At 61.3% G+C, this 56,629-nt stretch carries 51 protein-coding genes and 1 tRNA gene (1 of these 52 cut by a window edge); 29 read left to right on the top strand and 23 right to left on the bottom strand.

Annotated elements, in window-relative coordinates; all coding sequences use genetic code 11:
• Positions 1-286, bottom strand: the 5' portion of a protein-coding gene (gene rpsF, locus ACZ9HU_RS19175; RefSeq protein WP_168603805.1) for a 30S ribosomal protein S6. It extends 77 nt beyond the left edge of the window; 286 of the gene's 363 nt are visible here — the first part of the coding sequence; it begins with the start codon at positions 284-286; its stop codon lies beyond the left edge, outside the window.
• 339 nt (positions 287-625) lie between these two features.
• Here rpsF and ACZ9HU_RS19170 point away from each other — a divergent pair, with 339 nt between their 5' ends.
• Together ACZ9HU_RS19170 and ybaK are read left to right on the top strand one after the other, a co-directional pair.
• Positions 626-2,476 carry a methyl-accepting chemotaxis protein gene (locus tag ACZ9HU_RS19170; RefSeq protein ID WP_476107359.1) on the top strand — a complete coding sequence of 617 codons (1,851 nt, stop codon included), beginning with the start codon at positions 626-628 and terminating at the stop codon, positions 2,474-2,476.
• A 54-nt stretch (positions 2,477-2,530) separates the two neighbouring features.
• On the top strand, positions 2,531-3,004 hold the full coding sequence (ybaK, locus tag ACZ9HU_RS19165) for a Cys-tRNA(Pro) deacylase (RefSeq protein ID WP_476107357.1): 474 nt from the start codon (positions 2,531-2,533) through the stop codon (positions 3,002-3,004).
• On the opposite strand, the gene ACZ9HU_RS19160 is transcribed toward ybaK, so the two are convergent.
• On the bottom strand, positions 3,001-4,233 hold the full coding sequence (locus tag ACZ9HU_RS19160) for a dihydroorotase (protein WP_476107355.1): 1,233 nt from the start codon (positions 4,231-4,233) through the stop codon (positions 3,001-3,003). The two genes, ybaK and ACZ9HU_RS19160, sit on opposite strands and share 4 nt — an antisense overlap.
• Complete coding sequence (locus tag ACZ9HU_RS19155) at positions 4,230-5,222, bottom strand: aspartate carbamoyltransferase catalytic subunit (protein ID WP_476107354.1); 993 nt, start codon at positions 5,220-5,222, stop codon at positions 4,230-4,232. Before ACZ9HU_RS19155 ends, ACZ9HU_RS19160 begins: the two co-directional genes overlap by 4 nt.
• Before the next feature lie 114 nt (positions 5,223-5,336).
• On the opposite strand from ACZ9HU_RS19155, the gene sppA reads away from it, so the two are divergent.
• Complete coding sequence (sppA, locus tag ACZ9HU_RS19150) at positions 5,337-7,238, top strand: signal peptide peptidase SppA (protein ID WP_476107353.1); 1,902 nt, start codon at positions 5,337-5,339, stop codon at positions 7,236-7,238.
• A 7-nt stretch (positions 7,239-7,245) separates the two neighbouring features.
• Here the strand turns inward: sppA and ACZ9HU_RS19145 are convergent, their stop codons facing one another.
• Positions 7,246-7,659 (bottom strand): hypothetical protein, encoded by a 414-nt coding sequence (locus tag ACZ9HU_RS19145; protein WP_476107352.1) that lies wholly within the window; start codon positions 7,657-7,659, stop codon positions 7,246-7,248.
• 236 nt (positions 7,660-7,895) lie between these two features.
• On the opposite strand from ACZ9HU_RS19145, the gene ACZ9HU_RS19140 reads away from it, so the two are divergent.
• A tRNA-Leu gene (locus ACZ9HU_RS19140) sits at positions 7,896-7,980 on the top strand.
• 53 nt (positions 7,981-8,033) lie between these two features.
• Positions 8,034-9,545: a trigger factor gene (tig, locus tag ACZ9HU_RS19135; RefSeq protein ID WP_476107351.1), complete on the top strand. Its 1,512-nt coding sequence runs from the start codon at positions 8,034-8,036 to the stop codon at positions 9,543-9,545.
• A gap of 68 nt (positions 9,546-9,613) precedes the next feature.
• Here tig and ACZ9HU_RS19130 read toward each other — a convergent pair whose 3' ends face one another.
• Positions 9,614-11,086 (bottom strand): carotenoid oxygenase family protein, encoded by a 1,473-nt coding sequence (locus ACZ9HU_RS19130; RefSeq protein WP_476107350.1) that lies wholly within the window; start codon positions 11,084-11,086, stop codon positions 9,614-9,616.
• A gap of 249 nt (positions 11,087-11,335) precedes the next feature.
• Between ACZ9HU_RS19130 and clpP the strand changes: the two genes are divergently transcribed.
• Genes clpP through clpX form a run of 3 tightly spaced genes read left to right on the top strand, consistent with a single transcriptional unit; the run spans position 11,336 to position 13,385 of the window.
• Positions 11,336-12,001 (top strand): ATP-dependent Clp endopeptidase proteolytic subunit ClpP, encoded by a 666-nt coding sequence (gene clpP / locus ACZ9HU_RS19125; RefSeq protein ID WP_273616975.1) that lies wholly within the window; start codon positions 11,336-11,338, stop codon positions 11,999-12,001.
• Positions 12,001-12,132: a hypothetical protein gene (locus ACZ9HU_RS19120; protein WP_476107349.1), complete on the top strand. Its 132-nt coding sequence runs from the start codon at positions 12,001-12,003 to the stop codon at positions 12,130-12,132. Before clpP ends, ACZ9HU_RS19120 begins: the two co-directional genes overlap by 1 nt.
• Entirely contained in the window at positions 12,129-13,385 is a 1,257-nt protein-coding gene (gene clpX, locus ACZ9HU_RS19115; protein ID WP_476107348.1) for an ATP-dependent Clp protease ATP-binding subunit ClpX, read from the top strand. Before ACZ9HU_RS19120 ends, clpX begins: the two co-directional genes overlap by 4 nt.
• Positions 13,386-13,454: 69 nt before the next feature.
• On the opposite strand, the gene rarD is transcribed toward clpX, so the two are convergent.
• The 3 genes from rarD to ACZ9HU_RS19100 form a co-directional block, all read right to left on the bottom strand.
• Positions 13,455-14,336, bottom strand: coding sequence for an EamA family transporter RarD (rarD, locus tag ACZ9HU_RS19110; protein WP_476107347.1), 882 nt, complete (start codon positions 14,334-14,336; stop codon positions 13,455-13,457).
• 91 nt (positions 14,337-14,427) lie between these two features.
• Positions 14,428-15,879, bottom strand: a complete 1,452-nt coding sequence (locus ACZ9HU_RS19105) for an aldehyde dehydrogenase family protein (protein ID WP_476107346.1) — start codon at positions 15,877-15,879, stop codon at positions 14,428-14,430.
• A gap of 105 nt (positions 15,880-15,984) precedes the next feature.
• Positions 15,985-17,424: a protein adenylyltransferase SelO family protein gene (locus tag ACZ9HU_RS19100; RefSeq protein WP_476107345.1), complete on the bottom strand. Its 1,440-nt coding sequence runs from the start codon at positions 17,422-17,424 to the stop codon at positions 15,985-15,987.
• An 80-nt stretch (positions 17,425-17,504) separates the two neighbouring features.
• Between ACZ9HU_RS19100 and ACZ9HU_RS19095 the strand changes: the two genes are divergently transcribed.
• The 5 genes from ACZ9HU_RS19095 to ACZ9HU_RS19075 all read left to right on the top strand — a co-directional run bounded on the left by ACZ9HU_RS19095 (position 17,505) and on the right by ACZ9HU_RS19075 (position 23,343).
• Positions 17,505-18,371, top strand: a complete 867-nt coding sequence (locus ACZ9HU_RS19095) for an alpha/beta fold hydrolase (protein ID WP_476107344.1) — start codon at positions 17,505-17,507, stop codon at positions 18,369-18,371.
• Positions 18,368-19,510, top strand: coding sequence for a glycosyltransferase family 4 protein (locus ACZ9HU_RS19090; protein ID WP_476107343.1), 1,143 nt, complete (start codon positions 18,368-18,370; stop codon positions 19,508-19,510). The genes ACZ9HU_RS19095 and ACZ9HU_RS19090 overlap by 4 nt, the downstream gene beginning before the upstream one ends.
• Positions 19,511-19,640: 130 nt before the next feature.
• Positions 19,641-20,579, top strand: coding sequence for a tetratricopeptide repeat protein (locus tag ACZ9HU_RS19085; RefSeq protein WP_476107341.1), 939 nt, complete (start codon positions 19,641-19,643; stop codon positions 20,577-20,579).
• A gap of 32 nt (positions 20,580-20,611) precedes the next feature.
• On the top strand, positions 20,612-21,988 hold the full coding sequence (locus ACZ9HU_RS19080; protein ID WP_476107339.1) for a PQQ-like beta-propeller repeat protein: 1,377 nt from the start codon (positions 20,612-20,614) through the stop codon (positions 21,986-21,988).
• A gap of 44 nt (positions 21,989-22,032) precedes the next feature.
• Positions 22,033-23,343 carry a methyltransferase family protein gene (locus tag ACZ9HU_RS19075; RefSeq protein WP_476107338.1) on the top strand — a complete coding sequence of 437 codons (1,311 nt, stop codon included), beginning with the start codon at positions 22,033-22,035 and terminating at the stop codon, positions 23,341-23,343.
• Here the strand turns inward: ACZ9HU_RS19075 and ACZ9HU_RS19070 are convergent.
• Both ACZ9HU_RS19070 and ACZ9HU_RS19065 read right to left on the bottom strand, forming a co-directional pair.
• Positions 23,340-24,710, bottom strand: a complete 1,371-nt coding sequence (locus ACZ9HU_RS19070) for a glutamate--cysteine ligase (RefSeq protein ID WP_476107337.1) — start codon at positions 24,708-24,710, stop codon at positions 23,340-23,342. The two genes, ACZ9HU_RS19075 and ACZ9HU_RS19070, sit on opposite strands and share 4 nt — an antisense overlap.
• A 64-nt stretch (positions 24,711-24,774) precedes the next feature.
• Complete coding sequence (locus ACZ9HU_RS19065) at positions 24,775-25,539, bottom strand: 16S rRNA (uracil(1498)-N(3))-methyltransferase (RefSeq protein WP_476107335.1); 765 nt, start codon at positions 25,537-25,539, stop codon at positions 24,775-24,777.
• A 47-nt stretch (positions 25,540-25,586) separates the two neighbouring features.
• Here ACZ9HU_RS19065 and ubiA point away from each other — a divergent pair, with 47 nt between their 5' ends.
• Positions 25,587-26,498, top strand: coding sequence for a 4-hydroxybenzoate octaprenyltransferase (gene ubiA / locus ACZ9HU_RS19060; protein ID WP_476107334.1), 912 nt, complete (start codon positions 25,587-25,589; stop codon positions 26,496-26,498).
• On the opposite strand, the gene ACZ9HU_RS19055 is transcribed toward ubiA, so the two are convergent.
• The 4 genes from ACZ9HU_RS19055 to ACZ9HU_RS19040 form a co-directional block, all read right to left on the bottom strand.
• Entirely contained in the window at positions 26,495-29,932 is a 3,438-nt protein-coding gene (locus ACZ9HU_RS19055; RefSeq protein WP_476107332.1) for a chromosome segregation SMC family protein, read from the bottom strand. The two genes, ubiA and ACZ9HU_RS19055, sit on opposite strands and share 4 nt — an antisense overlap.
• 9 nt (positions 29,933-29,941) lie before the next feature.
• Positions 29,942-30,694, bottom strand: a complete 753-nt coding sequence (locus tag ACZ9HU_RS19050; RefSeq protein WP_476107330.1) for a thioredoxin domain-containing protein — start codon at positions 30,692-30,694, stop codon at positions 29,942-29,944.
• A gap of 84 nt (positions 30,695-30,778) precedes the next feature.
• Positions 30,779-31,495 (bottom strand): thioredoxin domain-containing protein, encoded by a 717-nt coding sequence (locus ACZ9HU_RS19045; protein WP_476107326.1) that lies wholly within the window; start codon positions 31,493-31,495, stop codon positions 30,779-30,781.
• A 29-nt stretch (positions 31,496-31,524) separates the two neighbouring features.
• Positions 31,525-32,106 carry a DUF721 domain-containing protein gene (locus ACZ9HU_RS19040; RefSeq protein ID WP_476107324.1) on the bottom strand — a complete coding sequence of 194 codons (582 nt, stop codon included), beginning with the start codon at positions 32,104-32,106 and terminating at the stop codon, positions 31,525-31,527.
• 28 nt (positions 32,107-32,134) lie between these two features.
• Here ACZ9HU_RS19040 and ACZ9HU_RS19035 point away from each other — a divergent pair, with 28 nt between their 5' ends.
• Both ACZ9HU_RS19035 and nudC read left to right on the top strand, forming a co-directional pair.
• Positions 32,135-33,205 carry an A/G-specific adenine glycosylase gene (locus ACZ9HU_RS19035; protein WP_476107322.1) on the top strand — a complete coding sequence of 357 codons (1,071 nt, stop codon included), beginning with the start codon at positions 32,135-32,137 and terminating at the stop codon, positions 33,203-33,205.
• Between the two features lie 2 nt (positions 33,206-33,207).
• Positions 33,208-34,089, top strand: a complete 882-nt coding sequence (nudC, locus tag ACZ9HU_RS19030) for an NAD(+) diphosphatase (RefSeq protein ID WP_476107319.1) — start codon at positions 33,208-33,210, stop codon at positions 34,087-34,089.
• On the opposite strand, the gene ACZ9HU_RS19025 is transcribed toward nudC, so the two are convergent.
• Together ACZ9HU_RS19025 and mgtE are read right to left on the bottom strand one after the other, a co-directional pair.
• Positions 34,086-34,493 carry a DUF1489 domain-containing protein gene (locus tag ACZ9HU_RS19025; RefSeq protein WP_476107316.1) on the bottom strand — a complete coding sequence of 136 codons (408 nt, stop codon included), beginning with the start codon at positions 34,491-34,493 and terminating at the stop codon, positions 34,086-34,088. The genes nudC and ACZ9HU_RS19025 overlap by 4 nt on opposite strands.
• Entirely contained in the window at positions 34,493-35,935 is a 1,443-nt protein-coding gene (gene mgtE, locus ACZ9HU_RS19020; RefSeq protein ID WP_476107314.1) for a magnesium transporter, read from the bottom strand. The genes ACZ9HU_RS19025 and mgtE overlap by 1 nt, the downstream gene beginning before the upstream one ends.
• Before the next feature lie 166 nt (positions 35,936-36,101).
• On the opposite strand from mgtE, the gene ACZ9HU_RS19015 reads away from it, so the two are divergent.
• Positions 36,102-36,569 (top strand): peptidylprolyl isomerase, encoded by a 468-nt coding sequence (locus ACZ9HU_RS19015; protein ID WP_476107313.1) that lies wholly within the window; start codon positions 36,102-36,104, stop codon positions 36,567-36,569.
• A 157-nt stretch (positions 36,570-36,726) separates the two neighbouring features.
• Positions 36,727-38,490: a methyl-accepting chemotaxis protein gene (locus tag ACZ9HU_RS19010; protein ID WP_476107311.1), complete on the top strand. Its 1,764-nt coding sequence runs from the start codon at positions 36,727-36,729 to the stop codon at positions 38,488-38,490.
• Here the strand turns inward: ACZ9HU_RS19010 and ACZ9HU_RS19005 are convergent, their stop codons facing one another.
• From ACZ9HU_RS19005 to ACZ9HU_RS18990, 4 genes are read right to left on the bottom strand one after another with little or no spacing between them, the layout of a single operon-like run.
• On the bottom strand, positions 38,491-39,378 hold the full coding sequence (locus tag ACZ9HU_RS19005; RefSeq protein WP_476107310.1) for a LysR substrate-binding domain-containing protein: 888 nt from the start codon (positions 39,376-39,378) through the stop codon (positions 38,491-38,493).
• A gap of 6 nt (positions 39,379-39,384) precedes the next feature.
• Complete coding sequence (locus ACZ9HU_RS19000) at positions 39,385-40,302, bottom strand: hemolysin family protein (protein ID WP_476107309.1); 918 nt, start codon at positions 40,300-40,302, stop codon at positions 39,385-39,387.
• Positions 40,303-40,359: 57 nt separating this feature from the next.
• Positions 40,360-40,854 (bottom strand): rRNA maturation RNase YbeY, encoded by a 495-nt coding sequence (ybeY, locus tag ACZ9HU_RS18995; RefSeq protein WP_476107423.1) that lies wholly within the window; start codon positions 40,852-40,854, stop codon positions 40,360-40,362.
• Between the two features lie 44 nt (positions 40,855-40,898).
• Complete coding sequence (locus tag ACZ9HU_RS18990) at positions 40,899-41,951, bottom strand: PhoH family protein (RefSeq protein WP_476107307.1); 1,053 nt, start codon at positions 41,949-41,951, stop codon at positions 40,899-40,901.
• A 282-nt stretch (positions 41,952-42,233) separates the two neighbouring features.
• Here ACZ9HU_RS18990 and ACZ9HU_RS18985 point away from each other — a divergent pair, with 282 nt between their 5' ends.
• Positions 42,234-42,710 (top strand): RcnB family protein, encoded by a 477-nt coding sequence (locus ACZ9HU_RS18985; protein ID WP_476107306.1) that lies wholly within the window; start codon positions 42,234-42,236, stop codon positions 42,708-42,710.
• 64 nt (positions 42,711-42,774) lie between these two features.
• On the opposite strand, the gene miaB is transcribed toward ACZ9HU_RS18985, so the two are convergent.
• Positions 42,775-44,133, bottom strand: a complete 1,359-nt coding sequence (miaB, locus tag ACZ9HU_RS18980; RefSeq protein WP_476107303.1) for a tRNA (N6-isopentenyl adenosine(37)-C2)-methylthiotransferase MiaB — start codon at positions 44,131-44,133, stop codon at positions 42,775-42,777.
• Positions 44,134-44,262: 129 nt separating this feature from the next.
• Between miaB and ACZ9HU_RS18975 the strand changes: the two genes are divergently transcribed.
• The 9 genes from ACZ9HU_RS18975 (at position 44,263) to ACZ9HU_RS18935 (ending at position 52,035) form a co-directional block, all read left to right on the top strand.
• A complete protein-coding gene (locus tag ACZ9HU_RS18975; RefSeq protein ID WP_476107300.1) occupies positions 44,263-45,231 on the top strand; it encodes an SPFH domain-containing protein in 969 nt (322 codons plus the stop codon).
• Between the two features lie 10 nt (positions 45,232-45,241).
• Positions 45,242-45,883 carry a DUF4178 domain-containing protein gene (locus tag ACZ9HU_RS18970; RefSeq protein ID WP_476107299.1) on the top strand — a complete coding sequence of 214 codons (642 nt, stop codon included), beginning with the start codon at positions 45,242-45,244 and terminating at the stop codon, positions 45,881-45,883.
• Positions 45,880-47,253, top strand: a complete 1,374-nt coding sequence (locus ACZ9HU_RS18965; RefSeq protein ID WP_476107296.1) for a DUF4178 domain-containing protein — start codon at positions 45,880-45,882, stop codon at positions 47,251-47,253. The genes ACZ9HU_RS18970 and ACZ9HU_RS18965 overlap by 4 nt, the downstream gene beginning before the upstream one ends.
• The gene (locus ACZ9HU_RS18960) at positions 47,250-47,435 is read left to right on the top strand and encodes a hypothetical protein (protein ID WP_476107295.1); all 186 of its coding nucleotides are present in this window, start codon (positions 47,250-47,252) and stop codon (positions 47,433-47,435) included. The genes ACZ9HU_RS18965 and ACZ9HU_RS18960 overlap by 4 nt, the downstream gene beginning before the upstream one ends.
• A 13-nt stretch (positions 47,436-47,448) precedes the next feature.
• Positions 47,449-47,658, top strand: a complete 210-nt coding sequence (locus tag ACZ9HU_RS18955) for a DUF350 domain-containing protein (protein ID WP_476107293.1) — start codon at positions 47,449-47,451, stop codon at positions 47,656-47,658.
• A gap of 5 nt (positions 47,659-47,663) precedes the next feature.
• Entirely contained in the window at positions 47,664-49,199 is a 1,536-nt protein-coding gene (locus ACZ9HU_RS18950; RefSeq protein ID WP_476107292.1) for a polyamine aminopropyltransferase, read from the top strand.
• Complete coding sequence (locus ACZ9HU_RS18945) at positions 49,189-50,814, top strand: FAD-dependent oxidoreductase (protein ID WP_476107290.1); 1,626 nt, start codon at positions 49,189-49,191, stop codon at positions 50,812-50,814. The genes ACZ9HU_RS18950 and ACZ9HU_RS18945 overlap by 11 nt, the downstream gene beginning before the upstream one ends.
• The gene (gene speD / locus ACZ9HU_RS18940; RefSeq protein ID WP_476107288.1) at positions 50,811-51,176 is read left to right on the top strand and encodes an adenosylmethionine decarboxylase; all 366 of its coding nucleotides are present in this window, start codon (positions 50,811-50,813) and stop codon (positions 51,174-51,176) included. Before ACZ9HU_RS18945 ends, speD begins: the two co-directional genes overlap by 4 nt.
• Before the next feature lie 85 nt (positions 51,177-51,261).
• Entirely contained in the window at positions 51,262-52,035 is a 774-nt protein-coding gene (locus ACZ9HU_RS18935; protein WP_476107287.1) for a lysophospholipid acyltransferase family protein, read from the top strand.
• On the opposite strand, the gene ACZ9HU_RS18930 is transcribed toward ACZ9HU_RS18935, so the two are convergent.
• Positions 52,012-52,812, bottom strand: coding sequence for a GNAT family N-acetyltransferase (locus ACZ9HU_RS18930; RefSeq protein ID WP_476107285.1), 801 nt, complete (start codon positions 52,810-52,812; stop codon positions 52,012-52,014). The genes ACZ9HU_RS18935 and ACZ9HU_RS18930 overlap by 24 nt on opposite strands.
• A 149-nt stretch (positions 52,813-52,961) precedes the next feature.
• The gene (locus tag ACZ9HU_RS18925; protein WP_476107283.1) at positions 52,962-55,313 is read right to left on the bottom strand and encodes an autotransporter outer membrane beta-barrel domain-containing protein; all 2,352 of its coding nucleotides are present in this window, start codon (positions 55,311-55,313) and stop codon (positions 52,962-52,964) included.
• Positions 55,314-55,590: 277 nt separating this feature from the next.
• Between ACZ9HU_RS18925 and fghA the strand changes: the two genes are divergently transcribed.
• Entirely contained in the window at positions 55,591-56,430 is an 840-nt protein-coding gene (gene fghA / locus ACZ9HU_RS18920) for an S-formylglutathione hydrolase (protein ID WP_476107281.1), read from the top strand.
• Positions 56,431-56,629: the final 199 nt, after the last annotated feature.

The raw sequence follows: 56,629 nt of genomic DNA, 5'->3' as shown, positions 1-56,629 counted from the left end.
GTTCATCAACGCGAACGGTGATGAAACGAATGATGTCTTCGTTGATGCCGATCTGGCGTTCCAGCTCGGCGGTGACGCCGGCGGGGGCTTCAACGTTCAGCATCACAAAGTGAGCCTTGCGGTTGCGCTTGATCTTGTAGGCGAGGTTCTTGAGACCCCAGGTTTCGGTCTTGGTGACCTTGCCCCCGTTGGTTTCAATGATCTCGGTGGCGGTAGCGGCAAGCGCATCAACCTGCGCTTGGCTCAGATCCTGGCGGGCCAGGAACACGTGCTCATAGAGAGCCACGGCAGCTTCCTTTTCATCCAATAACCGATCGCTGGCTTGTCCGCACGATTGCGGGGCCCCTCCGGCTTTCTTCGCATATCATGTGCGCGGGCTGCGAATCCGCACTTTCAGAAGATGCGGCCCTTAGCGATTTTCCGTGCCGAGGCAAGGAATTTCATGTTCCTGCGGTATGGCGTGGACTTGATTTTGCGAACTTTGCGTTCCGATCCCGAAAAATCATGCTGCTGACATTGGTTGCTGAAGCATGGTGCTAAGTATTTCGACAGGGCACAGAGCTACGCGCCATGAACCACTTGTTGCTAGTAGTAGAATAAATGAAGCAATAAGGGTTGGGGCGAAATGATCAGTGACAAGGCGAGAATCGGCAGCCGCCTGATCATTGGCATGGTTACACTGGCCATTTTTGTATCGGCGTTGGTGATCTATCAAATCCGCTACGGCGGTCCGATTTCCAAGAAATATACGCTTCAGGATGAATTGCTTGCCGATATCCTGCCGCCGCCCGCCTATGTCGTCGAACCTTGCCTCGAAGCTTCTCTGGCGACGTTACACCCTGAACAGGCTGACCTTCATCTGCAAAATCTAAAATCCCTGGAAAAGGACTATCTGGCCCGTAAGGATTATTGGCAAACGGCTCCAATTCCACCCGAACAGTTCGATATTCTCAAGCAAAGCCAAGGATATGCTGATGCATTCTGGCTCTCGCTGAACACGAAATTCGCGCCTGCGGCCAAGGCTGGTGATGTGGCGGCGATGCGGCGCATCTATGATGAAGAATTGTCGCCCGCTTATGCCAAGCAGCATGAGGCCATCCTGCAACTGGTCAAAATGTCGAGCGACTTTCGCACCAGCGAGCGTCGGTTTGATGATCCGATGGTAACCATTGCGCTGATCGTGGTGGGTTTGATGATGGCGGCGCTCTTGGCGGGCATTCAATTCGCCCGCCGCTTCATCGACGAATCGATTGTTTCGCCGCTCAACACTACAGCGCAGGCCATGGAGCGGATGGCTCAGGGTGACTATTCGTTTGAGGCGGAGGGGCGCGAAAGGTCCGATGAAATCGGCATCATGGCGCAATCAATGGAGGTATTCCGTCAGGTCGGTATCGCCCAAAAGAAAGCCCAGATTGAACAGAAGCAGGTTGTTGATGCCTTGAGCGGGGCGTTGACCAAATTGGCCGCGCGCGATCTGGAGCATCGCTTGCCCGATCCGTTCCCGGCGGAATACGAAGGTTTGCGGGAAAATTATAACCACTCAATCTCGTCATTGATGGAGGCTATCGGAACGGTTCGCGTTGGCGCAGGCGGTGTCATGCGCTCGGTCAAGGAAATTCAGGCCGCCGCCGATGATCTGGCCCGCCGAAATGAGACACAGGCGGCCAGCCTTGAGGAAACCGCAGCCTCCCTGCGCGAGGTTTCCAATACCGTACAGGCCTCTGCTCGAACCGCTGCGGCCGTGCGCGAAACGACGCAGGAGGCGCATCGTCAGGCCAGCGATGGTGGCGATGTGGTGGCACAAGCCGTGGATGCCATGGCGGCCATCGAGCAGTCCTCGCAACAGATCGCCCAAATCATCAACGTCATCGACAGCATCGCTTTTCAGACAAACCTCCTCGCTCTCAACGCCGGCGTTGAGGCGGCAAGAGCAGGCGAGGCGGGGCGCGGTTTTGCCGTTGTGGCCAGCGAAGTTCGCGCCTTGGCGCAGCGTACCGCCGATGCGGCGCGTGACATCAAATCCTTGATCCAGAATTCCTCGACACAGGTGGAAACAGGCGTTGATCTGGTCGGGCGAACCGGGGAAAGATTGCAGGCCATCGTTGCCAAGGTCGCTGAAATCAGCGGCCTGATCGAGGAAATTGCCGAAAGCTCACAAAAGCAGGCGACCAATATCTGTATCGTCAATGAAGCAGTGGGCGACATGGATCGGATGACACAGCAAAACGCGGCTATGGTGGAACAATCGACGGCTTCCACACGGAACCTGTCGCAAGAAGCGGAAAAACTGGCCCAATTGGTTTCGGCCTTTCGAACCCGCAACCGTTCGGCGCGCAGCCAGCAGAGCGAAGACCCGGTACCCTTCCGCCGTCAATCGGCGGTCCAACGCGCGCCGCAGGTTGCCACAACCACGCAGCGCTTACCTGCGCCGGTGCCCTATGCCCGCGCGGTCGGCGATGACTGGAGCGAATTTTAGCGTCTGGGCAAGCGCTTGCGGTATGCGTAAAGGCATCGGCCACGGAGGTTTTTCATGGCCAAGGCTACCCGCGCAACGCAATTTCTTGATAAGGCAGGGGTGCAATTTACGCTGCACACCTATGATTATGATCCCGCCGCCGACAGCATCGGGCAGGCCGCTGCACAGGCATTGGGTGAACCGGCGGGCCGTGTTTTCAAGACTTTGATGGTTCTGGCCGATGGAAAGCCCGCCTGCGTGATCGCGCCCAGCGATCGAGAGGTGGCGATGAAAAAGGCCGCAGCTGCCTTGGGTGTTAAACAGGCGGTCATGATGAAACCTGCCGATGCCGAACGCATAACCGGTTACAAGATCGGCGGGATCAGCCCCTTTGGCCAGACGCGCAAGGTCGCTGTCGTGCTGGATGCCAGCGCGCAGGATTGGGAAACGATCTATATCAATGGCGGTCAACGCGGTCTTCAGGTCCGTCTGGCCCCGTCCGACGCCTGTGACGCCTTGGGGGCCAGACTGGCTGAAATTGCCGCTTAGCCGACTTTCATGCCGCCCTTCCACAGGGCGATGACGCGGCCTTGGACGCCTTGCCCGTCGAACGGAGTGTTGCCTGCGGCCGCGGCCATTTTGGCCGAGGAGACGATCCAGGGGCGGTCTGCGTCGATGATGGCAATGTCCGCCTGAAGGCCGACGGCCAATTCGCCCGCGTCAACGCCGAGCAATTGCGCCGGATTGGTGGCCAGAAGGCGGAAGGCGGTTGACAGATCGATGACTTCATCGCGCACCAGATTCATGGTCAGCGGCAAGAGCGTTTCGGCCCCCGCCATGCCCGGTTCGGCATCTGCAAAGGGCAGGCGCTTGTCTTCCGGGCCACGCGGATCGTGGCCGCTGGAAATGACGCTGATCGTGCCATCGCCAATCGCCTCGATCACGGCCTTGCGGTCATCTTCACGACGCAGCGGCGGCGAAAAACGGCAAAAGGTACGGAAATCCGCCAAGGCCGTGTCCGACAGCATGAAATGCGCCGGGGTGACGCCGGCGGTCACCGCTACGCCGCGCTTTTGCGCCGCGCGGATCAAGTCCAGCGCACCGCGTGTCGTGATCTGACGGAAATGCAGCTTGGCCCCGGCCATCTCGGCCAAGGCAATGTCGCGGGCCACTGCCAGAGCCTCTGCCTCAACCGGGGCGGAGGGCAGGCCCAGACGCGTTGCCATTTCGCTGGCGGTCGCCACGGCATTGCCGGTCAGGCCGCTATCTTCGGCATGGGCAATCACCGTCATGCCCAGCATCGCGCAATAGCGCAGCAGACGCAGCATCGTGCCCGAATCGGCGATCCAGTGACGTCCGGTGGCAACGGCCTTGGCCCCGGCATCGCGCATCATCGCGATTTCCGCCATGTCCGATCCATCCAGCCCCCGCGTGGCGGCGGCCAGCGGGTGAACCCACAGGCCCGGCTTGCCGCTTTGCGCCGCGTAACGAACGGTCGATGGGCGATCAAGCGGCGGGTTCTGATCCGGCATCAGCGCCGCGCGCGTGATCCCGCCGAAATGAAGCGCTGGCTTGTCGATGGCAAAGACGCCCAGATCGACAAGACCCGGCGTGATCAACTTGCCGCGCGCATCCTCGATCCGGTCGCCTTCCTGTGGCACGACATCGGCGCCGATGGCCACAATGCGGTCGCCGTCGCAACGGATGCCGCCCGCAACAGGTTCGCCCTCACGCGTGATGATCAGGCCGTTGGTGATGGTCAGAGCATCCTGTTTCATGCCCAACCCTCCAGTTTACGAGCTTTTCGCGTCAGAACTTCCAAACAGGCCATGCGCATTGCCACGCCCATTTCGACCTGCGTGGTGATCAGACTGCGCCCGGGCAGATCAGCCACGTTGGAGTCGATTTCCACACCGCGGTTCATCGGGCCGGGATGCATGACAATGGCATCGCCCGCCGCCCGCGCCAGACGGTCCAGCGACAGGCCGTAAAGATGGCGATATTCGCGCGGCGAGGGGATGAATTGGCCCGTCATGCGTTCGTTCTGCAGGCGGAGCATCATCACAACGTCGGCATCTTTCAACGCGGCGTCAAAGTCATAATAGGGCGTCACGCGCATCTGTTCGATATCGGCAGGCATCAGCGCTGGCGGCGCGCAAACGCGGACATTGGCACCCAGCGCCGTCAGTGCCAGAATGTTCGACCGCGCCACGCGGCTGTGCAGAATATCGCCGCAGATCACGATCTTGAGGCCGACAAATTCACCCTTGGCCCGCTTGATGGTCAAGGCGTCCAGCAGGCCTTGCGTGGGGTGTTCATGCTGACCATCGCCCGCGTTCAGAACCGGGCAATCGACCTTTTCCGCGATCAACCGAACCGCGCCCGACGATGCATGGCGGATCACAATCGCATCGGCGCGCATGGCATTCAGCGTCATCGCCGTATCAATCAGCGTCTCGCCTTTTTTGACGCTGGATTGGCCCACCGACATGTTGACCACATCGGCGCCAAGGCGCTTGCCCGCGATTTCAAAGGACAAAAGCGTACGCGTCGAGTTTTCATAAAACGCGTTGATGATCGTCAGCCCGCGCAGGTGATCGACCCGCTTGGTAGGTTGGCGGTTCAATTCCACCCATTGTTCCGCCTCGTCCAGCAGAAACAGGATTTCATGCGGGGCGAGGCCGGCAAGGCCCAGCAGCCCACGGTGCGGGAAGGCCAGAGAGCCCGCAGGGTAGCGGCTCTGGCTGGATGAGTTTGCTGATGTCATTGAAGAGAGCGCCCTAAACCTGTGGGGCCGCGCACTCAAGAGGAAACGGATGATTGTCCACTTCTCTGTTGGCCAAATCCTTCGTAGAGTGGCGATCAAGGATACGGAGAAGACATGGCTTTTGCGAAATCGGTATGGCGCCTGCTTGTTGCTATCAAGGATGGGCTGGTGCTTGCTCTCCTTCTGCTGTTTTTCGGCGCGCTCTATGCTGTGCTGTCGGCGCGGCCCGCGTCTCCGCAATTGCGCGAAGGCGCGTTGCTGATCGATATGAAGGGCGCGGTGGTTGAGGAATTGCAGAAGACCGATCTGCAATCTGTGTTGTCCGGTAATGCCGGTGATCCGGAAATCCGCGAAAGAGACGTGATTCGCGCTCTGCTCGGGGCGGCCGGGGATGAGAAAATCAAGGCGGTCGCCATCGACATGAGCAAGTTTGGCGGGGCGGGCTTTGTCCATGCCGTTGAAATTGGCGATGCGATGGATGCTGTGCGCAAGGCCAAGAAGCCGGTGCTGGTCTATGGCACGATGCTGGGTGATCGGGGCCTGTTGATCGCATCCCATGCCAGCGAAATCTGGATCGACCCTTTGGGCGGCGCCTATGTCGAGGGGTTGGGCGGACAAAACCTCTATTTTGCCAAGTTGCTGGAACGGCTGAAAATCTCGGCCCATGTGTTCCGCGTGGGGACGTACAAGGATTTCGTCGAACCCTATATTCGCGATTCGATGTCCGAGCCATCGCGTGAGGCGCGCAAGGCTTTGCTCGACACGATTTTTGCTCAATGGCGCGAGAATGTGTTGAAGGCGCGGCCCAAGGCGCAGGTGGATAAGGTTGTGGCTGACCCGGTCGGTTGGTTCAAGGCCTCGGGCGGGGATGCGGCCAAGGCTTCGCTGGCGGCGGGTTTGGTGGACAAGATCGGCACACGCGCCGAATGGGGCGATGCCATTGCCAAGATCGCGGGCGAGGATAAGTCGGGCGATGAAGTGCCTGCGCCCGGTACTTTTGCCCACACAACGATGGCGGCATGGTTGGCGGGGCATCCCGCAAAGAGCGACGGTCGAGCTATTGGCGTCGTCACCGTCGCGGGTTCAATCACCGACGGCAAGGCTGGACCGGGCAGCGCAGGCGGTGAACGGCTTGCCAAGCTGATCGATGGCGCCTCGTCAAAGAAGCTGGCCGCTTTGGTAGTGCGGGTGGATTCGCCCGGCGGTTCGGTGACGGGTTCGGAGGCCATTCGTGCGGCCATCCTGCGTCAAAAGGCGCGAGGTGTTCCGGTTGTGATCTCGATGGCCAATGTGGCGGCCAGCGGTGGCTATTGGGTTTCGACCTCTGGCGCCAAAATTTACGCACAGCCCGGCACGATCACCGGTTCCATTGGCATTTTCGCCGTGATCCCCAGCTTCGAACGCGCTTTGGAAGGTTGGGGCGTCAAGGGGGATGGGGTCCGCACAGGGCCGCTTGCCGGACAGCCCGATGTGTTGACCGGATTGACGCCGGAGATTGAGCAGATTTTGCAGGCCAATATTGAATCAGGCTATGGTCGCTTTTTGAGTCTTGTCGCTGCGGCGCGTAAAAAGACGCCTGAAGACGTGGATCGTATTGCGCAGGGTCGGGTGTGGGATGGCGGAACCGCGCGGCAGATTGGATTGGTCGACAGTTTTGGCGGGATTGATGCAGCTATGGCCGATGCGGCGGCGCGGGCCGGTATCAAGGATGGTGCATGGCATGCGGTCTGGCTTGGCGATGAAAGCTCGCCCGTCGACGAAATTCTGCGTCAGTTTAGCGGACAGACCAACGAATCGGATGATGATGCCGCCGTTGACTGGGTCGGCATGGTCACCCAGCGTCAGCGTGCGCGTCTTGCATCGGCCTTGGTCGGGGCGCAGCGCTTGCTGGCTGTGCGCGGGGCCCAGGCCTATTGTCTGGAATGCGAAGCCGGTATGACCGAGCGCGCCGCAACCAGCCAGTTGAGCCAGTCCCGGTCATGGCTGATGGTACTGGCGCGCTGGCTGGCGGTATAGGCGGAATTCAGAGTGTGGCCCGTGAATGGGCCGCCTCTAGTTCGGCCAGAGCAAGGGTGCTGTCGTGACGGGCCGCTTCGCGCAGCGCCAATGACAGATCACCCAGTGCTTGATCGGCTGCGCGCTTTACCTGCGAACTGTCGGAATGGCATGGGCCGTGGGCGGTCCCGCTGACCTGTTTGGCAACGGGCAGGCGGCGTAGCGGCGAGGCGGACGCGCCAATCCGCCGTTCAATAATAAGCTTGGCGTTCCAATGACAGCTGCGCTCCATGCCTCTCAAGGGAGCATGAACCCCTTTGGGCTGCGTGTTGATCACGACACTCGCACTATAATGCAGATCAATGGGTTGCTCTCGATAGGTGATGGTTTCTGAATGCACGGCCGATGACGCCATGGCGGCCGCCAAGAACAAAAGGCTCATGATTTTCTCCTGCGATTGCGGCCCGTCGGTTGTTTTGTTTCGGGCCTTGAATGTAGCTAGGCCTCCTGCGTTGCTCGATCTTTTCTGCAAGGTTAAAAATCGCGGAAACTGGGGGTATGGCGGTCAATCTCGGCCATCATGCGCAGCATTGCGCATGATGTGCGTTTGGATGCTTGCCCTTTTGGCGCAATCTCTCTAAGGCCCCCCATCTGAATTTGACGTAGCTTCGTCTTCATGCGGGCGTGGCGGAATTGGTAGACGCGCTGGTTTTAGGTACCAGTATCGTAAGATGTGGGGGTTCGAGTCCCTTCGCCCGCACCAGTCTTCCTCCCCGTGCAAGCGACAGTTGCGAGTTGGGAAGGCATTGAATTATCATGCAGATTGTCGAAACCACCAATGAGGGTCTGAAGCGCGGCTATAGCGTGACGATCCCGGCTGGCGTCATCGCCGAAAAGATCGAGAGCGAGGTGGTGAAGATCGCCCCGCAGGTGCAGTTGCCCGGTTTCCGCCCCGGCAAGGTGCCCGCGAATCTCGTGAAGAAGCGCTTTGGAGCGCAGGTCCATCAGGACGTTCTTTCGCAGACCATCCGCGAAGCGCTGGACAAGCTGGTCGCTGACAATGCTCTGCGCCCCGCCACCCAGCCTGACGTCGCGCTGGGCGAAGGCTATGAAGAAGGCAAGGACGCCACGCTGACTGTCAGCCTCGAAGTGTTGCCTGTCATCACTGCTCCCGACCTGTCGGGTCTGAAGCTGGAAAAGCTGGTCGTTCCCGTCAAGGACGAAGCCGTTGACGAAGCCGTCACGCGCATCGCTTCGTCGGCCAAGCGTTTCAACGACGCCGAAGAAGGCAAGGAAGCCGAAACCGGCGACCAGCTGATCATCGACTTCGTTGGCAAACTGGACGGCGTTGAATTCGACGGCGGCAAGGCTGAAGACGCGGCGCTGGAAATCGGCGCTGGCCGTTTCATCCCCGGCTTTGAAGAACAGCTGGTCGGCGCCAAGGTTGGCGACGAAAAGGTCATCACCGTGACCTTCCCTGAAGAATATCAGGCCGCTCACCTCGCCGGCAAGGAAGCCACCTTTGACATCACCGTCAAGTCGGTGAAGGTTGCCGGTGAAACCGTGATCGACGACGAATTCGCCAAGAGCCTGGGCCTGACCGATCTGGATCAGCTCAAGGGCCTGCTGCGCGGTCAGCTGGAAGGCGAGACCGAAGGTCAGACCCGCACCCAGATGAAGCGCCAGTTGCTCGACATCCTGGCCGATGGCGCCGATTTCGACGTGCCGCCCAGCATGGTCGAAGCCGAATTCAACCAGATCTGGGAACAGCTGACCCAGGAAGCGGCTCGCGAGGAAGATCCTGCGGCTGCTCTGGCCGAAATCGAAGCCGAGAAGGAAGACTATCGCAAGATCGCCGTGCGCCGCGTGCGCCTCGGCCTCCTGCTGTCGGAAATCGGCCAGGCCAACGGCGTGGAAATCACGGCTCAGGAATTCCAGATGCTGGTGTCGCAGGCCGCGCAGCAGTATCGCCCGGAAGACCGCCAGCGTTTCGTCGAATACGTTCAGGCCGAACCGATGGTCGCCGCGCAGCTCCGCGCGCCGCTCTATGAAGAAAAGGTCGTCGACTTCCTGTTCGATAAGGCCGAAGTCACGACGCGTGAAGTGACCAAGGAAGAGCTGCAGGCCGCGATCGAAGCCGAAGAAGGCGAAACCGGCCACGTCCATGGTCCGGATTGCGACCATGACCACGACGAAAAGCCTGCCGCCAAGAAGAAGGCTGCGCCCAAGAAGAAGGCTGCTGCTGAAGGCGAGGAAGCTGCTGAAGCCGCTCCCAAGAAGAAGGCTTCGGCCAAGAAGAAGGCTGTTGAAGAACCCGCCGCTGAATAAGCTGCTGGCTTCCGCCTTTTGAGCAAGGCCCGCTTCCCGATGGGGAGGCGGGCCTTCTCTTTTACGCCTCAGGCAAAAGAGGCATATTTGCGATCATCGCACCAATTCCCATGCAGGCCCGATTTCAGGCGGAAGGGCAGCATGGCACGGCCTACTGGCCCTTCCTCAAGCCTTTGCGCGTCCAGCACGACCAGATCGGAATAGTTGGTTACCAGATTGTCGACCACGGCGATAATCCAGCCGTCTCCTTCCGGTGAATCCGGGCTGCGGGGTACGAAGCAGGGTTCCTGAATCATGCAATGCGGCCCGGCCCACCAACTGTCCTGCTTGCCGGTGGCATGGTCGATATGGCCGATTCGGTTCATGCGGAAACCAGAGGCGCGTGCGCCGGGGAAATCCACCGGCATTTCCGGGTCCATCACCAGCATATAGCCGTGGCGGTAGGGCTGGCCGACATAGCGTTCGTCGATGCGGGGGAATTCGTCGATCCAGTTAGAGAGCTGTTCGACCTTGAGAAACTCATCCGATTTGGAGGCGAGGTCGACCGTCCAGCGGGTCAGGAACGGCCGTGCGGCCATCGGGTCGAACGGCGCACCATGAATGTCTGGAAAGAAGGGGAAGCAATTGCCCACCGCTTCGGGCGTGTCGAAATGGATTTTGGTGCCGTCCTCGAACGCATTCATCACATGGCTGGCAAAGATCGTCTTTGGTGCCTTGAACCAGCGGATGTCTTTGCCCGTAACGCCGGGGCCGCGGGGCAATATGCCAAGATAGACCGGCAGTGTGGTGTCGAATCCGAAATGTGGCAATCCCGCTTTTAGACGATCCCAATTGCCGGTCGATGGCACGATGTGAAACACGGCATAATGCTCTGTGATCGCATAGTCATGCATCATGCAGTAATAAGGGGCTTCGAAGAAAGTCTCGTAGAGGACATTGCCCTGCGGATCGATTTCGAAGAACGAGCAGTCGCGGGTCAGCAAGCCAGTGGCAGCATAGCCAAAGTTGCAGAAATTGCCGGTCACCGGATCAATCTTGCCATGGGCGGAAAAGGTCTGGTTTTTCAACCTGCCGTCGAAAAAGGTAAAGCCTTCGGTTTCAAGGCTTAAAGGGTCCATGACCAGGCAGGGACCATCTTCTTTCATCGCGTAGAGTTTGCCAGCGTGGACCATGACATTGGTGTTGGTGGTCGAGCGGATCTGACCTTTTACCGCGTCATCATCGGTCAGCGGATTGCGATAGGCGCCGAACAGGGCGCGGCCCGCCGCGCGTTCCAGTTTGAATTTATCCGTATGGGCATAGCGTTGTTTGAAATCGACCTTTCCGCCGCGAAAACGAAACAGGCTGACCATCCCATCGCCGTTGAAAAACTGATCATCTGCAAATTTCGGTGGAAATTGCGAGTCGGGATGTACGCGGTGAAACGTGCCGTTCATCGATTCCGGGATTTCGCCTTCGATCTCCATGTCGAGAATATCGCATTCGAGCCGGATCGGGCGCAAAATGCCTGTAAAGCTGCGGGTATCAGGGAAATGAGCCATGTTTTTCCTCTCCGGATCGTGCCGCTTGTCTCGGCATTTTGTATGCAATGCATATAATATCCAGAGCCGCCGTCAAACTTGATCTGTGGCAAGAAGGTCAAAATGGCGCGAAAAACTTTGCGGCAAGGGCCAGACCTCGATGCCCGGATTAACCCAAAAGCAGGCGATGATGGTTCAGGGAGGAGTTAAGCCACTTGAACATTGCGGCATGAGACGCGACATAGGTGTGGCAGACAAAGAGGAAATTTCATGATCGATCTGTTCGGACGCAACGATGCTCAGGGCAAATTCAGTGTTGATCCCGTGACGGGCGCGTTGATCCCCGTGGTGGTGGAACAGTCCAGCCGGGGCGAGCGCAGCTTTGACATCTATTCGCGCCTGCTGCGCGAACGCATCATTTTCGTGACTGGTCAGATCGAAGATCACATGGCCAGCGTGATCGTGGCCCAGCTTTTGTTCCTCGAATCGGAAAATCCGACCAAGGACATCAGCATGTACATCAACTCGCCCGGCGGCGTGGTGACGGCTGGTCTGTCGATCTATGACACGATGCAATATATCAAGCCCAAGGTGTCGACCGTGTGCATCGGCCAGGCCTGCTCGATGGGCAGCTTCCTGCTGGCCGCGGGTGAACCGGGCCAGCGAATCGCTTTGCCCAACGCGCGGATCATGATCCACCAGCCGAGCGGCGGCGCGCAGGGTATGGCCTCCGATATTGAGATTCAGGCCCGCGAAATCCTGCGCATTCGTGCGCGCATGAACAATCTTTACGTCAAGTTCACGGGCAAGAGCCTTGAAGAAATCGAAGCGGCGATGGACCGTGATACCTTCCTTGAGGCGGATGAAGCGCTTAAGTTTGGTTTGATTGACAAGGTGTTTGAGCGCCGTCCTGATGCCGACGGAGCCGCCGGCTGATGATGGAACCTTTGGTGGCCACAGTGTTTCAGCTTGGGATGGTGGCCATCGAGGGTATTGAATTTGGCGCCTGCGTGGCTAGGTTGGCACAATTGTCAGGCTCCACGCGGGCCATTTGGGAAAAAGCATGACGAAACTGAGCGGATCCGACGCCAAGAGCACTCTGTATTGCAGCTTTTGCGGTAAGAGCCAGCACGAGGTGCGCAAGCTGATCGCGGGGCCGACCGTGTTCATCTGCGATGAATGCGTTGAACTTTGCAATGACATCATCCGCGAAGAAACCAAGGGTGGCATTGCGGGCAAGCGCGATGGCGGCGTGGTCAGTCCGCGCGAAATTTTTGAAACGCTGAACGATTATGTGATCGGCCAGGACCGCGCCAAGCGTGTGCTGTCGGTGGCGGTGCATAACCATTACAAGCGTTTGAAGCACAGCGGCAAGGGCGGCGACGTTGAACTGTCGAAGTCGAACATCCTGCTGGTGGGCCCCACCGGTTCGGGTAAGACGCTGTTGGCTCAGACCTTGGCCAAGACGTTTGATGTGCCTTTCACCATGGCCGACGCCACCACGCTGACCGAAGCCGGTTATGTGGGCGAGGACGTTGAAAACATCATCCTCAAGCTGCTTCAGGCCAGCGACTATAATGTCGAAAAGGCCCAGCAGGGCATCGTCTATATCGACGAAATCGACAAGATCAGCCGCAAGGCCGAAAACCCCTCGATCACGCGCGACGTGTCGGGTGAAGGCGTTCAGCAGGCTCTGCTCAAGCTGATGGAAGGCACGACCGCGTCGGTTCCGCCGCAGGGTGGGCGCAAGCATCCGCAGCAGGAATTCCTGCAGGTGGACACGACGAACATCCTGTTCATCTGCGGCGGCGCATTTGCGGGTCTGGAAAAGATCATTGCCGACCGCCTGCAAAAGCGTTCGATCGGTTTTGGCGCGCATGTCGCCGACCCGGAAAAGCGCAAGGTGGGCGAACTGCTGCAAAAGGCAGAGCCGGAAGATCTTCAGAAGTTCGGTCTGATCCCCGAATTCATTGGTCGTTTGCCGGTGATCGCCACGCTCAATGATCTCGACATTCCGGCGCTGGTGCAGATCCTGCGCGAGCCCAAGAATGCGCTGATCAAACAGTATGCCAAGCTGTTCGATCTGGAAAACGTCAAGCTGACCTTTACCGACGATGCTCTTGAAGCCATCGCCAAGAAGGCCATTGAGCGTAAGACCGGTGCGCGCGGTCTGCGTTCGATCGTTGAAGGGCTGCTGCTCGACACGATGTTTGATCTGCCGACCGAGACCGACATTGCCGAAGTGGTGGTGGACAAGGATGTGGTCGAAGGCCGCAAGGAACCGGTCCGCGTTCACAAGGGCAAGGAAGAAGCGGCCTGATCTTAGGCTGAACTTTTAGGGAAAGCGGGGCGGGGCCGAATTGGTCGCCGCCCCTTTTCTTTGCGTGGATCAGCGGCGGCGCCACATGTCCCAGCTGAACACGGCCAACGCCATCCAGATCAGCAAAAAGCTGGCCAATTGGGCCGATTGAAGCGGTTCGTGGAACAGCAAGAGTCCCTGAAAAAACACGAGAGTGGGGGCCAGAAACTGAACAAAGCCGAGGATGGAATAATTCATCCTCTGCGCCGCCATGGCGAATAGCACCAGCGGAACCGCCGTCACCACCCCCGACATAGCGACCAGCGTGTCATGGCTAATGCTCTTGCCCAGTGTGATGCCCTGCGGCCCATGGCCAAAGGCGATCATAGCCACAGCGGGCACCGCCAGAATGCCCGCTTCAATCGATAGGCCGGGCAAGGCCGGCACCGGGGCCTTCTTGCGCACCAATCCATAGCCGGAAAAAGTTGCGGCCAGCGCCAGACTCCACCCCAGCGTTTCCGCCGCGCCAGAGGCCAGAATGACAACGCCGATCGCTGCAAGGGCCACGGCCACCCATTGGGCGCGGTTCAACTTCTCGTCCAACAGGAATGTGCCCAGAACGACGTTCATCAAAGGGTTGATGTAATAGCCAAGACTGGCGGCAAAAATGTGCCCCTGCTGGATCATCACGACATAGGTGGTCCAGTTGGCCCCGATCAGCAGCGCCGAAGCCGTCAGAGCCAGCAACTTGCGCCGATCTTTCAGCGCCATGCGAAGCGCGCCGCCCTGACGCAGCACGATAATCGCCAGAGCGCAGGCGGGAAGTGTGAACAAGGTTCGCCAGCCGACAAATTCAAACGGGGGAACATCATGGACCTGACGCAGATAGAGCGGCAGCAAACCCCAGATCAGATAGGCGGCAATCGCATAGGGCATGCCGTCATTGCGGGTTTGTGGCTCTGTCTGTGTCATTTTCAATCCTTTCGCTGCGCTCCATGGCGCAAGAAACGGATCAACGCATCCCGAAATCGGTGATCAAATCAGACAAGTGTCAAATTTGGTCTTAGACTTCGGGGGCAAAACCGGTGCCGATCATCGCCCGCGGGTGGTCCATTTCGGCCGAACTGACCGGATATGCGCAGGAATCGGCTTCGTAATAGCCGCCGGGACGAAAATTGCCGGACAGTCCAATGCCTCCCGATGGCACACCGGGCAATTCAGTGATGGTTGGCCGGTTCCAATGTGTCAGGCCGGTTCGAACATTTGCCCAGAAGCGATTGTATTCCTCCTGTGTCCCGCCGATCAGCGCGGATACCAGCCCGTAACGCGTGGCATTGGCCTGTGCGATGGCGGAATCGAAATCTGAAACCCTAATGACTTGAAGCAACGGGCCCAGCAATTCGACATCGGGCCTTTCGCGCATGTCGGTCACGTCAATGATGGCCGGGCTGACAAAGGGCAGGCGTTGGTGAAGGCGAGCCATATGTTTGACCGGGCGCCCACCATTCGACATCAACCAGATGAAGCTTTGCACCAGTCCATCCACCGCGCGATTGTCGATCAACGGCCCCATGAATGGCGTTGTTTCATCCCACGGCGATCCACAAATGATCCGGTCGGCCAGACGTTTGATCTCGGCCAGCAAGGGTTCGGCCATAGTATCGCGCACGATCAACCGCCTTGCGCAGCTTGCCCGCTGGCCCGATGCGGTAAAGGCCGATTGCACCACCATCATTGCAGCATCTTCGATCTGGGGCGTATCCCAAACCACGATGGCATTGTTGCCGCCCAAATCCAGCGAAAGCAGCTTGCCCGGACGCCCGGCGATTTTGCGGGCCAGGGTTTGCCCCACCTGCGTTGATCCGGAAAAGAAAACACCGTCGATGCCGTCGTGCAGCGCCAACGCCAGAGCGGCATCACTCTGGGCCACGGCAACCTGAAGGATGTTGTTGGCCAAACCGGCGCGCTTGACGCAATCCTCGATCAGCAAGGCCGTAGGCAGGGCGCGGCTGGATGGTTTGAACACAACGGCATTGCCCGCCAGAATGGCCGGGGCAATATGCGCCAGAGGGGTCAGCATCGGCTGGCAGAAAGATGTGATGACCGCCAGAACACCCATCGGCTTATGCCGAACGGCAACCGCGCCATTGGCGCCGCCTTCCTGTCGGCGGTGGGCGCATCGGTCGGCATAGGCGCGAACGCAACCATCCACCCGTGCCAGCGCACTTTCAACCTCGGAAAAACAGTCCCAAAGGGGGCGGCCGGTATCGTGGGCAATGGCCTCGGCAAATTCCTGTGACCGCTGGCGCAAAGCGCTGGTCAAACGGCGGACCGCATCCACCCGCGCCGAGAGCGGTTGGCATGCCCAGCCAGCATAGGCGGCGCGCGCCGCAGAAATCTGCGTTTCGAGATCGGTAGGGGCGATTTGCATCAACACCTCGCCCGTTGCCGGATCGCGCGAGATCACCGGATCTGGCGTGTCATCGACATGGGGGGCAAGGGCGATGGCTGACAAAACGCTCTATCCAAATTGTTGTGTTGGGCGGAAACAGTCCGCCAGATTGCCAAAATTCTAGGGGAACGAGGTTAGCAAACCCTTAATTACATCCCCGCGAAAGGCCTAAGTGTTTGATCCGTCAATGTGTCCGGCTGGAATTGGTGGCTGCCCCAAGGCATCGCCCAGCGCGCGGATCGCATCGACATGGCGATAGAGCGGCGTCCAGTCATCATCCCGGTCAATCGCCATCCAGAGGTTTTCGACCGTTTCAATATGGTTGTCGGGCGGCACATCCTGCCAGACGCAATGATCGCGCGCATCGGGCACGGGTTCAAAGGACGCCAATGCTGCGGCCAGAGGGGAACCGCTGCGCAACGAGCTGGTGGCTTCGCACGGTGCGCCTCGGAACATGTGAAAGAACGTGTCGGGGGCCAACTGTTCCTCGCGCATATGCTGTCCGGCCGCAGCCAGCATCATCGCATCACGATCATCGCCCAGCGGTTTAAGGCCCATGCGCCACAGAACACGCCGCGCCAAGGCGGCCTGATACAGCGGATCGAAGCGATCCAGCGCGGCAATCAGCGGCGCGGTATCATCGACCAGCAGGCGCAGAGCGACGGCCAGTTGTCCGCAATTCCACCGGATCGCTTCGGCTTGCTTGCCAAAGCGATAGCGTCCCGCATGGTCGAAATAGGCGGCGGTAAAATCCGCATCCCATCGCGGCAGCCAGCGCCATGGGCCATAGTCGAAACTTTCGCCCGTAATATTCATATTATCGGTGTTGAGCACCCCATGCACAAATCCGGCGGCCACATAGGATGCCGCCATATCGGCCAATCGCTCGATCACCTGATGCAGCAGTATGATCGCGGGTTGCTCTGCGCCGGGCGCGCCTGCAGGCGGCAAGGGGCCGGGAAACTGGCTCAATGCATAATCGACCAATTGGGCCATGGATTGTGCATCCTCCAGCACCAACAGGCGTTGAAACGTTCCGATGCGGATGTGGCCATGGCTCAGGCGTACCATCACTGCGGATCGTGTGGGCGATGGTTCATCACCACGCCAGAGGGATTCGCCGGTTTCCACCACGCTAAATGTCTTGCTGGTGTTGGCGCCCAAGGCTTCGAGCATCTCGGTCGCCAGAATTTCGCGCACCGCCCCTTTAAGCGTCAGGCGCCCATCGCCCTGCCTGCTCCACGGCGTTTGCCCCGAACCCTTGGTGCCCAGATCGAGCAGGCGGCCATCGCCGTCCCGCAATTGAGCAAACAGAAATCCGCGCCCATCGCCCAGTTCCGGATTATACACGCCGAATTGATGCCCATGGTAACGCAACGCCAGCGGTTGCGGCAAATTATCGGCCAAGGGCGCGAATCGCCCAAAATGCCTTACCCATTCCGCATCATCCCATGCGTCCAGCCCCACCGTCCGCGCCCAGCGGTCATTTCGCCAGCGCAAAGTGGTCGAGGGAAAGTCGGCGGGCGCAACCGGATCACCCAGCCAGGAGGCCAGAGCGAGGATTTGCGGGTCGGGGGCGTAGGCATTCGCTTGCGGTTCATGGCGCATGGGGCAATAAGTGGGCCTGTATAGGGCCAAGCGCAAGCCACGCCCTGCAAAATTGCGATAAGGGAAGCGCCTGCAAGGCCATGAGCACGTATACTGACCAATACTGGCAAAGTCCGGATGGGCTGCGTTTGCATTATCGTGATTATGCGGGGCTGGATGACCGTCCGGTGGTGGTCTGTTTGCCGGGGTTGACCCGCAATGCGCGCGATTTTGACGGCCTTGCGGGGCGGATAGCGGGGGAATGGCGCGTCCTGTGCCCCGACATGCGCGGGCGCGGTGATTCGCAATATGCCAAAAATTCGGCCACTTATAATCCGATGCAATATGTTCAGGACGTCAACGCCCTGTTTGATGAGCTGAAGATTGACCGCTTTGTCGTGGTCGGCACCTCTCTGGGCGGATTGATGGCGATGTTGTTTGCCATGATCGATGCAAAGCGGATCGCGGGCGCGGTATTGAACGATATCGGCCCGGTGATCGAACCTTCGGGCCTTGCCCGTATCCGCGATTACGTGGGGCAGGGGCGCAGTTTTCCCACATGGATGCACGCCGCCCGCGCATTGGAGGAAGAACAGGGCGGTTCCTTCCCCGATTACGATGTCCACCAATGGCTGGCCATGGCCAAGCGGGTGATGACCGTCGGGCAGAATGGCCGCATCGTTTATGATTACGACATGAAAATTGCCGAACCATTTGACCGTCCCGGCGGCGAGGCAGGTGTCGATCTTTGGCCCGGATATATGGCACTGGCGGGGCGGCCCTTGTTGTTGTTGCGCGGCGAATTGTCGGACCTGCTTTCGACCGAAACACTGGGCGAAATGGCGCGCCGTGTCCCCGATGCCGTTGCGGTCAGCGTGCGCCGGGTGGGCCACGCGCCGACTTTGGATGAGCCCGAAGCGGTGCAGGCCATCGAACGTTTGCTGGATCGGGTGGCGCAGCAGGCATGAGCAAGAATCCGTTGCGTATCCTGCATTTGCATTCCAGCTTTAACCAAGGCGGCAAGGAACTTCGTTGTGTCCAACTGATCAACGCCTTTGGCGCGGGGGCGTCGCATACGATCGTGTCGGCCATGCCCGATGCGATGGAGGCGACCCGCCGCATCATGCCGGGTGTGCGTTGGCAGGCGGGCCATGATTTCCCCTCGCTACAGGGCAAGCCCACGCCCAAGCGATTGATCGCGCTGGCGTCGGCCATGGCGGATTACGATCTGGTGCTGACCTATAATTTCGGCGCGATGGATGCGGTTTTGGCCCATACTCTGTTTGCCCAGATCCTGAAACTGCCGCCGCTGGTCCATCACGAGGACGGCTTTAATCAGGACGAAGCGGGCGGCCTGAAAACCAGCCGTAACTGGTATCGTCGCATTGCCTTGGGACGGGCCAGTGGCCTTGTGGTCTGTTCGCAAAATCTGGAAAGAATCGCCCTCGACATTTGGCAACAGCCAAAGGCCAAGGTGCATCGCATCCCTAATGGTATCCGCACCGCCGCCTATACCGCCAAACCGCGTCCCGACGCTTTGCCCCGCGTGATCAAACGTCAGGGAGAACTCTGGCTGGGTACGCTGGCCGGGCTGCGTCCGGTCAAGAACCTGCCGCGGCTGGTTCGCGCTTTTGCGGGCCTGCCGGAACCGTGGCAATTGGTGATCGTCGGCGACGGCCCCGAACGCGAGGTGATCCGCGAAGAAGCGCTGCGTCTGGACATCGCCCACCGGGTCCATTTGCCCGGCCATATTGGCGATCCGGCCAAGGTTGTTGGCCTGTTCGACCTGTTTGCCCTGTCATCGGACAGCGAGCAGTTCCCGATCAGCGTGGTCGAAGCCATGGCGGCGGGCCTTGCCGTGGTCAGCCCGAATGTCGGGGACGTGGTGCCCATGCTTTCGGACGCCAATCGGCCCTTTATCGCCCCGGCGGGGGATGAGGCAGGCTTTGCGGCCAATCTGGCCCGTTTGGCCGGGGACGCGTCGTTGCGCAAATCGGTGGGCGACGCGAATCGGGCGCTGGCCGAGGCGGAATATGATGAAAAGACCATGGTCGATCGTTATCGAGCGCTTTACGCGCGGGCTATGGGCCTGTCGCGTTTCCCATAATTGCTGATCTGTTGCCGCCCCTGTCGCATTGCCGTTGAAAAGCCCGGCCCATCCGCTAAACGGCAGTTTCGTTTTTTTACGCGCGGTGTGACTTTTTCGCCCGCATCGACAATTCAGGAAGTGAAGTCTCGTGGCCCTGCGTCCTACCCGTCCCCAGACCCGCGCCGAACAATTGGCGGCACAACAGGCCCTGCAAGGCGATGCTTTCCTGCGCGAAGTGGACGATGCGCTGCGCGAGGATCAGATGATGACCGCGGTGCGCCGCTATGGCAAGCCGGTGGGCGCGGGGCTGGTGCTGGGCCTGCTGGCGCTGGGCGGATATTTGTGGTGGGGCCATTATCAGGATCAGCAGGCGGCCACCCGCGCCGAACAATTGACCATCGCCATGGATCAGATCGAGGCGAGCCGGACCGATCTGGCCAATAAGACGTTGGACGGGCTTGCCGCAAGCGGGGACAATGGTTCGGCGGTGGTCGCGCGCCTGGTTGAAGCAGGCTTGCTGGCGCAGCAGGGCAAGGCGCAGGATGCCTCCACCCGCTATGCGGCCGTTGCTGCGGACAGCAACGCGCCCCAGACCTATCGCGATTTTGCCACGCTGCGTCAGGTTGCGCTCAATTATGACCAGATGAAGCCCGATGATGTCATCGCCAAGCTCAAGCCTTTGGCCGCGCCCGGTGCGCCGTGGTTTGGCGCGGCGGGTGAATTGCTGGGCATGACCTATCTGAAGCAGGGCAAGAAGGAACTGGCGACGCCCTTGTTCGGCGCCATTGCCAAGGACAAGGAACAGCCCGAATCCCTGCGCGCCCGCGTGCGTCAGATCGCCAGCCAGCTTGGCTTTGACGCGGTTGACGACATTGCCCGCCCGATCGAAGGCGCCGCCCCGCAGCAGGGCGCCGCGCCCGTTCCGGTTGCCGCGCCGGTTCAGGCGGCCCCGGTTGCCGCTCCTGCGCCTGCAAAAGCGGCCAAGCCCAAGCAGGCCACGCCTGAAATTCCGCTGATGCTGGGCAAGCCCGACGCGGCCACGCCGGCTTCTGTGGTCAAACCGACCCCCGCGGCAACCCAGCCCTGATCCATTCCTGACGGACCTTAAGGACCTGCCCCATGAAGTCTCTTGTTTCCTTGCGTCGTCAGCCCGCCTCGTATTGTAAAGGCGGTCGTGCGCTGTTGTCCGTTGCGTTGATCGCTGCGCTTGCGGCCTGTGGCGGGGGGCCAAAGCTGGGCCGCAAGCCCAAGCCGACCACGCCCACCACGGGCAAGCGCGAGCCGATCCTCAGCCGGGTCGAATCCTCGGCACAGGCGGATATGGATATTGCCACCGTGGCTGTGGTCCTGCCCTTGGCCCAGCCCAATACGGAATGGGCACAGCCCGGCGGTTCGGCGTCCAAGAGCTATGGCAATCTGACGCTGGGTGAAAATCCAAAGCGGATTTGGGAAGTTCGCGTCGCCGGTTCGAACGAACGTCGCCGTCTGGGCGCGTCGCCGGTTGTCGGGGGCGGATCGATGTTCGTGTTCGATACCGACGGCATCCTGCATGCTTTTGATGCGACGACGGGCGCTCCGCAATGGACCCAGACGCTTAGCGTGGCCGGCGGCGCGGGTGAAGCGGTCTTCGGCGGCGGCGCATCGTATGATTCGGGCCGCGTCTATGTGACGACCGGCGTTGGCGATGTTGCCGCCCTTGATGCCAAGACGGGCCAGATCGTGTGGAAGGTGCGTCCGGCTGGCCCGCTGCGTGGGTCGCCCACGGTGGCCTTTGGCGCGGTCTATGTGATGACCCAGAACAACGAATTGCACGCCCTCAAGATCGAGGACGGTTCGGGCCTGTGGCAGGAAGCTGCATCGCTTGGCGCGACGGGTGTATTTGGCGTTGCGGCTCCCGCGGCGGGTCAGGGTTCGGTGGTTGCCGGATTCTCGACGGGTGAGTTGATCGCCTATCGTTATGAAAATGGTCGTACGCTGTGGAATGACGCCCTTTCACGCACGTCGCTCTCGACGTCGGTGGGTGTGTTGACCGACATTGACGCCGATCCGATCATTGACCGCGGCCGCATCTATGCCCTTGGTCAGGGAGGCCGTATGGCCGCCTATGAGTTGGTGACCGGCCAGCGCCTTTGGGAACTCAATCTGGCCGGGATTTCCACCCCGGCGATTGCGGGCGACTGGATCTTCACGCTGACCGATGAAGCCAAGTTGCTGTGCATTTCCAAGAGCAGCGGCAAGGTGCGCTGGGTGGCCCAGCTGGACCGCTGGACCAAGCCCAAGAAGAAGGAGGGTCCGATCTTCTGGACCGGTCCGGTTCTGGCGGGTGATCGCCTCTGGGTGGCCAACAGCCTTGGCCAGGTCCATGTGGTGAGCGCGATGGACGGCGTGTCGAAATTCTACACCGGCGTAAAGGCGCCGATCACGCTGGCGCCGATCGTGGCCAATGGCATCCTGTATCTGCTGGATGATTCGGGCCATATCACCGCCTTCAAGTAAGAGCATTTTCACGCTCTTAACCTGTGACTGCTAGGGCTGGGGGAATGGATAGACCCGTTCCCGCCAGCCTTGGTGTTTCTGAACGACCGAAAAGTGATGTCTCCTCCGGCGTTGGTCTGGTGGGGCTGCTTGTGCTGGTGGCTTGGGTGCTGGTTTGCCGGTCATGGGTTTCCGTGGCCGTGGCATTGGGCATTGGCGGGCCGATGGAGCCTCTGGCGGGGCCTTATGCGGCCTTGCTGGCGCTGCTTCTTTCGTCCGGTGCGATGGTTTTGTGGTCGGTTGCGGTGGACAAGGTGCATCGCCGGGCGACAACCGGGATTGATTGGGCATCCCCCCGACCATGGCGCGAAGTGTTTGGGATCAGCGCCGTCAAACTGGTGGGCCTATGGGCCACATGGGCGGTGATTGGCGCGGCCTATTGCCTGTTCCGCTTCTATTGGCAGGAGCCGTGGATCTTCGCCATCCACCTGATCGGGGTGGCCTTGGTACCGATGGTCTTGCTGTCGATCCCTTACGTCCTTTGGCTGGACCGGGTGCTGATTGATCCGCGCGACGGGGCGTGGCATTGCGGCGCGTGGATCATGGGGCGATCTCAGGCCGATCCGCGTGAGGTGATGCTGCATGCGCGCCGTTGGGCGGTGAAGGGCTTTTTTACCGCCTTTATGCTCTCGATCCTGCCGGGCGGGTTTTCGGCCGTGGTGCGCTTTGATACGGCGGGGCTGGGTGATCCGGTGGCTCTGGCCAATTGGTTGATCACATGGCTTTTCATGATCGATGTTCAGATCGGGACGGCGGGCTATCTCTTTACGCTTAAACCACTTGATAGCCATATTCGCAGCGCCAACCCGCATCTCGATGGCTGGGTGGCGGCGTTGGTTTGCTACCCGCCTTTTATCATGATGGGGGGCAATGGGCCGCTCGATTATCATCCGGGGACGGCGGAGTGGTCACAATGGATGGCTGGACATAGTTGGGCGCTGTGGGGTTGGGGCGCGTGGCTGGTGCTTTTGACCGGCGTTTACGCATGGGCCACGGTGGTTTTCGGACTGCGCTTTTCCAATCTGACCTATCGCGGGGTGATCACCCATGGGCCATATCGGCTGACCCGCCATCCGGCCTATGTGGCCAAGAACCTGTTCTGGTGGTCGGTATCCTTGCCGTTTCTCAGCCCGACGGGTTCCATGGTGGATTGCATCCGCAACACCGCGATTCTGGCGATGGTCAGTGCGGTCTATTGGTGGCGGGCCAAGACCGAGGAGCGGCACCTGTTGGCGGAGGATGCCAAGTACCGTCAATACTGGGCATGGGCCGAAACAGGCGCGCCAGTGACGCGCCTGCTCAAGCGGTTGATTTAGAAGCTGGCCTCGTCATAGACGCGCGACAGGTCGCCGCCCCATTCGCCGTGGTAACGGTCGAGCCAGAGTTGCGCCGGAACCTTGCCGCTGGCCACAATTTCATCGAGCGGGTCGAGATAGCGGGTTTCATCCGCGCCATCGGCATTCAAACGCGCGCGTGATTTCAAACCAGCGCGCGCAATCGTCAGCACTTCGCCCGCAATATCGCCCAACCGGCCTCCGGCAATCGGCGCATCCAGCGCCAGCTTGGGCACGCTGGAGCGCAAGGTCTCGCGCTCATCCATGCTCCAGCCCTTGACCAGATCCCATGCGGCGTCGAGCGCGCCCTGATCGTAAAGCAAGCCGACCCAGAGCGCGGGCAAGGCCACGATCCGTTCGACCGGCCCGCCATCGGCGCCGCGCATTTCGAGGAAGCTTTTCAGGCGCACTTCCGGGAAAGCGGTCGAGAGGTGATCGTGCCAGTCGCCGATCGTCGGGCGTTCACCGGGCAGGGCGGGCAGTTTGCCATCGAGGAAATCGCGGAAGGACTGACCCGCAGCGTCAATATACCGACCATCGCGGAACACGAAATACATCGGCACGTCGAGCATATATTCGACATAGCGCTCGTATCCGAAACCATCCTCGAACACAAAGGGCAACATGCCCGTGCGCGCCGGATCGGTGTCGGACCAGATGTGGCTGCGATAGGAAAGATAGCCGTTGGGCCTGCCTTCCAAAAACGGCGAATTGGCGAAAAGCGCGGTGGCCAGCGGTTGCAGCGCCAGCGAAACGCGGAACTTTTGCACCATGTCGGCTTCGCTGCTGTAATCCAGATTGGTCTGGATCGTGCAGGTGCGCAGCATCATGTCCAGCCCCATCGACCCCACGCGCGGCATATGGCGCAGCATGATGTCATAGCGGCCCTTGGGCATGATGGGCAGGTCTTCGCGGCGCTTGTCCGGGTAAAGACCAAGGCTGAGGAAGCCCAGATCGCTGTTCGCGCCAACGGCCTTGACCTGATCGATATGGCGGCGGGTTTCGGCGTCGGTCTGATGCAGGTTTTCCAGCGGCGCGCCCGACAATTCGATCTGGCCCGCCGGTTCAAGGCTGACCGCGCCATCGCTGCCCTTGAGCGCGATGACATTGTCACCCTCCATGATTTCGCTCCAGCCATAGGGCTTTAGCCCCATCAGCAGGTCATGGATGCCGCCTGCCTCGTCGTAGGCGGGGGCGTGACGGTCGGCGCCGCGATAGACAATCTTTTCATGTTCGGTGCCGATGCGCCATTCGGCTCGCGGCTTTTCGCCCTCCTGCATCGGAGAGGCAAGCTGATCCAGCCCGGAAATCAGGGGATCGTGTTGGTCGGACGCTTCGCGAGTGCTCATGGCGCGACTTCCTAGTGGGGCAAAGCGCTTTGCGCCAGCGAGAAAAACTATCCGTCTTACGGCGTCAGATGGTTGCCCAATCGCCAACGCTGCCCATCCACAGGGCGGTCGCGGCGATACAGGCGGTTTCACCCCGCAAAATGCGCGGCCCCAACGTGATGGCTGATGTGGCGGTATGGGCCCGGATCGCTGTCCGTTCCTCGTCGGTGAACCCTCCCTCTGGCCCCGTCAGCAAGGCCGCAGGGCCGGAATGAGCCGCAAAACTCTTAATCGCGGGCGCGCCGCCTTGTTCGTCGGCAAAGAACAGGGCGCGCGAAAGATCCCAATCGCGCAGCAGCGCATCAAGCCGTACCGGAGCCGCAATCGTGGGCAGGGCGGTTCGCGCGCATTGTTCGGCCGCCTCTATCAATGTGGCGCGGGCGCGATCCAAATTCAATTTATCCGCCACACAGCGACGCGTCAGCACCGGTTGAATATGACGAACCCCCAATTCGCACGCTTTTTCCAGCACCAGATCGAACCGGTCCTTTTTCAGCAAGCCAGCGCAAAGGGTGAAATCCGGCACCGCCTCCCGCGCTTTCAGCATTTCGACGCATTCGAGCGTCAGATCGCGCTTGCCCACCGAAACGGCGCGCGTTGCCCATTCGCCCGTGACATTGTCGCAAAGGATCACAGCATCCCTCACGCCAATCCGCATCACCCGGCCCAGATAATGTGCCTGCGCCCCGTCAATGTTCACTTGCGCCCCATCGGACAACGGCATTTCAACGAACAGGCGCGGCGCACTGCGCGGGGGCCATGCGGGCGTGGCGGGAAGATGATCGCTCATGCCCTGCGCTCTAGCCGATTGTGGTGCGTCACGCTATGGGATGCGGCATGAGTGACACCGTCCAGATCGTACCCGACAGCGAGCATCGCGGCATCATGGGCCTTTTGCCCGCCGCGGCAAGGGATTATGCTTCTCTGGCCCGGCTTGATCGACCGATTGGCTGGTGGCTGCTGTTCTGGCCCTGCGCATGGGGCGTGCTGCTGGCGGGCGGCGAGCGTCGCTGGGGCCTGATGCTCTGGCTTTTGTTGGGTAGCATCGTGATGCGCGGCGCGGGCTGTGTTTATAATGACATTGTCGATGTGGACATTGACCGCCGGGTGGCCCGCACGGCCCTGCGCCCGATTGCCAGTGGGCGGGTCAGCAAGAAGGCCGCATGGGCGTGGTTGATCGGTCTGTGCCTGATCGGCTTTGTTGTCCTGTTGCAATTGCATTGGCGTGCCCAATTGGTGGCCTTGTTCAGCCTGGCTCTGGTCGCGGCCTATCCCTTTATGAAGCGGATTACGGGTTGGCCGCAGGCGTGGTTGGGGCTGGTGTTCACATGGGGCGCGCCGGTCGGCTGGGTCGAAATGCGCGGGTTTGATGGGCTGGGCACGCTGGCGCTGCTCTATGCCGGTTGCTGGGCATGGTGCATGGCCTATGACACGATCTATGCGCTTCAGGACCGCGAGGATGATGCGCTGGTTGGCATCGGTTCTTCGGCCCTGTCCTTTGGTCGCCTTGTCCATCTGGGCGTTGGTGCGCTTTACACTATGGCGCTGGGCTGTTGGGCGGGCGCGCTGTGGCTGGTGCGCGGTGATGTGCTGGGACTGTTGGCGCTTTTGCCGGTGGCGCTGCATTTCCTGTGGCAAGTGGGAACGCTGAAACAGGACGACGGCGGCAATGCCTTGGCCCGGTTTCGCTCCAACCGTTTTGCCGGTCTGCTGATGGCGCTGGCCTGTTGGGTGGTGGGGAACGCCTAACTCGCCTCGGCCAGTAACTGTTCGGCGGCGCTCAAATCCACGCTGACCAATCGGGATACGCCGCGCTCGACCATGGTGACGCCGAACAGGCGGTGCATCCGGCTCATCGTCACGGCATTGTGGGTGACGACCAGATAGCGCGTCTCGGTCTCACGCGTCATCGCCTCAAGCAGGTCGCAGAACCGCTCGATATTCGCATCATCAAGCGGCGCGTCCACTTCGTCCAGAACGCAGATTGGCGAGGGGTTGGTCAAAAACAGGGCAAAGATCAGCGCCACCGCCGTCAACGCCTGTTCCCCACCCGATAGCAGGGTCAGTGATTGCAGCCGCTTGCCGGGAGGTTGTGCAAATATCTCCAGCCCGGCCTCCAGCGGATCGTCCGAATCGACCAGCGCCAGATGCGCCATTCCGGCATCATTCGGCCCGCCCTGAAACAGCGTGGTAAAAAGGCGGCGGAAATGGCCATCGACGGCCTCAAAAGCGGCGCGCAGCCTTTCGCGCCCTTCGCGGTTCAAATTGCCGATCGATCCGCGCAACCGATTGACCGCCTCGGCCAGTTCGGCCCGTTCACGGATCGATTCGCCTGCGCGTTCCTCGGCGGCGGCCAATTCCTGTGCAGCGACCAGATTGACCGGTCCCAACCGCTCGCGATCCGCGCCATATTGCTCCATCGTGCGCGTTTCCTCGCCGGCGTTGCGCACGTCGGCGTCGGCAAAGCCAAAGCGCTCGGTCAGCAGGGGCGGCGGACACTGAAATCTCTCGCCCGACATGCGGTTGAGTTCGGCGCGGCGTTGATCTTCATTTTCGGATCGTGCCTGCGCACCGGCCCGCGCCTCACGGGCTGATAGCAGTTCTTCTTGCGCCATGGACAATTCGCGATCGGCCTCGGACGCGGCCTGTTTGGCCGCCTCCATCGCAGCTTCGGCTTGGGCCAAAGCGGATTGCAGCGTTTCGCGTTCAAGTTCGGCGCCGTGCATTTCGGCCTCGATGGCGGGCGGGCGGGCGGCATGGACGGCGCGCTCCTGCGCGATTTCCTCGATCCTGCCCGCCATCTGCGCCAGTCTTTTCGCCGCGTCCCCCGCGCGATTTTGCCAGTTCCGGATTTCGCCCGTTTGGGCATGCACCCGCTCACGCGCAACGGCCATGGTCTGATCCTGTGCCGCCAGCAGGGCGGTGGCCGATTGGTGATGGCTTCGGGCGGCCTCGTGGCGCATTTGGGCCGCTTGCAACATGGCTCTGCCTGTTTCGGGCGCAGGCAGGGCGGCGCGGCGCGCTACGGCGGCTTGATGCTCAGTTTGGGCTTGCAGGAACTGCTGCGTCAAATCCTGTGCGGCGGCCTGCAATTCGGCGCGGCGGGTGGCGGCGCGGTCGCGGGCGGCCTCTGCCGCGTCCATGGCGCGAAGGGCGGCGCGTTCCGCATCGGCGGCGCCTGCAACTTCGCGCTCCAAACCGGCGGCCTGTATCTGAATTTCGGACAAGGTGCGGGTGATCTCCTCCGCTCGCCCTTCCGCCTTTGCCACGGCATCGCGCAGCGGTGGGATCTGGGTTTCTAAGGAAAGGAAGCGGTTATCCGCCTCCATCCTTGCCGCCTCGGCCGCGCCTTCGCCGCGCGCAACAAAGCCGTCCCAGCGCCGGACATGGCCCGCCCGTGTCACCAGCCATTCGCCGGGGGAAAGGGCGCGCCCATCGTCAACTTCATCCACCCAAACCAACGCCAAACGCGCCGCCAGTTCGGGCGGGCAATCGGGCACGAATTGAGCCAGACTTTGCGTAACCGGCGGTGGTGGTGTTGCCCCGGTCCAGAACCTGCCTTCGCCGCTTGCCTCGCCCAACGGCGCCTTGGCATCGCGACCAAGGACTGCGGCCAGAGCGCGTTCATAGCCTGGAGCGGCGCGTATATGGTCAAGGGCAAGGCGGCGTCCGGCGGCATTCTTTTGCGCCTTGGCCCGTGCTTCGCGGTCGCGTTGCAGGGCGTGAAACTCACGCTCAATACCGCTCAGATCGGCCCGAGCCTGGGACAGCGCGCTGGCCGCGGCATCGCGTTGCGCCAGCAGTTCAGCGCGCCTTTGCTGTGAGGTGGCAAGCTGTTCCCGCGCCTGCGCCAGTTTCGCACTTGCTTCATCGCGGCACTGCGTCGCGTTGGCCAGATCGGCAATCGGATCACCGGCCCTGTCCAAGGCAGCAAGCGCCTCCGCATTGCGCGCCAGATCGGCTTGGCAGCGCTGCACCCGGTTTTGGGCTTGGGCAATCTCGGCCTCTGCCACGCGCCATTCGGCCTCAACGCTGGCCTGCTGGGCATTGGCCTGCGCATAGGCAATCTCGGCCGCCCGCGCATTGCTGTCGGCTTCTTGCAAGGCTTGCACCATCGCGGGGCGTTGCGCTTCGGCTTCGTTCAGGCGCCGCCGCGCATCCTCCAATTCGCCTTGCAGGTTTTGCAGCGCGGCGGCGGCATCGCGGGTCAGTTGATCCGCCTCGGCGCGGTCGCTTTCCAGTCTGGCCTGTTGCCGGTCCAGATCGTTTAGTTTTGCCCGCGCCGCCTCCAACTGGCTGGTCAGGGTTGAGAGGCGGTGGCCGATGGCGCTGGCTGCCTCACGCGCGGTGCCGACGCCGTCACGGGTGGAGATCAGATCTTTTGCGGCCTTGGCCTGTGCGGTTTGTGCGGCATCGGCGCGGGTTTGCGCTACGCTGACCCTTTCCTGCGCCTGACGCGCTTCGGCCTTGGCACGGTCGGCGGCCTGCGCCGCTTCGCGCCAGCGTGCAAACAGCACCCGCGCCTCGGCCACACGGATTTGCTCGGACAGGTGGCGATAGCGTTCCGCCGCGCGCGCCTGTCGCCGCAAGGACAGGATTCTTGTCTCCAGCCCCGCCATCAGGTCTTCGAGCCGGGACAGATTGGCCTCGGTCGCGCGCAATTTCTGTTCCGCATCGCGGCGGCGGACATGCAGGCCCGCAATTCCTGCCGCTTCTTCCAGCATGGCGCGGCGTTCGGCGGGGCGGGCGTTGATGACGGCGGCAATGCGCCCCTGACTGACCAGAGCGGGGGAATGCGCGCCGGTGGCAGCATCGGCAAAAACCAGCGCCACATCCTTTTGCCGCGCATCGCGCCCGTTAATGCGATAGGCCGATCCCGCGCCGCGCTCGATCCGGCGCACGACCTCCAGTTCCTCGCCCGCGCTGTCATCGGCGGACAGGATCACTTCGGCAAAATCGCGCGGCGGGCGGGTGGCCGTGCCCGCAAAGATCACGTCCTCCATCCCCCCGCCGCGCAACGACTTGGGGCTGCTTTCGCCCATCACCCAGCGGATGGCCTCCAGCAGATTGGATTTGCCGCAGCCGTTGGGGCCAACCACACCGGTCAGCCCCGGCTCTATGCGCAATTCGGCAGGCTCAACAAAGCTTTTGAAGCCTGAAAGTTTGAGCCGCCGAAAACGCATGAATGCCTATCAGGCGCCCGCAGCCTTTAGAGCGGCTTCGACATTCTTCCACTCGGCGCCTTCGACCTTGTTGTTGTTGATGAACACGGTCGGGGTCGAACTGATGCCCTTGGCGCTGATCGCTTCGGAAGCCTTGGCGACGGCCTCGGCGCGGGGCAGGTCGGCCAGGCACTGGCGCTGCTGCGCTTCGGGCAGGCCGCGCGCGGTGAAGAAAGCGGTATAGCCAAGCGCATCGGCAATGGCGGGATAACGCTGGGCCGCGGGCAGTTTCATCGCGGCCGAGGCCTGATCATACTGTTCCTTGGTTTGTGAATTCAACGCGTCGAAATTGGTATAGACCTGTTCGATCAGACCAAAGAACGTATCATCGCCGCCGCAACGAGCCAGAACCGTCAACGGAATATCTTGCGGGTGGATGGCAAAGCTGCGGAATTCAAGGCTCACCTTGCCGCTGGAAATATAGGTGCCGTTAAGCGCGCTCATTCCGTCTTGCGCCAGTTTTGCGCAATGGGGGCACGAGAGCGAACCATATTCCACCATCTTGATCGGCGCATTGGGGTTGCCGACGATGACGCCATCGCCATCCTCGGTCTTGGTAAAGGTTTCGGTCCACTGCTTGCCCGCCGGCGGGGCAACGGCGGCGACGCTGCCGGCCGGCGCGCTGGCGCCGCCTTCGGATTTGTTGCAGGCGGCCAGTCCCAGTGCGAGCGGGGCCATGGCCAAAATCGCCAGATTACGGGTGGAAAGCGGGGCAAACGTCATCGTAAAGCCTATCCTTGGCAGGGTTGTTTGCGAAAAATCTAGCGCAGAGTGGATGCGCCAAGAAGTAATTACTTGTCGCAAGGGTTACTTGAGCGCTGCACTCAGCTTGGGCTGCAATCCGGCCCAGTCATGTTCCTCCAGCATCTTGCCATCCAGCACGAAGGTAGGCGTGCCGGTTGCGCCCAATTCCTGCGCTTCCTTGGTCTGGGCGATGATGCGGCGAAGTGTCGCCTCATTGGCGAAACAGGCATCGGCCTGCGTGCGGGTCAGGCCCGCGCCAGCGGCAATGTCATAGAATTTCAGGTCCGAGGCAATGGCGCGCATCCGCACCGGCATCTGCCCTTCGTTCCAGCGCTTGGTCTGTTCCTCGCTCAGCTTTTGCGCAAGGGCGATCCATTGGTCCTGCTGGGCCAGAAACTTGTGGTGCAGGGGGAAGAATTTCACTGGCGGGACGCAATTGGTCAGCATGGCGATCGTGATGTCCAGCGGGTCGCGCAGCAGGTGGCGCACCTCGAACGACAATTGTCCGCCGCCCACCGGCCCCATACGCAGCGGCAGAGCCGTTTCCGCCTCAAAATGGGCGCAGTGCGAGCAGGTATAACTCATATATTCGACCAGCTTGTGCGGGGCGGCCGGATTGCCCTGAATATGCCCGCCGACCGGGCTGACGCTGGCTTTGGCTCCCCACGCGCCGCTGGCCACGGGTTTTGCCGCAGGCTTTGCGGGCGCCGCCGATACAGGGGCGCTCATCAAACCAAGCGCCAGAGACACAGCGGCCATCATGCGAAGGGGAAGGAACATGCAGGGTCCTTTGCTGGAAACGGAATGAGTTACGCCTCGTCCTGTCGGGCGATGCTGCGGGCAAGCGATTCGAGAACCGCCTTCAATTCGGGATCACCAATATCGCGCAGCGAGTCGCCAAGCTCGATCGGGATGGGTTTCAGACTGGGCGGCGCGGCGCGGGCCGGGCTCTGCGGGCGGGCCATGACCTCGCCCTGTCGCATCTTGACCTTGGACACCGCCTGATAACCGAAAAAGCGGTTCACGCGCTCGATGATTTCGGGGATCACATGGGTGATGATCGGCGCATGGGCGGGCAATACCACCAATTGCAGGATGCCGTCGCTCTTTTCACCGGGCGGGAAACGGATCGCTTCGGGCATACAGACATTGGCGTGATGGGGGCCGACGATTTCGGGCCACCGCGTCACCACGCTGGATTGGACAAAGCCAAAGCGGCGAAAGGCCGTGCGGCCAATTTCGGGCATCAATTCGGATATGGGGCGCGCCTGTCCCCCACGCGGGCGTTCATAGGGTTGACCGGCACGCGTCTTTGACCCGCCCGCTTTCCCATCGCGCGGCGAAGCAGGGCTCTTGGTGCCCTTTGGTGAATGTGGCCTATCCCTTTCCATGCCATCTCAGCCATGCCATAGCCGCCCCATGGATGCCAGAGCCCAGAGCGTGAAATGCGGTAAAGCGGAAAGTGATCGCGCAGGTTCTGTCGCCGCCGCCTTGCTCGATTGGTACGATGCCCATGCGCGAAGCCTGCCGTGGCGCGCGCCGCCGGGGGCGAATGGCGCCGATCCCTATCGTGTATGGCTGTCCGAAGTGATGCTGCAACAGACCACTGTGGCGGCGGTCATCCCGTATTTTGAAAAGTTTACCTCTCGCTGGCCGGATGTAGGCGCCTTGGCGGCTGCGCCAGAGGATGAGGTGATGGCCGCATGGGCCGGACTTGGCTATTATTCGCGTGCGCGGCGTCTGGTCGAATGCGCAAGGGTTGTGGCGGACATGGGCGCGTTCCCACAGGATGAGGCGGGGCTGCGCGCTTTGCCGGGGTTGGGGGCCTATACGGCGGCGGCGGTGGCGGCGATTGCTTTTGGACAACGCGCCGTTGTGGTGGACGCCAATGTGGAGCGCGTCGTCTCGCGCCTGTTTGCCATTGATGAGCCATTGCCCGCAGGCCGCGCCGCCATTCGGGTTGCCGCCGACACCATCACGCCCGACGTGCGCAGCGGTGATTTCGCCCAAGCGATGATGGATCTGGGCGCAGGCATTTGCAGTGTCCGCGCGCCGCAATGCCTGATCTGCCCCCTGCGCGCCCATTGCGCGGGGCAATCACGGGCCGAACAATTGCCCGTCAAACCGCCCAAAAAGGCCAAAGCGCAGCGGATGGGCCATGCCTATTGGATCGAACGCGATGGTGCGGTCTGGCTGATCCGGCGTCCGGCATCGGGCATGTTGGGTGGGATGCGCGCCTTGCCCGATGATGGATGGAATGCGAAAACCGACGGGTCTGCATCGCCCCCCGCCGCTGGTGACTGGCGTGAGGTTGGGCGCGTCACGCATGTCTTTACCCATGTCGCATTGGAATTGGTTGTCATGGTTTCGCCGTGCGTTGATACGCCGCTGGGCGATGGCGAGTGGTGGCCGCTGGCCAAACTTGACGAGGCAGGCTTGCCTACGCTCTATGCCCGCGCGGCCGGTGTTGCGATGGCCAGAAAAGGATGAATATGCGTCCCCCCATAACCTTTACCGGCAACCCTTTGGACCGTGCCGATGCGGTGCGTTCCGATCCTGCACGTCTGGCGGCGCTGTGGACGAATGGCGCGAAATTACTGACCATGGACGGGCTGGAGCCGCGCCTTGACAGTGGCGATCTGGTTTGGACCACGATGGATCAGGCCCCCGAGGGTGAGGTGGTATTCCTTGGGCTGGACGCCAATGGGATCGGCCATTTCGCGCCTGTGCCCAGTCCGGATCAGGCCAGCACGGCACCCGCCAGCTTCAATCTGTGGCAGGCGCTGAATGGAATGGAAGGCGGCGATATCGCGATCTATGGCGCGGCGCGCGCGCTGGTCGGATGGCACGCCCGCCATCGGTTCTGCGCGCGCTGTGGCGGGGGCACCCAGATCGCCAAGGGTGGATGGCAGAGGGATTGCGGGTCGTGCGGAACGCCTCATTTCCCCCGTACCGATCCGGTGGTCATTATGTCGGTGGAACATGAGGGCCGAATCTTGCTTGGCCGCCAGCCACGCTTTCCGCCTCATCGCTATTCCGCTTTGGCCGGGTTTGTAGAACCGGGTGAAAGCATCGAAGAAGCCGTCGCGCGCGAGATTTTTGAAGAGGCCGGCGTCAAGGTCCATGACGTGCGTTATGTCGCCAGCCAGCCCTGGCCTTTCCCATCCAGCCTGATGATCGCGGCCCATGCCTTTACCGATGACCCGGCGCTGACCATCGACCGAAATGAATTGGAAGATGCCCGTTGGTTCACGCGCGACGAAGTGGTCGAGGCCATGGCGGCGCGCAATCGGGGCGAGGATGGCGTGGCCTTTAGCGCACCGTCCAAAACGGCCGTGGCGTGGCATTTGATGGCGGATTGGCTGGGGTTCTAAACCAACCCCAACTTCGCCAATTCCGCCGCCACGTTCGCGGGCAGGACGTCGCCGCCATCGCCGCTGGCCAGATCGGCGGGGGCGTCTTTTGCCTCCAGATAGCGCCAGCCCTGATGCGCGCGGCGCGGGGTGGGGACGACCTCGATCAATTTGGTCGAAATCAGGATCGCGGTGCGCCCGCCTTCATCTTCTTCAAAGCCCAGAATTTCGCTGCGCGCCACCAATTGGTGTTTGAAAATCCAGAACAGCGATCCGCCGATCATTTCCTCGGCGCGCTTGGGCCGGTTACGCGTGGTCAGGCGCGCAATTTCCGCCCCGCCACGGCGACCGTCGGGGGCAAACCATTCGTGGATTTCGGCCATGGATTGCGCACCATAGGCCACTTTCGTCATGTTAAGAGGCATCAGGCAAGCCCGGTAAGTACGGCAAGGCCGAGGAAAGAGAAGAACCCCATGACATCGGTGGCGGTCGTTACAAATACGGCCGAAGAGACAGCTGGATCAATCCGCAAACGGTCCAGCGACACCGGCACCAGAATGCCGGCCAACCCCGCCACCAGATTGTTGATCACCATGGCCGCGCCAATTACCGCCCCCAGATGCGGATTGCTGAACAGCAATGTCGTGCCTGTGCCGATCATCAGCCCCAGCGACAGACCATTGGCCATGGCGATGCGCAATTCACGCAAGACCATGCGGACGGTGTTCGAACTGGTCAATTCATTGGTGGCAATGGCGCGCACCACCACGGCCAGCGTTTGCGTGCCCGCATTGCCGCCCATGCCCGACACAATCGGCATCAACACCGCCAGCAATGCAAATCGCGCGATCGCACCCTGAAACAGGCCGACGACCGAGGATGCGATGATCGCCGTGCCCAGATTGACCACCAGCCATGACAGGCGCGTGCGCACCGTCATCAGGATCGGTTCGTTAATGTCGCCATCACCCGCACCCGACAGGCGCAGGATGTCTTCGCTGGCTTCTTCCTGAATGATGTGGACGACGTCGTCGACGGTGATCTGACCGACCAGACGCCCGCTTTCATCGACAACCGCGGCTGAAATCAGCGCGTATTTCTGGAAACGCAGCGCGACTTCTTCCTGATCCATCGTCACGGGGATCAGCGTCTGGTCACGCTTCATCACATTGGACAGGGTCACATGGCGGTCGGTACGCAAAACCCATGACAATTGGCACGTGCCCACCGGATGATGGCGCGCATCGACAATGAACACTTCCCAGAATTCGGTGGCCAGATCCTTGTTGTCGCGCAGATAGTGGATCAATTCGCCCACCGTCATATGCTCGCCCACCGCGATATAATCGCGGCTCATCAGGCGGCCTGCGGTTTCCTCCGGATAGGCCAGCGCCGATTCGATGGCGGCGCGCTCTTCCGGCTCCATCTCGGCCAGAACCGCCTGCTGTTCGTCCGGTTCAAGGTCTTCGAGCAGGGCGACCGCGTCGTCGGTCTCCATCTCCTCGGCAATGTCGGCGATATCTTCGGCGGACAATTCATCGACCAGTCCTTCGCGGACGTGGTCGTTCAATTCGGCAAAGACCTCGCCGCCCATCAGGTCGGAGATGGCATTGGCCAGAGCGGGGCGTTCATCGGCGTCGATCTGTTCAAACAGGTCGGCGATGTCGGCCGGGTGCAAAGGTTCGACCAGCGCATAGACCGCATCAACCTCGCCCGCGTCCAGCGCATTGCGGACGCGGCGGACAAAGTCGCTCTTTAACTGATTATCTTCGTCCAGACTGTCATGGCGCGTGTTTTCCTCCACCGGCTCAACAGCGGCGGCGGTGAATTCCTCGGTGGCTTGTGTTTCGACAGGCTCGACGGTCATGGGAGAAGGGGATTAGGCATTAAGCGAATAAAAGCAACCTTGCAGGATGCGTTTAGCGCAATGCTTCGCACAAACTGCTGGCCATGGGCGCGGGGCGCCTTTATCAGCGCGGCCAGAATATAGGGCGATGATGGCCAATCCTCGCCAATCCCACAGGAGCTTTACCATGGCCGACGAAATTCTCACCTTCACCGTGGATACCGGCAACGGCATTGGCGATGTTGTTATCAAGCTGCGCCCTGATCTGGCCCCCGGCCACGTCGAACGTATCAAGGAACTGGTCGGCGAAGGTTTCTATGACGGCATCACGTTCCACCGCGTGATCCCCGGCTTTATGGCTCAGGGCGGCTGCCCCAACGGCACCGGCACCGGCGGCAGCGACAAGCCCGACCTGAAGGCTGAATTCAACAACGAAAAGCATGTTCGCGGCGTGTGCTCGATGGCGCGCACCTCGTACCCGCACTCGGCCAACAGCCAGTTCTTCATCTGCTTTGACGACGCCACCTTCCTTGACCGTCAGTACACGGTTTGGGGCGTGGTTCAGTCGGGCATGGAATTCATCGACGCGCTGCCCAAGGGCGAACCGCCGCGTAATCCGGGCAAGATCGTGAAGGCTGTCGTTTCGGCCGCATAATGATCTGGCCGTCCCGCGCATCCTCAATGGGATGTTCGGGACGGCCTTGCTTTTTTGAATTGTTAACCCCGTATCCGGGCAAGCCCATAGGTGTCGGTTCAAGCGATCTCTACCCGTGGTGAAGGATAGTAAACGGACAGTCTCGAGAGGATAGTCCGTGCTCGCTCGCGCAAAAATCAAAACACTGGTCGCCGCCGGGTCGCTTTCGCTGGCCGCCATTATCGGAATGGGGGCCTCTTTGGCCGTGCAGGGCGCATCATCCATGCGCACCGATGTCGAATATATGGCCGGCAATTCCTTGCCCAGTGTGGATAAGCTCAATTCGGTTATCGTCGATTTTGAAATTGCCCGCATACGCATGGCCCGCATGCTTTTGGCGCCATCGCCGGATGAAGCCGCCAAGCAATCCGAATCGCTCAATACCGCGCTGGCTGATGCCGAAAAGGGCATTGCCGAATATAAAAAGCTGCTGAGCGACCCGGAAGACGCTAGGCTTTACGACAACATCGTCCAACGCTGGCAAGTGTTTCGACAGGATGTTGAAGTTATTCGTCAGGCAGTGTTGAGCAATCAGCATGAACGCGCCGCCACACTGTTTAACGGTGACATTGTTTCTCATTCACGCGCGTTGCAAGCAGGGATTGAGGCGGACAAGGACTACAACGTCAAATTGGTCAACGGCATTGCGGCCCGCGTCCTGTCGCAGGCCGATACGGCGATACAGCGCAATATTATCCTTGGCCTGTTGGGCGTCGGCATTGGCATTCTGGTGATGCTGATGTTTTCCTGGCGTGTCACGCGGCCGGTTTCGCAATTGAAGGACGCGATGGGCGATATGGCTCTGGGCGATCTGGATCGTGACATTCCGGGCATCGAAAAGGCGGATGAACTGGGCGATATCGCCCGCGCTCTGGAAGCGATCCGTCGATCCATTGCCGAACGCAGCCGCGCCGAAGCCGAGGGCAAGTTGATGGCCCAGCAAAGGATCACCGGCGCGCTGGAGCGTGGTCTGGCGGCCTTGCGTCAGGGGCGTCTGGATGAGCGGCTCGATGAAGCCTTTCCGCCCGAATATGAGCAATTGCGGACGGACTTCAACTCCACCGCGGCCTCGCTCTCTGAACAGATTTCGGCGGTTTCCATGTCGTCCAACGCGGTGCGTTCGGGGGCGGGCGAAATCTCCTCTGCGGCGCAAGATTTGGCGCATCGCACCGAGGTGCAGGCAGCATCACTGGGTCAGACGGCCAACACTGTGCGTGAACTCGCCAATTCCGTGGCCGAGGCCGGTCAGGGCGTCAGCAATGTCGCCAGCGCCGCCCATGAAGCCGAGCAGGAAGCATCCACCAGCGGCGAATTGATGCGCGGCGCGGTGTCGGCGATGCAGTCGATCGCGGCGACCTCGGAAAAGATGCGTTCGATTGTTGAAATCATCGACGGTATCTCGTTCCAGACCAACCTTCTGGCGCTGAACGCCGGGGTCGAGGCGGCGCGTGCGGGCGATGCCGGGCGCGGCTTTGCCGTCGTGGCCACCGAGGTACGCAATCTGGCCGAGCGCAGCGCCTTGGCGGCCAAGGAGATTGGCTCACTGATCGTCCATTCGGGCGAGGAAGTGCGCATGGGCGTCGATATGGTCAGCCGCACCCAATCCAGCCTTGAGCGCATTGTCGAGCGCTCGACGGCAGTGGCTGAGATGCTCTCACGGCTGGCCGAAACCACGGCGCAGCAATCCGAGGCGATCAATGGCGTCAACAAGGTCATCAACGAACTGGATATGGCGACCCAGCAAAATGCCGCATTGGTCGAGGAATCGACCGCCGCATCGCGATCGCTGGCCCATGAGGCCGAACGACTGTCGGGCGTGGTTCAGCGATTTACGCTGGCCCGCCGCGCGATGGGCGATGCCAGCGCTCGCTACGCAGCCTGATCAAAGGCCCGCTTTGATCAGCCAATCGTGGAACATCCGCACCGGGCGCGTTTCCAGCGCGCGCGGGCGGCAAACGAACCAATAGCTGTACGGGCTGTCGATATCGGCATCGAACAGACGTACCAGACGGTCATCGCCCGGGCGCAGGAAGTGGTCATCATGGACGATGGCGATGCCAAGCCCCTGAACCGCCGCGGCAATGATCAATTGGGCCGAGTCGAAATGGTCGATGGCGGCCGGTTCCAATCGTTCCAGCCCCAGCGCGCCCTTCCACACGTCCAGACTTTCCGGCAGGTCGGTCGAGATTACGAAGGTCTGCTTGGACAGGCGGGCCAGATCGGGCTTCTCGCCAATTTCCGCCGCCAACGCGGGCGAGGCGAAGGCGTGGATCTTGTTATGATCAAGCCGGACCGAATGGAGCGCCGGATCGGGTTCCTTTGACAGGACGATGGCCGCGTCAATCGAATCGCCCAGTTCCGATTCCAGCTGTGCGCCCGTGTCAAAGTCGATGTGCAGGCGCGGATGCAGCTTGCGCAATTCGGGCAGGCGCGGAAACAGGCGGGTGCCGGCAAACAGCGCAGGCACGCCCAGATGCAGGCGCATGACATTGCTGGCCTCCATCTGCGATTCGACCGCTTCGGCCAGATCTTCCAGCTTTGGGCTGACCGCCGCGTAAAAGGCATGGCCGTCATCGGTCAGCTTCATCGCCTGATGCTGGCGCGTGAACAGGCGTTTGCCCACGAAATCTTCCAGCGCGCCAACGCGGCGTGACAGGGCGGACGGGCTCAGGCCCAATTCGCTGGCCGCCGCCTTGGCCGAGCCAAGCCGGACCGTGCGGACAAAGGCTTCCAGCGCGCGCAGAGGGGGCAGGCGGCGGGTGGCGGGCATGGTCGATCAGTCCTCTTGTTCGCCGGATGTGGCGGGCGGATGCAAACGAAGGCGAATCACGTGGCGCTCGTCGGCCTCGGTTACTTCGATGATCCAGCCGCTGGCATGCGCAATTTGCGCGCCCACCGGCGGCACATGGCCGGACAGCACAAAGGCCAGTCCGCCCAAAGTATCGATATCTTCCTCGACTTCGGCAAGGCGCGGATCGACCCGCTTGCCCACTTCGTCAAGTTCGACCTTCGCATCGGCGTCCCATAGACCATCGTCGAGCGGGCGCAGCAATTCGGTTGGGGCGTCATCATGTTCATCCTCGATCTCGCCGACGATTTCCTCGACCAGATCTTCAAAGGTGATGATGCCTTCTGTACCCGAATATTCGTCCACCACCACGGCCAGATGCACCCGGCTTGACCGCATATCGGCCAGAACGTCCAATGCCCCGCGCGCGGTCGGCACGAACAGGGGCTGGCGCATCATGCGGGTCCAGTTGCCCTGTGGCTCCTCGCCCCGGACCAGATAGGGGAATACGTCCTTGATGAGGATCATGCCGATCACTTCATCGAGCGTGTCGCGATAGACCGGCATGCGCGAATGGCCATGTTCGGCAAAGGCGGCCAGCACATCGGGCCATGGCGCATTATGGGCCAACGCAATGATCTGTCCGCGCGGGATGCAGACATCGGCCGCGTCCAGTTCGGAAAAATGCAGCAGGTTGCGCAGCATCTGACGTTCCAGCATCGAAAGGTCGCCCGCTTCGCCGGGGCTGCCTTCTCCCTCATGCTCGTCGATGATGTCTTCCAGATGGGCGCGCAGCGACTGGTCCTGATCGCCCCCGTCAAAGAAGCGCAGAACCTGACGCCATAAAGAGCGCTTACTGTCCGGCTCTCCGAGGCCGGAATCCCCTGTACGGCCCAGATCGGCCACGTTCTATGCTACTCCTCCGGCGCGATGCCGATTAAAAGAATGTCGGTTGCAAGAAGATCAAAGATGATGATCGCCATATGGGTCGGCAATGCCGATCAGCGCAAGCGCCTTTATTTCCAAAATTTCCATGGCGCGGGCATCTTCGTCGGAAATTTCGTGATCCAGCCCGGCCAGATGCAGCAAGCCATGGATGATCAGGTGCGATGCATGATCCTGCAGCGTGATGCCCTTTTCCTCGGCCTCACGCGCGCAGGTTTCAAAGGCCAGCGCAATATCGCCCAGCATTTCGGGCGGCCCGTCATCGGGCAGGTCCAGCAGATCCTCACGCTCCAGCATAGGGAAGGAGAGGACATTGGTCGGCTTGTCTTTGCCGCGCCATTCGGCGTTCAGCACCTGCACCTCTTCATCCGAGGTGAAGATCATGCTGGTGCTCAGGCATTCCTTGGCCAGTTCGGGCGCCACCACGCTCAGCGCCCCTGCCGCGCGGGCGGCAAGGGCTTCCCAATCGGTGGTTTCGGGCCAAGGGGATTCGATATCAATTTCAAGCGTCAGCATAGGTCCGCGTCCCTAAGCGCTGGCGGAGCGATTGTCGAAGATTAATCCTCGTTCTTGCCTTCATAAGCCTCGACGATGCGACCCACGATCGGGTGACGCACAACGTCGCTGCCCTTGAAGCGCACCGTGGCGATGCCCTCGACGCCTTCCAACCGGACAACCGCATCGTTCAACCCACTGGCCGCCATGCCGCCGGGAAGGTCGACCTGCTTGGGATCTCCGCAGATCACCATTCGGCTGTTCATGCCGAAACGGGTCAGGAACATCTTCATCTGCGCCGCCGTGGTGTTCTGCGCCTCGTCAAGGATGACAAAGGCGTCGGCCAGCGTGCGCCCGCGCATGAAGGCAATAGGCGCCACTTCGATTTCGCCATTGGCCAAACGCCGCTCAACCTGTTCGGGCGGCATACAGTCGAACAAAGCATCGTAAAGCGGGCGCAGATAGGGATCGACCTTATCCTTCATGTCACCGGGCAGGAAGCCCAGCTTTTCGCCCGCCTCAACCGCCGGGCGCGACAGGATCAGGCGCTTGACGCTGCCGTTAATGAGCTGGGACACGGCCTGTGCCACGGCGATATAGGTCTTGCCGGTGCCCGCCGGGCCAAGGGCAAAGATCACATCGTTGCGGGCCAGTGCGCGCATATAGTCGATCTGGGTCGGGCTGCGCGGGACAATGGTCTTGCCGCGGGTGCGGATCATGATCGGGGGGTGGGTTTCATCGCCCGAAATGATGCCTTCCAATGTCGGTTCGACCGACATGGCGATCAGCGATTCGACCGCGCCGGCATCCACTTCCTGTCCCGAGAGCAGGCGGCTGTGCATCCCTTGCAGCACTTCGCGTGCGCGGGCGACATTGTCCTCATTGCCTTCGATCAGAATGCGATTGCCCCGCGCCGAGATGTAAACACCCAGCCGGTTTTCGATCAGCACCAGATTGGAATCAAACTGGCCAAACAGCGCGCCCAATATTGTCGGCTCGTCAAACTCAAGCTCGGTTCGCGCTCGTCGGGACGGGTTCGATCGAGCGTTCGGGCTGCGGAATGGGGCCACATCCTCGATGGGGTCAAAAGCGGCGCGGATCTGTTTGCGGGCCATGTGCTCCTTGTCTGTGGCCGGAATCTCCAGACCGGCTCACACGGGTAAAGATACGCCTGACCATGCCATCCGCCAAGAGCGATCAAACATCGTGGTGGTGGAAAAGCGTAGGCGGCGCATTTCTGGCGGCGCTCAAAGGCGTTGTTACAAATTGATACAAACCTGACTGAGGTCTGAGCATCCAATTCCAAATGGGTTCATGGCCACATCTCCATAAGGGCTTCATCGGGACCAGACCCAATCCATCGGAACGGTCCCATGCGAAGTTCAAAGGAGAGTAAGATGCGTAAGATTTTGATGCTGGCGCTGGCCGCTGCGACCATCGCTCCGACCGCCGCCTCGGCGCAGAGCGCCCATGAATTGCGCCGCGATCAGCGCGACATCGCCCGTGAACATCGCGAAATCCATCGTGATCTGGCGCGCGGCGACTATCGTGAAGCCCGCCGTGACATGCGCGATCTGCGCGAAGCGCGACAGGAATATCGCGAAGACTGGCGTGATTATCGCCGCGCCCATGGCGATGTCTTCCGCGGCCCTGCCTATGTCGGCCCGCGCGGATATGCCTATCGCCCTGTAACGCCGGGCTATCGCTTTGCGCCGGATTATTACCACCGCCGTTACTGGATTGCCAATCCGATGGCCTACCGTCTGCCGCCTCCGGGCATCAACCAGCGTTGGGTGCGTTATGGCCGAGACGTGGTGCGGATTGACCTGCGATCGGGCCGCGTCCTCCAGGTCTATGGCTCGTTCTTTTACTGATACAGCGCGCTTCGGTCGGGAAGCTGTGCTGGGCCGCCCCTTCCGCAAGGAGGGGGCGGTTTCCTTATGCCAGAACCTTGCCAGAGAGCGAATTCGGCCCGGCCTGAACCAGTTCGGCGCGAACCAGATCGCCCACCGCGTAATCGCCCTCGAAATGAACCGATTGCAACCAGGGTGACTTGCCCAGCCATTGGTTCTGCAACTTGCCTTTGCGTTCGACCAGAACCTCGCAGGTGCGGCCGAGGCTGTTGCGGTTGAACGCATGCTGGTCGCGGTTCAGAGCGTCCTGAAGGTGCTTCAACCGGTCATCCATCACCTCGGCGGCGATTTGGTTGTCCATCGTGGCGGCGGGCGTGCCGGGGCGCGGAGAATACTTAAAGCTGAAGGCCTGCGCATAGCCCACCGCATCGATCAGCGCGATGGTTTCGGCAAAATGCTCTTCGCTCTCGCCGGGGAAACCGACGATGAAGTCACCCGACAGGGCAATATCAGGCCGCGCTTCACGCACGCGTTCCAGCAGGCGCAAATAGCTTTCTGCCGTATGGCTGCGGTTCATGGCTTTCAGGATGTGATTGCTGCCCGATTGCACCGGCAAGTGCAGGAAAGGCATGAGCTTTTCCACTTCGCCATGCGCGGCGATCAGGCCGTCGGTCATGTCATTGGGATGGCTGGTGGTGTAACGGATGCGCGCCAGACCATCGATCGTGGCCAGATCGCGGATCAACCCGTCAAGGCCGACTGCCTGCCCCTTATGATTCTCGCCGCTCCACGCATTCACATTCTGGCCCAGCAGGGTGATTTCCTTGGCGCCCGCTTCGACCAGACGCTGCGCCTCGGTGATCAGATCGGCATAGGGACGGCTGATTTCCGCCCCGCGCGTATACGGCACCACGCAATAGGTGCAGAATTTGTCGCATCCTTCCTGAACCGTCAGGAAGGCGGTGGGTCCAACGCTGCGACGCTTGGGCAGGGCGGCGAATTTCGCGTCGGCGGGCATGTCCGTGTCGGTCACGCGTTCGCCATCGACCGCCCGCGCAATCATCTCGGGCAGGCGGTGATAGGCCTGTGGCCCCACCACCATCTTGACCACGGGCGCGCGGGCCATGATTTCCTCACCCTCGGCCTGCGCCACGCAACCGGCCACCGCGATCAATGGGGCGGTGCCATCTTCGCGGCGCCAGTCCTTTACCAGTCGGCCAATGTCGGAATAGACCTTCTCGGCCGCCTTTTCGCGGATGTGGCATGTGTTGAGCACGACCAGATCGGCCTCCTCGCCTTCGGGGGCGGGGGCGATGCCTTGGCTGGCCAGCAATTCTTCCATGCGCTGACCGTCATAGACGTTCATCTGACAGCCGAAGCTTTTGACGCGATAGGTGCGGGGCGCGGCAACCGGTGACGTGCGGGGGGCGGAAATAGCAGACATAGCGCGGGCCGTTACGCGAAATCGGGGCAAAAATGAAGGGGCGATGCAGTGCCTGTCCGGTTATGCTTGCAAGGGCGGTGTCTTACTCTAGAATAACACCTGCTGTCTGACCAACTTGGGATGCGTGACATGTTTGATTTCCTGCGCAAACAATTCATCGACGTGATCGAATGGCAAGAAGCGCCAGGACAGGTTGCATGGCGCGTTCCCACGTCCGGCAATGAAATTCAGAACGGCGCGCAATTGACCGTGCGCGAAGGGCAAATCGCCGCCTTTATGAACGAAGGTCAGGTTGCCGACTATTTCGGCGCGGGCCTGCATGTTCTGGAAACGGCCAATCTGCCGATTCTGACCAATCTGATGAATTGGGACAAGGGGTTCAACTCGCCCTTCAAATCGGACGTGGTGTTCATCAGCCTGAAGGAACAGGCCGGGCGCAAATGGGGCACGCCGCAACCCGTGACTGTGCGTGACGCCGAATTTGGCGCGATCCGTTTGCGCGCCTTTGGCACCTATTCGTTCAAGGTGGCCGATCTCAAACTGTTCGTTGAAAAGGTGCTGGGCACCACATCAGAGGTCTGGGTCGACACGCTCGACACCCAATTGCGCAGCGCCATCGTCACGGCCATTGCCACCGCTTTGGGGGCCAGCAAGATCCCCTTCCTCGACCTTGCCGCCAATCAGCAGGCTATGTCTGACACGATCAAGGTCGAGGTGGACAAGACTTTCGCTCAGTGGGGCCTGTCCTGCCTCAGCTTTTTTGTCGAAAGCGTCAGCCTGCCTGATGAGGTTCAGGCCCATCTGGACAAGGGTTCCTCGATGCGGGTGTTGGGCGATATGGCCGGATATACCCGGTTTCAGGCGGCACAGGCGCTGGACAATCCGGCGTCCGACAGCGGCCTTGCCGGGATCGGTGCGGGGATGGCGGCGGCCAATATGCTTTCCGGTGCGATGAGCGGGGCGTTGGGCGGCGCGGCGGCGCCTGCCGAAGATCCCTTCGCTTTGCTCGAAAAACTGCACAAGCTGCTGACCATGGGCGCGATCACGCAGGAAGAATTTGACGCCAAAAAGGCCGAAATCCTCTCGCGGGTGAAATAAGAGAACGATCATGGCCAACAACGCCTGCCCGCAATGCGGCGCGCCGGTGCCCATGCGCTCTGGCGGCATGCCCTATGCCGTCTGTTCCTATTGCCAGACGGTGATCGCGCGCGACGGGATGCGGGACATCGGCAAGGCTGCCGTGCTGCCTTATGACATTTCGCCGATCCAGCTTGGTACGGGCGGGGCGGTCGATGGCGCGCGCTTTACGGTGGTAGGGCGCGTTCGCTGGGGCTGGGCGGACGGCGCGTGGAACGAATGGCTGATGCAACTTTCCGACGGCACAACACGCTGGCTGGGCGAGGCGATGGGCCAGTTCCAGATCCTGACCGAGCGCGAAGATGTGTCGGCGCGCCTGCCTGCTTCGATTCGGCTGGGGGATGAGGTGGAGGTGGATGGTCAAAGCCTGAAGGCCACTGACGTCAAAACCGTCACCTGCCTTGGCGGCGAAGGCGATTTGCCTTTCCCGACGCCCAAGGATTGGGAGGTCCAGAGCATCGACTTCCGTTCCGCCACGGGCGCGGCCCTGTCGGTTCAGATCGATAAGGTTGGCGCCACCGCCTATGCCGGGCGCTATATCGAACTGGCCGAATTGCGGCCCAGTCGCCTGCGCGCCATCGAAGGCTGGACCATCCCGGAGAACCTGCGGTGAGCCGCGCGATCATCTGCCCTTCCTGCGGCGGCGCTCTGGAGGTCAAGGCGGCCGGTTATACCGTCACCGTCGCCTGCCAATATTGCGGCAGCGTGCTGGACGTGGCCAACCCCGATGTCGCCATCATCAAGGAATATCACGAGGCGGCCCGCCAATTGCCTTTGCCGCTGGGCAGCAGGGGCGTGCTGTCGGGGGTCGAGTGGGAAGTCATCGGCTGGCTGCGTCGTCAGGCGGGGCAATATTCCTGGGGCGAATATCTCCTGTTCAACCCCTATGCTGGTTACCGCTGGCTGGTCCATTCCGACGGGCAATGGCAATTTGGCACGATGCTGACCGACCTGCCCCGCGAAACGGGGCGTTGGGGTGAGGCCCTTTGGCGCGGCGACACCTATTCGGGCGAGGATGAACCGGTTTCGATCCTGACCAGCAAGGTGATCGGCGAATTCTACTGGCGCGTTCAGGCCGGCGAGACATGGGTGGCGCGCAGCTATGAGCGCGGCAATATGTCGCTGTCGCGCGAATGGCGCGAAGGGGAAGAGGTGCAATGGACGCATCTCGTCGCTGTCCCTCAACGGTTGATTGATGCGTTTCGGCGGCCCGAAGGCCCCGATCTGGCGCGCCCGGAACCGACCCGGCCCAAACCGGGCGGCCAAAAACCGGGAGGCCCATCCGATTTTGCCCAGCGTATTTGGGGCACTGCCTATTCCTCCGGCCCGGCGGGGCTGTGGGCCATGGCGATGGTGGCCATGCTCACGACTGTTGCTGCCTTTTTCCTGCTGGCGGGTTTTGCATCAAACGATGCGGGCGTGCGCGGCGGCGGCGGGGTGGTCGTGGATGGTCCGACATCGCGCATGACCATCGGGCCGGTACATCTGACCCGTTCCGCGCAATTCGTGACGGTCAAGGTTGACGCCACCAATTTCACCAACCGCTGGGTCGATCTCGACTACCTGTTGGTCAATCGCGCGACGCAGGCCGCGATCCCGGCCAGCGCGACCATCGAATATTATGCGGGCCGCGATTCCGATGGCAACTGGTCCGAGGGAAGCCTTGAAACCAGCACGCGTTTCAGCGGCGTTCCGGCGGGCGACTATGACCTGATGATCGAGGCAGAGGCCAAGCGCTGGAACGATCCCTCCGCCAGCACCTATTCGACCACCAGTTACACCACCAACCCATGGGGCATCGACACAGCCCAAAGCATTCCGGCACAGGAACAGGAAGTCATCGGCCTGAGCGTTCTGGTTGAACCGGGCGGTTTTCCGTGGGGGCTGTTCTGGATGATCGTGGGCCTCGCCTGGGCGCCATGGGTGATCACCTATGCCTATCGCGCCAGCAAGACCGCCGTTTATGGGGAGAATTACGCATGAGCCGCGGATTGTTGCTGCATATTGCGTGGTGCCTTTTGCTGCTCGGCTTTGCCGGTTGGGCGGGATGGGCCGCGTGGGATCCGTTCGCCGACGGTTCTGCGCAGCACAGTGGCCCGCGCGAACGCACCCATCATCATGGCGGCGGGGGCGTATTCTGGGGCTTTGGCCCGTCGCACAAGTAAGGGGAGGAATTGCATGCTTTCGACAGGTATCATTGCTGCGACCCTGTTTTACGCGCTGCTGGGCATCATCGTTTTTGTGGCCAGTTTCATTCTGGTCGACAAATTGACGCCGGGCGAATTGTGGAAGGAAATCATTGAGCGTCAGAATATGGCCGTGGCCATTCTGGCGGGCGCGGTGGCGCTGGGGCTGAGCATGATCATTTCGGCGGCCATCCATGGGTGATCCGCATGGAAGATGATGGGCAGCCCCCTCTCGGCCATGCGAAAAGCCATGCCGCCATCCTGCTGCTCTCGGTGCTGGTGGTGGCCACATGCGGGCTGATCTATGAATTGCTGGCGGGCACGCTTGCCTCCTATCTTCTGGGCGACAGCGTAACCCAGTTTTCGACCGTCATCGGTTCCTATCTGTTTGCGATGGGGGTGGGGTCTTTCCTGTCCCGCTATGTCCGGCGCGACGAGATCGGCGTGTTCATCCGCGTTGAAATCATGATCGCGGCCATCGGCGGGTGGAGCGCGGCGGGCCTGTTTCTGGCTTTTCCGCTGGCGACGGATTTTCGGGTGCTGCTCTATGCCATCGTGCTGGTGATCGGGGCGCTGGTGGGGTTGGAAATCCCGCTGCTGATCCGCATCCTGCGCTCGCGCTTTGCCTTTCGCGATCTGGTGTCCAATGTGCTGACCTATGACTATGTCGGCGCGTTGATTGCTTCGTTGGCCTTTCCATTGCTGCTGGTGCCGCAATTGGGGATGATCCGCACGGGGCTGGTCTTTGGCCTTGCCAATGTGGCGGTCGCGGTGGCTTTGCTCTTTGTGTTGCGGGGGACGCGGCGCGTTGGGGGCGATATGGCGGCGGCACTGATGGTCACGGCCAGTCTGATCGCGGGCCTGTTCATGGCCGAGCGCATTCAGCGTTTTTCCGAAATCGCCTATTATGGCGAAGGCGTGATCCATGCCCGATCGACCCCCTATCAGCGAATCGTGCTGACCCGCCGGGGCGAGGATCTGCGGCTCTATTTGAACGGCAATCTGCAATTTTCGTCACGCGATGAATATCGCTATCACGAAGCTCTGGTCTGGCCCGTGCTGGGGCGAGTGGCCAATCCGGCGCGGGTGCTGATCCTTGGCGGAGGCGATGGTCTGGCCGCGCGCGAGGTTTTGCGCGATGGGCGGGTGCGTTCAATCCATCTGGTCGATCTGGACCCGGAAATGACGCGGATGTTTCGGCAAACACCGCAACTGGCCGCGCTGAATCGGGGTTCGCTCTCCAACCCGCGCCTGAGCGTGGAAAATGCCGATGCCTTTCGCTGGGTGCGCGAGGCGCGGGGGACTTATGATGCGATTCTGATCGATTTTCCCGACCCCACCGAATATTCGCTGGGCAAACTCTATACCGTCAGTTTCTATGCGCAGGTCGCCCGCCTGCTGGCCCCCAATGGGGTGATGGTGGTGCAATCGACCTCGCCTCTGGTCGCGCCGCGCTCTTTCTGGACCGTGGCGCAGACGCTGGAAGCGGCAGGTCTTTCGACGCGCGGCTATCACACCTATGTGCCCAGCTTTGGCGAATGGGGCTTTACGTTGGCGGCCCATACGCCGCCGGTGGGGCCTGCGCATCTGCCGGGCGGCCTGCGTTATCTCAACCCTGTGTCCGAACCGCTGATGTTTGATTTTCCGCCCGATATGGCGCGGCGACCTGCTCCGGTAAACCGCCTCGACAATCAGGCGCTGGTGCGCAGCTTTGCCGAGGAATGGAGCCATTATGAGGGGTAATCGCCCCCTTTGGCGGCGGCGTGATGTCATGGCGGGCGGGGCGGCGATGACCTTGCTGGCCGGTTGCGACCGAGCGCAGGAAGCGCCTTTCCCCGGCGCGCTGTTGGGGCCGGATATGGCGCGCGGCCATGCCATCCGCGATGGCAAATTGCCCCAGTTCGATGGTCAGGAGGAGCGCATCCCTCTGGTCATTGCCGGCGGCGGCATCGCGGGGCTTGCGGCGGGCTGGCGGTTGGCGGAGGCCGGTTTTCGCGATTTTGCGCTCTTTGAATTGGAAGATGTCGCGGGCGGGAATGCGCGCGGCGGGGCCAATCATGTCACGGCCTATCCATGGGGGGCGCATTACCTGCCCGTGCCCAATCGCGAGGCCAAGGCGCTGATCCATATGCTGCGCCAGTTCGGGATGATCACGGGGCAGGATGCGCAAGGCGCGCCCACCTATGATCCGCTCCAGCTTTGCGCCGATCTGGAGGAGCGCCTGTTGTGGCGCGGCAAGTGGCAGGAAGGGTTGGTTCCGACCACCGGCCTGTCGGCGCAGGATAGCGCGCAATGGCGGCGTTTTGACGCGATGATGGAGGCATTTCGCAAAGCCGTTGGCCGCGATGGGCGCCCCGCTTTTGCCAGCCCGTCGGCCTTGTCCAGCCGGGATGAAGATTTTGCCGCGCTGGACCGTATCAATTTCGCTGCATGGCTGGCGGGGAACGGTTTTACTTCGGCGCCGCTGTTGGCCCACCTGCGCTATTGCTGCCGCGACGATTATGGCAGCGAACCGGCGCAGGTGTCGGCATGGGCGGGCATTCATTATTTCGCCGGGCGCAGGGGCTGGGCCGCCGATGGCGTGAGCGATAGCGAATTGACCTGGCCCGAAGGCAATGCCCGACTTGCCCGCCTGATGGCGCAGCGTCTCGGCGGGGCGATCAGAGCGCGCCACAGCGTTACGCATGTTGTCAGCGATGGAGACGATGTGCTGGTCGATGTGTTCGACCATGGCGCCAATGCGGCGCGGCGTATCCGGGCGCAGGCGGTGGTTCTGGCCATGCCCGATTTCGTGGCGCGTCATGTGGCGCCAGATTTTGCGGGCAAATCGGGTTTTACCTATGCGCCATGGGTGGTGGCCAATGTGGCGGTCTCGCGTATGCCATGGGGCAATGGCGTGCCTTTGGCATGGGACAATGTTTCGGCCACCAGCGCCAGTCTGGGCTATGTCGTAGCCAATCATCAAACTTCCTCGGTCAGCGACGGGCCGGGCGTGCTGACATGGTATCAGGCCCTGTCGCAAGGCGATCCGGTAGCGCAGCGCAAGGCGTTACTATCCCGCCCTTTGCAGGAATGGCAGGCGATTGTGGCCAATGACCTTTTGGCCATGAACCCCGAATTGCAGGGGCGGATAGAACGGATTGATGTCTGGCGCTGGGGCCATGCGATGGTGCGGCCGGTGGCGGGTTTTCGCAGCGATCCGGCGCGGATGGCGGCACAGGCGATGGATGGCCCGGTGTTTCGCGCGCACTCCGACCTATCGGGCCTCTCCTTGTTTGAAGAAGCGCATTACCACGGCGTTCTGGCGGGCGAACGCGCATTGGCGCGATTGGGGCATGGTGTGGAGAGCCTGTTGTGATTCCTGCGCCCGCCACCGGCCTGCATCTGATCGCCGATCTGGCGGGGTGCCATGGGTTGTGCGATGTGGCGCTGATCGAGGCGGTGTTGCGAGAAGCGGCGCAGGCGGCGCATGTTCACGTCCTGTCGGTCCACCTCCATCCCTTTGGGCCGGAACAGGGGGTGACGGGCGTGGCCCTGTTGGCCGAATCGCACATCTCCATCCATTCGTGGCCCGAGGAAGGTTTGGCCGCCATCGACATCTTCGTATGCGGTCCACAGGCCGATGCCGAGGCCGCGCTTGCCGTCATCGTGCAAAGGCTGGGCGGAACGATCCGCCACCGCGAAGCAATCCCCAGATTGGGTGCAAGACCGGCGCGTTAGGTTGGGTGGCCTTGCGGGATTGGTCATCACAATGTCATAGAGGGCGGGTTTGGCGGGAATTTCGCAGTTTCGAACGGGGTATCGGGTGAATTGGGGCAAAGTGGCGCGTTGGCCGGGTTATATGCGGATGGCGGTTGGCGTGACGCTGTTTCTGGTTTTGGCTTTGCCGTGGCTGGCGATGCCGGCCCATTGGGGTGCGCGGCGTGGTCTGGCGGTGATGGCATGGCGCCTGCTGTTGCGAAGCTTTGGGATCAAGGTGGTGGTGCATGGGGCGCCTATGCCCGCTGCGGGCACGCTGTATGTCGCCAATCATATCAGCTGGACCGACATTCCGGTGCTGGGCCTGGTCACGCGGGCCGCCTTTGTGGCCAAGGACGATATTCGCGGCTGGCCGGTGATCGGGCGGTTGACCACGGAATATGGCTGCGTCTTTGTCGAACGTGAAAGGCGCGGGCGCGCCGCCGCGCAGGCCGCCGAACTCGCCAGCCATTTGGAGGCGGAGCGCGGTCTGGTGTTGTTTCCTGAAGGGACCACGGGGCTTGGCGACGGCGTTCTGCCCTTCCGCTCCAGCCTGTTCGCTCTGGTGCCGGGCATAGGCGAAGGGACGGCGCGGGTGCAGCCGATCACGCTGCGCTATACGCATGGCGATGGCACGGCATTTTCGCCGCAGGATCAGCGCCGCATTGCCTGGATCGGGGATGATGAATTGCTGCCCCATGCACTGCACCTGGCTGGCATGGGGCGTATCCGGGCGGAAGTCTGGTTCGAAGAGCCGATCGAGGCGGGGGACCGCAAGGCTTTGGCCCGCGCCTGTGAAGCCTCGATCGTCGCGCGCTTAAGCAGCGGCGCTGAAGCGTGAGGCATAGCGGTCCGCGATGAGGTCGACCGGCATGACCACGAACACATCGACCGTGTTGAACGCATGGTCGATAAAGGCGCCGTCACCAAACCGCGCACCCACCCGCATATAACCCTTTACCAGCGGCGGAAGCTGGAACATGGCGCGGCGTTCGTCATAGGAACCGCGCGGCAGGCGTTCCATCGACACGCCTTTGCCCGGCAGGACGTGCGGGCATTGGTCAGGCGCGGCCAGATGGTGGTGATAGAGATAGGACAGGGCAGGGGCGTAAAGGTCGGGGTCGGTGCCCGGAAAGCTGGCGCAACCGAACATCAGTCCGATCTGATTGGCCTTGATATAATCGGCAATCCCGCGCCACAGCATAGAGATCGTCGCGCTGGTGCGATATTGCGGCAGCACGCAGGACCGGCCCAGTTCGAGCAATTCCTTGCCATCGCCATCACGGGCCATCAATCGCGACAGGTCATATTCGCCGCCGGAGTAAAAGCCGGAATGCGCCCGCGCCACGCTTTCGCGCAGCAGGCGGTATGTGCCCACCACCGCATCGGCAGAGGCCGCGCCCGCATCGATCAGCGCCTCGTCAATGACCAGCAGATGGTCGCACAGCGCGTCATAGGCATCGCGGTCACAACGCAGCGCCGCATTAAGCGGATCGGCGTCAGCGCCCATCTCTTCAAAAAACACACGCCACCGCAAATGCTGGACCGCATGAAGGTCGTCACCATCACGGGCAAGGCGAACAGTCAGTCGGCGGCTCGGCAACATCTGGGCGGTCATGGCGTCTCCTTCCGCTCTGAATAGGCGGTGGAGGTGACATGCTCATGGCGATTGCGTGATGCTTGTGTGACAGGCGCATGGGCGCGGCCAACGAAAAAGGGCGGCACCGACGCGCCGCCCTTTCACGAATTTCAATTCAGATCAAAAGATCAGAATTCGAGGCGGATGCCCAGATTGACACCATGCGCCATGTAATCGGTGCGATAGGTGCCCTGATAGCCGATGAACAAAGCACCGGCGTCGTCGAACACGATGTTGACGCCGGCATTGGCATCAACCTGGCTCTTGCCCTGGGCCAGGCCGGTCACAGTGAACTGGGTATCAGCCTGTGCGTTCATCAGCGCCGTCACGGTGTTGCCCGCGCCCGACATCCGCGAACGATAGGTGGCCGACGCATAGGGACGGAACATGCCCTTGGCACGAGTGAGCGATACACCAGCCAGCAGTTCTGTACGATCCGCGCTGATGCTGTTGACGGTCAGGTTGGCCGCGCCAGCACCGGTTTCGGTGAAGCTCTTGATCTTGCCCTTGTTGAAGTCAATGCCGACGAAGGGTTCGATGGCCAGACCACCGGCCTTCAGCTCAAAACCAGCCTTGGCGGTGGCCTTGAACAGATCTTCGCCCGCCGATGCCGAGGCCGAACGGGTCGAGGCGCCGATCGTGATCGCCTTGGTCGTGCTCAGCTTGCCCATGTGATAGCTGGCAATACCGGTCAGGTGCAACGGGCCGAAATTCTTGCCGACATAGGCCGCAACGGCATAGTCACGGTTCGTACCGCTAAGGCTTTTGGGCGCATAATGCAGCTTGTCCCACGACAGGCTGACGGCAAGGCCATAGACATGGTTGGGGCCAGAGAAGTCATAACCGGCCGCAATCGCGGTCAGCTGGTCACGGGTGCGATAACCACCAACGGTCGATGCCGTCGACGAGAAGCTGCCCTGCATCGAAGGCGTCAGCCACCAGCCGTCTTCAGGGTGATCGCTGTTCTGATCCTTCATGCGCATGTCGATGGTGCGATGGAAAATGTTGGCCTGATCGCGCAGAGCCGTCGCATAGGCCAAATAGCCTTCGGGCGAAATCTGGTCGAGAAACAGCTTGGCATCCGAAGCGTTCAGAATGTCCACCGTGCCCAGCAGCGCGGCGGCGTCCGAACCGGTGTTGGCCGTGGCCGTCACCAGCAGCTTGTCCAGCCCCTTGGAAACGGCGATCTGGTTGGCGTTGGCCCCATTGGCGGCCATGACCGTGGCATAGGAATTGTGGTTGGCGACGAATTGATAATCGGTGCCGCTGGTGCTGGTTACGGCGCCGACCTTGGTAAAGGTCGTGAACAGCAGGTTGGTGCCATTGTTGACCGTGATCGTCGAGAAATCGCCGCTCATTCCACCATCGGCGTGGATCACGCTGAACACCGTGCCGGTGGGATAGAAACCCGCCGTGACGTTCAGATTAAGCGTGCCGTTCAGCGACGCCGTGCCGGTGGTGTAAAGTTGGCTGTAGGTGGTGCCGGCCGTCGTCGTCGCGCTGCCTGCGGGGGTGACCGCGATGTTCAGCGTGCCGTTGGCGCCCTGAATGTAATTGCCATAGACGGTGACCTTGGCAGGTGCCGATGCGGTGCCGATCCACAACTGGCTGTTGGTGATCGACCCGTCGGTGTTGACCGTCGTGTTGTTGTTGGTCAGCGAAGAGATGCCGCCGGTCGTATAGTAATAACCGACGCTGCTGCCCGAATAGAGGTACATCGTGCCGGCGTTGGACAGCGTGGTTGTATCACCCGTGATGAAGGCACCGGTGTATGTGCCGGTCGATCCATTGGTAAAGGACACGGAGTTGGACGTGCCGCTTGTCGATGAAACGGGCGATTGGCTGAACGTACCGGTGAAAATGCCATTATTCACGGCCGTGATGTTGCCGCTGGCGGTGACGGCGCCGGTAAATCCATAGGTCGTGTTGTAATTATAGAAATAGGCGCGGTTGGTCCCGGTGTTGGTGCCATAGACAATGTTGCCCGTGACCGCGGCCGTTGCCGAACTGTTGTTGATAAAGGTGCCGTTGACGCCAAAGTTGACCGCCGGCGTGCCTGCACTGGCGGTCAGCGCAGCATTGTTGGTGACGGTCGAATTCGCACCCACACTGATCGCGCCTGCGCCTGAAGTGCTGCTGGTCGAGGTGATCGTGCCATTGTTGGTGATCGTGGCGTTGTCACCATATTGAACGCCATAGACGGCGCCCGTGTTGGTCACCGTACCGGCGTTGGCCAGCGTGCCGGACGAGCCGATCACCAGCGGAGCGGTAACGCTCGATCCCGATGTGACAGAGACATTCACGCCCGAGGCCGTGTTCGTATAGGCGGCCGAGGTGCCCGAGCAGGTAACAGTGGTTCCGCTGGCCGTGCAATCGGCCCAGGCGACACCGGGCGTCATCAACGCGGTGGACGCAAGGGCAATGGGCGCGAAACGGCGCGCGCGGGTGGTGCGGCTGAGCAAGTTAATCGACCGGGCCATGTCCGTGTCTGTCCTTCGTCTTTCGAATGTCTACCCCAAATCGGGCGAGTGGCGCTCGCGCAGTGAACGCCGGATGAATGAGATGTTGCGGGAGGTGCAGGGAATAGCGGCCAAAGGCAAGGGGGAATAAGATGAACGGAGCACCTGTTCCCCTTGAATAAGCAGCGAACAGTACAGTATGCCCGATTATACGAAGTAAGATTCCTTGTTTGGCAGGGATGCTGGCATTTCCCCCTTAGTGCTAACGGGGTGGCCATGGAGCAGGAAGAGGCATGACATGACGCTGGAAACCATCAGTACCAACCGCAGTTTCGGCGGAACGCAGGGTGTGTATGCCCATGATTCGTCGCAAACCGGCACGCGCATGGTCTTTTCCGTCTTTGTGCCTGACCATGAGCCGGGCCAGCGATTGCCGGTCCTTTGGTATTTGTCCGGCCTGACCTGTACCCATGCCAATGTGACGGAAAAGGGCGAATTCCGCCGGGCCTGCGCCGAGGCGGGCGTGATATTTGTGGCGCCCGACACGTCGCCGCGTGGTGACGATGTGGCCGATGACGAAGCCTATGACTTTGGCAAAGGCGCTGGATTCTATGTCGACGCAACGCAGGAGCCTTGGGCCAGGCATTTTCGCATGCGCTCTTATATCGAGAGCGAATTGCCCGCGTTTTTGGCCGAGAATTTCCCGGTCGATTTGGGGCGTCAGGGCATCACAGGCCATTCGATGGGTGGCCATGGCGCGCTGACCATCGCGTTGCGCAATCCTGAGCGGTTTCGCTCGGTGTCGGCCTTCGCCCCGATCGTTTCGCCGCTGTCATGCCCTTGGGGTGAAAAGGCGCTGGGGGGCTATCTGGGCGATGATCGGGCGGCGTGGCGCGCGTATGACGCGGTTGCCTTGATCGAGGACGGCGCGCGATTGCCCGACCTTTTGGTAGATCAGGGAGAGGCTGATGGCTTCCTTGAGGGGCAGCTCAAGACGGCGTTGCTGGTCGATGCCTGTGAGAAGGCTGGTCAGCCTGTAACGATCCGGACGCAGCCGGGCTATGACCATTCCTATTACTTCATCTCGACATTTATGGCCGAGCATGTCGCATGGCATGCGCAGAGGTTGAAGGCCTGATCGGCGTGAGGCGGCGCGGGCCTTGCTGCGCCGCCTCAACATGTTGTGAAAGGGGGCACGGATTTCGCCGGCCGTGACTGGGCCTGCAATCGCATTGTTGTCGAAAAGGCGGGAGCGGGCGAAGGGATTCGAACCATTCAGCGGAGCCGCTTGCGGCGCAGCGCATCAAAGATTTCAGAGGGTTCGCCTCGGCGCAGGC

The sequence above is a fragment of the Novosphingobium sp. Sphag1I genome (genome assembly GCF_056279125.1).
This window is presented reverse-complemented; position numbering and strand designations above follow the sequence as displayed.

Coding starts and splice junctions, on each gene's coding strand:
- clpX (WP_476107348.1), top strand. CDS start 12,129: ATGACGAAACTGAGCGGATCCGACGCCAAGAGCACTCTGTATTGCAGC.
- ACZ9HU_RS19050 (WP_476107330.1), bottom strand. CDS start 30,694: ATGACGTTTGCCCCGCTTTCCACCCGTAATCTGGCGATTTTGGCCATG.
- ACZ9HU_RS19120 (WP_476107349.1), top strand. CDS start 12,001: ATGATGGAACCTTTGGTGGCCACAGTGTTTCAGCTTGGGATGGTGGCC.
- ubiA (WP_476107334.1), top strand. CDS start 25,587: ATGAGTGACACCGTCCAGATCGTACCCGACAGCGAGCATCGCGGCATC.
- ACZ9HU_RS19095 (WP_476107344.1), top strand. CDS start 17,505: ATGAGCACGTATACTGACCAATACTGGCAAAGTCCGGATGGGCTGCGT.
- ACZ9HU_RS19065 (WP_476107335.1), bottom strand. CDS start 25,539: ATGAGCGATCATCTTCCCGCCACGCCCGCATGGCCCCCGCGCAGTGCG.
- ACZ9HU_RS18955 (WP_476107293.1), top strand. CDS start 47,449: ATGCTTTCGACAGGTATCATTGCTGCGACCCTGTTTTACGCGCTGCTG.
- ACZ9HU_RS19035 (WP_476107322.1), top strand. CDS start 32,135: ATGGATGCCAGAGCCCAGAGCGTGAAATGCGGTAAAGCGGAAAGTGAT.
- rarD (WP_476107347.1), bottom strand. CDS start 14,336: ATGACACAGACAGAGCCACAAACCCGCAATGACGGCATGCCCTATGCG.
- ACZ9HU_RS18990 (WP_476107307.1), bottom strand. CDS start 41,951: ATGGCCCGCAAACAGATCCGCGCCGCTTTTGACCCCATCGAGGATGTG.
- ACZ9HU_RS19070 (WP_476107337.1), bottom strand. CDS start 24,710: ATGAGCACTCGCGAAGCGTCCGACCAACACGATCCCCTGATTTCCGGG.
- ACZ9HU_RS18945 (WP_476107290.1), top strand. CDS start 49,189: ATGAGGGGTAATCGCCCCCTTTGGCGGCGGCGTGATGTCATGGCGGGC.
- ACZ9HU_RS18970 (WP_476107299.1), top strand. CDS start 45,242: ATGGCCAACAACGCCTGCCCGCAATGCGGCGCGCCGGTGCCCATGCGC.
- fghA (WP_476107281.1), top strand. CDS start 55,591: ATGACGCTGGAAACCATCAGTACCAACCGCAGTTTCGGCGGAACGCAG.
- ACZ9HU_RS19025 (WP_476107316.1), bottom strand. CDS start 34,493: ATGCCTCTTAACATGACGAAAGTGGCCTATGGTGCGCAATCCATGGCC.
- ACZ9HU_RS19145 (WP_476107352.1), bottom strand. CDS start 7,659: ATGAGCCTTTTGTTCTTGGCGGCCGCCATGGCGTCATCGGCCGTGCAT.
- ACZ9HU_RS18925 (WP_476107283.1), bottom strand. CDS start 55,313: ATGGCCCGGTCGATTAACTTGCTCAGCCGCACCACCCGCGCGCGCCGT.
- ACZ9HU_RS19055 (WP_476107332.1), bottom strand. CDS start 29,932: ATGCGTTTTCGGCGGCTCAAACTTTCAGGCTTCAAAAGCTTTGTTGAG.
- miaB (WP_476107303.1), bottom strand. CDS start 44,133: ATGTCTGCTATTTCCGCCCCCCGCACGTCACCGGTTGCCGCGCCCCGC.
- tig (WP_476107351.1), top strand. CDS start 8,034: ATGCAGATTGTCGAAACCACCAATGAGGGTCTGAAGCGCGGCTATAGC.
- ACZ9HU_RS19130 (WP_476107350.1), bottom strand. CDS start 11,086: ATGGCTCATTTCCCTGATACCCGCAGCTTTACAGGCATTTTGCGCCCG.
- ACZ9HU_RS19170 (WP_476107359.1), top strand. CDS start 626: ATGATCAGTGACAAGGCGAGAATCGGCAGCCGCCTGATCATTGGCATG.
- ACZ9HU_RS19015 (WP_476107313.1), top strand. CDS start 36,102: ATGGCCGACGAAATTCTCACCTTCACCGTGGATACCGGCAACGGCATT.
- nudC (WP_476107319.1), top strand. CDS start 33,208: ATGCGTCCCCCCATAACCTTTACCGGCAACCCTTTGGACCGTGCCGAT.
- sppA (WP_476107353.1), top strand. CDS start 5,337: ATGGCTTTTGCGAAATCGGTATGGCGCCTGCTTGTTGCTATCAAGGAT.
- clpP (WP_273616975.1), top strand. CDS start 11,336: ATGATCGATCTGTTCGGACGCAACGATGCTCAGGGCAAATTCAGTGTT.
- ACZ9HU_RS18930 (WP_476107285.1), bottom strand. CDS start 52,812: ATGACCGCCCAGATGTTGCCGAGCCGCCGACTGACTGTTCGCCTTGCC.
- ACZ9HU_RS18975 (WP_476107300.1), top strand. CDS start 44,263: ATGTTTGATTTCCTGCGCAAACAATTCATCGACGTGATCGAATGGCAA.
- ACZ9HU_RS19005 (WP_476107310.1), bottom strand. CDS start 39,378: ATGCCCGCCACCCGCCGCCTGCCCCCTCTGCGCGCGCTGGAAGCCTTT.
- ACZ9HU_RS18950 (WP_476107292.1), top strand. CDS start 47,664: ATGGAAGATGATGGGCAGCCCCCTCTCGGCCATGCGAAAAGCCATGCC.
- ACZ9HU_RS18985 (WP_476107306.1), top strand. CDS start 42,234: ATGCGTAAGATTTTGATGCTGGCGCTGGCCGCTGCGACCATCGCTCCG.
- ACZ9HU_RS18960 (WP_476107295.1), top strand. CDS start 47,250: ATGAGCCGCGGATTGTTGCTGCATATTGCGTGGTGCCTTTTGCTGCTC.
- ybaK (WP_476107357.1), top strand. CDS start 2,531: ATGGCCAAGGCTACCCGCGCAACGCAATTTCTTGATAAGGCAGGGGTG.
- ACZ9HU_RS19080 (WP_476107339.1), top strand. CDS start 20,612: ATGAAGTCTCTTGTTTCCTTGCGTCGTCAGCCCGCCTCGTATTGTAAA.
- ACZ9HU_RS19160 (WP_476107355.1), bottom strand. CDS start 4,233: ATGAAACAGGATGCTCTGACCATCACCAACGGCCTGATCATCACGCGT.
- ACZ9HU_RS19155 (WP_476107354.1), bottom strand. CDS start 5,222: ATGACATCAGCAAACTCATCCAGCCAGAGCCGCTACCCTGCGGGCTCT.
- ACZ9HU_RS19075 (WP_476107338.1), top strand. CDS start 22,033: ATGGATAGACCCGTTCCCGCCAGCCTTGGTGTTTCTGAACGACCGAAA.
- ACZ9HU_RS19090 (WP_476107343.1), top strand. CDS start 18,368: ATGAGCAAGAATCCGTTGCGTATCCTGCATTTGCATTCCAGCTTTAAC.
- ACZ9HU_RS19040 (WP_476107324.1), bottom strand. CDS start 32,106: ATGGAAAGGGATAGGCCACATTCACCAAAGGGCACCAAGAGCCCTGCT.
- mgtE (WP_476107314.1), bottom strand. CDS start 35,935: ATGACCGTCGAGCCTGTCGAAACACAAGCCACCGAGGAATTCACCGCC.
- ACZ9HU_RS19045 (WP_476107326.1), bottom strand. CDS start 31,495: ATGTTCCTTCCCCTTCGCATGATGGCCGCTGTGTCTCTGGCGCTTGGT.
- ACZ9HU_RS19100 (WP_476107345.1), bottom strand. CDS start 17,424: ATGCGCCATGAACCGCAAGCGAATGCCTACGCCCCCGACCCGCAAATC.